Source organism: Halodurantibacterium daqingense, assembly GCF_042666235.1.
Classification (GTDB): Bacteria; Pseudomonadota; Alphaproteobacteria; order Rhodobacterales; family Rhodobacteraceae; genus Halodurantibacterium; species Halodurantibacterium daqingensis.
On the sequence record NZ_JBHTFQ010000005.1, the window covers coordinates 227,897 to 282,703 of the forward strand.

A 54,807-nucleotide genomic window follows, 5' to 3' on the forward strand; every position below is an offset into this window, starting at 1 on the left:
ATGATCAGCATCACGACGATCATCGCGCCCACGGCGCCGCCGGGCAGATCCGAGAGGAACTCGTGCACAAGATTGTCGCCGCCCATCTGACGGAACACGATGGCAAAGATCGAGGCGCCGAACAGGATCACGAAGATCATCGAGGTGATCGTGGCGGTCGAAACCACGGTTTCACGCAGCACCGACCAGGACAGACGCCAGCGCAGTCCAGCCAGAATCGTGGCCCCGACCGCGCCGACCGAGGCCGCCTCGGTCGGTGTGGCGATCCCGCCGAGGATCGAGCCGAGCACCGCAACGATCAGCGCGAGCGGCGGCAGGAAGGCGGTCAGAAGCTCGCGCCAGAGGCCGGCGCGTTCCTCGGGCGGGACCGGCGTTGCCGGGCAGCTTTCGGGATCCGTCCAGGCCTTGAACAGCACATAGCCAAGGTAAAGCGCGACCAGAAGCAATCCGGGAAGAAAGGCGCCCGCGAAGAGGTTGCCGACCGAAACGGGCTTGGGCGCGAAATTGCCCTGCGCCATCTGCACCTGGGCATGAATGCCGGCGATCATGTCGCCCATGAAGATCAGCACGGTGGAAGGCGGGATGATCTGGCCCAGCGTCCCGCTGGCGCAGATCACGCCGGTGGCAAGCGTGGGCTTGTAGCCCGCCCGCAGCATCGCCGGAAGCGAGATCAGCCCCATGGTCACCACAGTCGCGCCCACCACCCCGGTCGAGGCCGCGAGAAGCGCCCCCACGACGATCACCGAAATGCCAAGCCCACCGCGCATGTTGCCGAAAAGCTTGCCCATCGACATCAGAAGCTGTTCGGCGATGCGTGATCGTTCCAGCATCACGCCCATGAAGATGAACAGCGGCACCGCCACCAGCACTTCATTGGTCATGTAGCCGATGAAGCGGCCTGCCAGCGCACCGAAGTTCGACGGGTCGAAGACCCCGAACTGCATGCCGATCAGCGCAAACACCAGCGAGGTGCCACCAAGGGTGAAGGCCACCGGGAAACCCAGCATCAGCATGCCGATGACGCCAAAGAACATCAGCCCGGCGAGGATCTCGCCAATCAGAACGGGATCCATCCGGTCACTCCGTATCGTATTTGTAGCGGAAATCGGCCGGAACCAGGTCCTCCCGCCGCGCGAGGATGAGAATCGACCGGATCAGCATCGACAGGCCCTGCAGCGCGATGAGCGCGGCAAAGCCCAGAATGAAGCTGCGCAGGATGAACAGCCCGGGCATGCCGCCGACATTGGCCGAAGCCTCGTGGCGCGCCCAGGACCGAACCACATTGGGATAGGAATAGACCCAGACGACATACATGAAGGGCAGCAGGAAGAACAGAACGCCGATCAGGTCCAGCAGCGCCTTGGTGCGCAGGCTTGCGGGGCGGAAAAAGATGTCCACCCGCACATGATCGTTGCGGTAAAGGGCAAAGGCCGCGACAGCGGTGAACATGGCCCCGTTCATCCAGACATAGAGATCCTGCATCCAGAGCCGCGTATGCGCGAAGGCATAGCGCTCGACCACCACCCAGAAACAGACTGCAACGATCCCAACCGCGAGCCAGGCAAAGCTGCTCCCGATCAGCCGGTTCAGCCCGTTGATCATGCGCATCAGCGCCGCCAAAAGGACCAAGACTACCTCCCACAGGTCGGTGCGGACTTTGCCGCATGATCCGTCTGCTTTGGGGTTTTAGGCCCGCGGGGTCAACAGTTTTTGCACGCGCACGAGGCCCTCTGGCCTGCGCCATCTGTTTCAGGACCGATCAGGCGGCATGCGGCCGGGCTGTGGCTGATGCCTTGGCCCGCCATCGCCCCCGGGAAGCCCCGGCAGGGCGAGCCTGCCGGGGCGGTTCCGCTCAGGCAGGTGCGGCGCCATCGGCGCTGCGGTCCACGGCACCGCCCTGATGGCTCCCGCAGCGGTAGGCGTCGGCCGCGCAGACCAGCGCCCGGAACAGCGCCCGCTGGCGCCGCGCATAGAACAGATGCTCAGGGTGCCATTGCACACCAAGGGCAAAGGGGTCGCTTGTGCGTTCGATGGCCTGAATCATGCCCCCTTCGTCCCGCGCGGCGACCTGAAGCGCGTGTCCCAGCCGCGCCACCGCCTGACTGTGCAGCGCGTTGACCCGCATGGGCGCCGCGCCGGCGATGGCGTGAAGCCGCGTGCCAGGCCGCAGCATGACGCGCTTGCGTGGCAGGATCGTCCGATAGCGGCGGCTGTCCTGATGCGAGGCATAGGCATCCTGATCCAGCGTCCCGCCCAGGGCCACGTTCAGCATCTGCGCCCCGCGGCAGATGCCAAGCACTGGCATGTTGCGGTCCAGCGCGCCACTGACCAGCCGGCGTTCAAGGTCATCACGCGCGGGGTCCAGCCGCGCCGAGGCGACAAGGCTCATGCCGTAAAGCTCGGGCGAGATGTCATCGCCCCCACCGACAATCAGCCCCTCGACCCCGTCCAGATCCGACGGCCGCCCCGCATCCCAACGCTGTGCCTGCCCACCCGCAAGCCAGATGTTCAGCGCGACAAGCGGGAAGATCCGCCAGCCCGAGCGCTGCGAGGTGGTGACGGCGATCAGGGGCCGTGTCATGCCAGCCCTGGCATCACGTGGTGGCGCAGAAAGGCCTCGGTATGCATCCGCCAGTTCCGGGGCGTGGTGGTCAGCGCGGCGCGATGATCGCGCCAGTCGAGACAGAGCGCCGCCAGTTCCGGCTGCATCCCGGCCAGACGCTCGACCACCGCCCAGCGGCCCAGTTCATAGCCGATCGACCACCCCCGCTCATCGACGCGGCTGTCGGGCACACGGTAGTGGAAGGCAGGGCGCGGGGTGATCTTGCCCAGCTGATCGCGCAACGGGGTCAGCCGCTCCGGATCAAGCGCGGTCAGGATCGGCAGAAGGTCAAGGCCGCGGTTGCGGGTGGCATTGTGCTGAAGATAGAGGGCCCAGAAGGGCTCCAGCTCCTCGATGCCGAATGTCGCTGCCAGCACATCGACAAAGCGGCGCGGATAGGGATGGGCGAACGGCAGCAGGCGGCGTGTCACGTCCAGCGGATCGGCGCCGCGAAGCCAATCCTCCAGAAGTGCGAAGGCGCAGGCCACCGGCACGATATCGGCGGCGGTCCGCCCGGAAAGGGCCGGATTCAGATGGAGCGCGAAGCCCAGAAACGGCCCGTTCCGGCTGCCGATCGCCCCCGCGTCCCGCAGGGCTTCGCGCAGATCCTCGCAGCGCGCAAGCTGTTGCGGGGTCAACGGTTCGGTAACCAGTTCCACCGGCACGACCCGACGCGCAAGATCAAGGCCAAGCTGTCCGGCGCGGCTGTCGGCATGATCGCGGAAGGCGGTGTCGAGATAGATCTTGACCGTGCCGATCGCCGATCCCTCAAGGCGGTATTCCTGCCGTGAAACCATGTCGATTTCGCCGCCCAGGGTCTGTTGAGCCACGGCGGCGGCGGCGGCGGCAGAGAGCCCCCCCAGTTCGAGCTCGATGCCGATCCGACGGATCCCGCCCTCGGAATCGGTGGCGCGAGGGAGGGTCAGAACGGGATTGCGGGCGATCGCGCGGCTCAGGCAGGACATGCACTCGAACGCATCACAGACGGGACGGTTCCGCTGCGGTCAGGCCGCCGCGCCAGACTTTGTGATGACGCCGCCGCCAGCCCAGCGGAACCCCGGAGCTTGCGCGCTGTTGGTCCCCGCATCCCAACCAATGGAGGACAAGATGCACGACATCACCGGAAAACGCATCGCCATTCTTGCGACCGATGGCTACGAACAGTCCGAACTCGAGGTCCCGCGCGACCAGCTGCGCGCCGCTGGCGCCACGGTCGAGATCATCGCGCCCAAGGGCGGCGAGATCAAGAGCTGGGACAAGGACGACTGGGGCCGCGCGGCACCGGTGGATCGCGAACTGTCCCAGGCACGGGCCGAGGAATATGACGCGCTGGTGCTTCCGGGCGGGCAGATCAACCCGGACGTGCTGCGGGCAGATGCCCAGGCCCTGGCCTTCATCAAGGCCTTCTGGGCCGACAAGAAGGTGATCGGCGCGATCTGCCATGCGCCCTGGCTTCTGATCGAGACCGGCGTGGTCGCGGGGCGCCGCGTGACCTCCTACCACTCGATCAAGACCGATGTCATCAACGCCGGAGGCAAATGGGAAGACAGCGCCGTCGTCACCGACCAGGGCCTGGTAACCAGCCGCAATCCGGGGGATCTTGACGCCTTCTGCGCGAAACTCGCCGAAGAAATCCGTGAGGGCCGCCACGAACGGCGGGCCGCCTGATCCGGGCGCCGGGGCCACGCGCCCCGGCACCCTTCTTTGGAAACGAAGGTACTCCCATGACGACCAGCGACAATCCTGAAGAAGTCCCCCCCGGCACCCCCGGCGCGGGCGAGGACCTGTGCCGCCGCTGTGCGGGCCGAGGCCATGTGGACGGCAAGACCTGTCCGGAGTGCGATGGCAGCGGCAAGGTCATCGCGCCGATCGGCGGCGCCTGATCGCTAGCGGGCAATCACCCCCCGCGCACCCCCTGCCACCAGCAGCGCCGCATCCGCGAGCGGCAGCAGCGGCGTCGTGGCGCCCGGGGCGGCAAGGTAGCGGGGCCGCCATTGCGGGCCGAATTTGGCCTTGAACGCGCGCAGGCCGGTAAAGTTGTAGAAATCTCCGCCGTGCCGGAACAGTGCCGCACCGAAGCGATCCCAGAGGCGGCGGCTCTTGCGGGGTTCCAGCCCGGCGAGGGGCGCCATGCCCAGCGAAAAGCGCCGCACGCCCCGCGCCGCCAGTTGCAACATCAGTTCCGTGAACAGGAATTCCATCACCCCCGCCGGCGCGGCACCCGAATGGCGCATCAGATCCAGCGAGGCATTCTGCCCACTGCCCGTCACCATGAGGTTGGCAAAGGCGACAATCCGCCCCTCGTGCCGCACGACGGCGACTGGCCAGCGGCCCAGCCAGTCAGGATCGAAGCGGCCGACGGAGAAACCCTTTTCACGCACCTTCTTGCCGGACAGCCACTGATCGGAAACCTCGCGCAGCGCCGCAATCAGATCCGCCGAATGGGGCGGTGCGAGGATCTCGAGCGTCAGCCCGTCGCGCAGCGCACGGGCATGGGCCGCGCGCAGCTTCTTGCGCGCGGGGCCGTCGAGCGTGAACGTCGTCAGGTCCACCACCGCCTCCTCGCCCAGCTTGAACAGGCCAAGGCCCAGCTCCAGCATCAGCGGCAGGTCTTGCTCGCCCACCTCGTAGAACACCGGGCGGGCGCCCGCCCGGCGCGCGGAATCGACAAAGGTGAAGGCAAGATCTGCCCGCGCCTCGGGCGGGCCGCTTGGGGCGCCAAGCGCAATCCACGACCGCCCCTGCACCCCGAACATCAGCATCGCGTCGCCCTCGTCCGAAAAGATCAGCGTCTTGTCCCCGGTCAGGGCGAAGCCGAGGTCGGGATCCTCGGAGGCAGCAACAAGCGCCGCCGCCCGCGCAAGATCCTCGGCGGTGGGCGGGGCTGGCCGCAACCGCGGCGCCCGCAAAAGCAGCCATAACGTCCAGACACCCACGGCAAGGCTTGCCACCAGTCCCGCGCGCAACGCCCGCGGCGCATCGGCATCGACCGCGAACTGCCACCAGAGTTCATGCGCGTAGGGCGTGCTGCGATGGGCAAAGAACAGCACGAAGCCAAAGGCAGCAACTGCCCCGGCCACAAGCGCCATCCAGGGCGGTGTCATGGCGGCATGGGTCAGACGCGTGCGACGGTTGAAGCTGCGCCGAAAAGGCAGCAGCAACAGCGCCGCCCCTGCCAGGGCAATGGCCCGTGACAGGTCCGGCCCCTGAACCAGCGCCACGCCGATCCCCACGCCGATTGCGGCAAGCGCCAGCAGAAAGGCGCCTTCGCTCCGGCGGGCAACGCCAAGTGCCAGCACGACAAGCGCCGCTCCAAGCGCGCTGGTAAGCAGCGCGCTGCCCTCAAGGAAGGCCAGAGGAAACAGTTCTTCCAGCGCATCGGCCGCACCCGAATGGCGCGGGATCAAGGCCGAAAACGTCATCCAGAGCCCCGATCCCACGATCATTACCGCAAGCACCAGCGGTGCGAGCGGTTCAACCGCCCTGAGCGCAGGCTCGGCGGCAGCGACAAGACCTCCGGGCCGCAGCCGCGACAGATGTCCGCCGAGCTTCATCGCCTCGTAGAGGGCAAGCACCAGAAGGGCGAGGGTGAAGGGCAGGATGAAATAGATGATGCGGTAAAGCAGCAGCGCCGCCGCAACCGACTCGACCGGCGTGCCGGCGGGAAGCGCGGCGATGACCACGGTCTCGAACACGCCGATCCCGCCCGGGACATGGCTGATGATGCCCGCCATCGTCGCGGCGGCAAAGATGGCAAGAAAGGTGAAGAAGCCGACCCCGGTAGGCGGCAACAGCAGGTAAAGCGTCAGCGCGGAAAAGGTGATGTCGGCAAGGCTGAACAGGACCTGCGCCGCAAGCACCGGCGGTGAAGGCGCCCGCACCGAGAGCCTGCCAAGGCGCAAAACCGATCTGCGCCAGGCGGCAAAGATCAGGGGCAGCGTCATGATCAGGATACCCAGCAGGGCCCCGGCGCGCACGATCCCCGTGCTGAAGGGCAGCACCGCCGCCAGCGCATCGGGGTGCGCGGCCAGCGCGGCAAGGCCCACCACCGTTGCCGCAAGGCCGAAGGAAACGGCGGCAAAGGTGGAAACCTTGGCAACCTGATAGGCATCAAGCCCCAGCCCCGAATAGATGCGCCAGCGCACCGCACCACCCGACAGGGCCGAGAGCCCCATCGTGTTCCCGAAGGCATAGGCCATCAATCCGCCGGTCAGAACCACCGGCAGCGGCAGCGGCCGCCCGATGTAACGCAGCGCCGACCAGTCATAGCCTGCAAGCGCGAGATAACCGCAGAGCGTCGCACCGACCGCGATGGCCAGCGTGCTCCAGCGGGTCGCGCGGATCTGCGCCTGCACATCCGCCAGATCGACGGGCGCAAGCAGATGGTAAAGTGCCGTGACGCCCAGCAGGAACAGGCCCCCCGCCACAAGGAAGGGCAACAACGCCCTGACCCGGGTCCAGCGGCTGATATGCGGCGGTTCCACAGGCGCTCCCGTCCTTTGCTGACCCCGCGCGACCTATAGGCCCAAGGGCACTGCCGTCGCAACAGGCTTGCGCACCGGCGCGTCAGAACAACGACAACTGGTCCCCCGGCCTGGGCGGCACTCTGAAAAGCGTTGTGGCAAGCGGCGGCAGCGCACGGTCGAGGCCAAGCCTCCGCGCCGTGATCGTGAACCGTTGCCGCAGAAGCGCCGCCCATTGCCCCTGCCCCGTCATCCGCGTGCCGAAGGCAGGATCATAGTCGCGCCCGCCATGCAGTTCACGGACGCGCCCCATCACCCGTGCCGCCCGCCCCGGAAAGGCCGCCGCCAGCCAGTCGCGGAACAGCGGCGCCACTTCGCGCGGCAGGCGCAGGGGAATGCAGCTTGCGCCAACGGCGCCAGCCCGTGCCGCAGCCGCCAAGATCGCCTCGAGTTCGTGATCGGTCAGGGCCGGCACCACCGGCGCAACCATGACCCGCACCGGGATCCCCGCCTCGGTCAGCGCCGAAATGGTCCGCAACCGGCGCTCCGGGGCGGGAACGCGCGGCTCCATCGCGCGGGCAGTCGCAGGATCGAAGGTCGTCACCGAAATGCCCACCCGCACCAGCCCCCGCGCCGCCATGTCCGACAGGATGTCCCGATCCCGCTCGATCAGGCTGCCCTTGGTAACGATCGCGACCGGATGATTGAAATCGCTCAGCACCCGCAGCACGCCACGCATGATCTCGCGCTCCTTCTCGATCGGCTGATAGGGGTCGGTGTTGGTGCCGATGGCAATGACCCGTGGCAGGTAACCCCTTGCCGAAAGCTCTTGCGCAAGGCGCCGGGGCGCTTCGGGGCGGGCGATCAGCCGGCTTTCGAAATCCAACCCGGGCGAGAGGCCGAGATAGGCGTGGCTGGGCCGGGCAAAGCAGTAGATGCAGCCGTGTTCGCAGCCCCGATACGGATTGATCGACTGCGCGAACCCTATATCGGGGGAGGTATTGCGCGTGATGATCTGACGCGGGTTTTCGTCGCTGACCTCGGTACGCAGGGGCGGCAGCGGCTCTGCTTCCCACCCGTCATCGACCAGACTGCGATCAAATCGTTCGAACCGGTTCACGGGGTTTCCCCTCGCCGCCCGCCCGGGAGTGGGTTGCCGAGCCGGAAGACGATGTGTGTCAAGATCAGGATGGTCCATGTCCAACAAATAGAACATTACGCGAACATACCGCAAGTCTTATCGGACTGCGCCAGCGCCCGGCTGGCAAGCGTGCCGCGATGACCCCCGAGTCCGCGTGCGCGCCCGCCTGCACCACGTCCTGCCCTGGATCCGGCCGGAACAGACAGCACGCGCCCGACCGCCCGTTGCAGGGACAGCGAAACGTCGTTCTGGCCCCGGATGGAGCCGCAGGCACTGTCACGCTGCTCCGGAACGCCCGGCCGATCAGTCCCGGCAGCCAGACCGATCATCACGTTCCGGCATGAGCAGGGCCACAAGTTAAGAATGGCGCAGCCCCGCGCGATGGGCTAGCGGTCAGCAATCGCGCGACAAGGAATGCTGGTGATGCAGAACGAGGACAGCCTCAAGGGTCTGGGCCTGGCCCTGACGGCCTATCTCATCTGGGGCGTGATGCCGCTTTACATGAAGGCGCTTGCGCATATTCCGGCCTCTGAAGTGATCGCGCACCGGGTAATCTGGTCGGTTCCCATTGCGGCGATCGTGCTTTGGGCAAGCGGGCGAACCGGGGATCTGCGCCGTGCGCTGCGCAGCCCGCGAACCCTTGGCATGGCCGCGATCACGGCGGCGCTGATCTCGGTCAACTGGGGGATCTATGTCTGGGCCATCGGCGCGGGGCACGCCCTGGATGCCGCGCTTGGCTATTACATCAACCCGTTGTTCAGCGTTCTGCTGGGCGCGATCGTGCTGGGCGAACGGCTGAGCCCGGCGCAGATCGTCGCGCTGGTGCTTGCGGCCGCGGCGGTGATCGTGCTGACCGTCGAGGCGGGGCGCGTGCCGATGGTCGCCCTGGGCCTCACGCTGAGCTGGGGCGCCTATGCCTACTTGAAGAAGTCCTTGCCGGTGGAGCCGAACCAGGGCTTTCTGCTCGAGGTGCTGCTGCTCCTTCTTCCGGCGCTTGCCTATCTTGGCTGGCTGACGGCCACGGGGCGCGGGCACTTCCTGGAGGGTGAGGCCCTCGACAGCTGGCTTCTGTTCGGTTGTGGCGCGGTGACGGCCGGGCCACTGCTGATCTATGCACACGGCGCCAAGCTCTTGCGGCTGTCGACCATCGGCATCCTGCAATATGTGACGCCGACGCTCATCTTTCTTGTCGCGGTCCTCATCTTCAACGAGCCCTTCGGTCAGGCGCGCATGATCGCCTTCCCGATGATCTGGGCGGCGCTGGTCATCTACAGCATCGCCCTTCTGCGGCAGGTCCGCGCGCGGTCCGACGTGCAGCGCAGCCGCGCTGCGCCTCGCACCGCCGGAACGGACGCTACCGGCCCCCAGATGACCGGGGGCAGCGCAGGCCCTACAGCATGACCGAAGGAAGCCACAGCACCAGATCGGGGATCAGGAACACCAGAAGAACCGCCAGAACCTGCAGCAACACGAAGGGAATGACCCCCTTGTAGATATCGATGATCGTCACTTCACGCGGCGCGACGCCCTTCAGGTAGAACAACGAAAATCCCACCGGCGGCGTGAGGAACGAGGTCTGCAGCGTTACCGCGAACAGCACGATGAACCAGATCTGGTCAAAGCCAAGGGCCGAGACCACCGGCGCGACCAGCGGCAGCATGATCAGCGAAATCTCGAGCCAGTCGAGGAAGAAGCCGGCGAGGAAGGCGATGAACAGGATTGCCAGCACGATGCCGTTCGGACTGAAGGGCAGGCTTTGCAGGGCGCTGCTGATGAATTCGTCACCCCCCAGCTGCCGCATCACCACGGCAAACAAGGTCGCGCCAAGGAAGATGCCGAAGATGAAGGCGGTGGTCAGCGAGGTCTTGATACCCACTTCCCGCAGCACCGCCCAACTCAGCCGTCCATTCGCCGCCGCAAGCAAGGTTGCGCCAAAGGCACCCACGCCCGAAGCCTCGGTCGGGGTGGCAAAGCCGAAGAAGATCGATCCAAGGACCGCGAAGATCAGCAGAAGCGGCGGCACCACCGCCAGCAGCGTGTCCAGAACCAGCCGCGCCGTGACGGGCGGCAGCCCTGTAGGCGCCGGCGCCAGATTGCGGGACAACGCCGCGGCCGCAAGGATATAGACGATGTAGAGCACGCCCAGCATCAGCCCCGGAATCAGCGCGCCCATGAACAGGTTGCCCACGGAAACCGACATCTGGTCCGCCATGATGATCAGCATGATCGAGGGCGGGATCAGGATGCCCAGCGTGCCCGCCGAACAGATCACCCCCGAGGCAAAGCCCTTGTTGTAGCCCTGTTGCAGCATGATCGGCATCGACAGCATCGCCAACAGCACGACCGAGGCGCCGACGATCCCGGTCGAGGCAGCCAGCAGGATCCCGATCAGCACCACCCCCAGCGCGAGCCCGCCCCGGAACCGCCCGAACAGCTGCACGAAGTTCGACATGAGTTTCTCGGTCACGCCGGACCGTTCCAGCATCAGCCCCATGAAGATGAACATCGGCAGCGCCACGAGAATCCAGTTCGACATCTGCCCGTAGATCCGCTGCACGAAGATGCCGAAGATCCGCATGTCGGTCAGGAAGAAGGTATCCCAGCCGAACCAGTCGCTGCCGAGGATGGCAATGAAACTGAACAGGATCGAGACGCCTGCCAGCGCCCATGCCACCGGAAAGCCGGTGAAGATCAGTGCAATGAACGACACAAGCATTGCAACAACGAGGATTTCGTTGGTTTCGAGCATCTCGACGGTCTCCCTGCGCCGCGCCTCTGGCCACGGCTGCCGATGTTGGTGGTCCGGCCTTCTGGCCGTTTGGGTCAGCGCGGCCCGGACGGGCGCGGCAGACCAAAGAGAAAGGCCGTCACCCGCAGGAAGCGGGCGAAGGCCGCCAGGCCGATATAGGTGAAGGCGATGATGATCACCGACTTGATCGCCCAGCGGTTGGTCAATCCGCCCGGGGCCGCCGAGGCCTCGTTGCGCACCCAGGCGCGTTCGACAAAGGGTATGGCATAGGAAATGATCAGATAGATCAGCGGGAATACCAGCAGCAGCAGCCCGAGAAACTCGATCACCGCGCGAGTCCGGGCGCTGAAGGTGCCCGCCAGCACGTCAACCCGCACATGGCTGTCATGCAGGATCGCATAGCCGATGGCGATCATGAAACCGACCGAATACATGTGCCACTGCATTTCCTCGATCCAGATGTAGTTGGTCGAGAGGGCGTAGCGCATCGCCACGTTGCAGACGATCACCAGAACCAGCACCAGCCAGATCCAGTTGACCAGTGATGCGATGGCCAGCAGCACGGCTTCGATCCGGTCCGACAGCCAGGTGCGCGGAAAGTCCAGCCCTTCGCTGCGCGCCGAGGCCTGTTCAACCTGGTCAAGGTCAAGCTTGATCTCGCTTGTCATCCTGAAACCGCCTCCTCGCGGTCATGCGGGCATCCGCGGGGATGCCGGACATCAGAAGGCGGCCCGCAAATGTTTCGCGGGCCGCGGGCGCCGTTCGGGCGGCGCCGTCTGTCATTCCTCGATGCGGCTCTGCCAGTCGCGGGGCAGATAGCCCATTTCCTTCCACGGGCGCAGTTCTTCCTGGAAGGCCATCATCGACGCATAAACCTTGCCGAACATCTCGTCCTGCTGCGAGCGGCGCTCCATGACGGTTTTGGTCGCGTCATAGAAGGCGGCGATCAGTTCGTCGGAATAGGTGCGCACATTGGTGCCCTGCTCCTCGAACCGCTTGATCGCGGCGCCTTGCAGCGCCTCGGCCCGGGCGATCGCATAGGCGTTTCCGGCCATGCAGGTGTTCTCGATCATCGCCTGGGTCTGCTCACTCAGGCCCTCCCAGCTGTCGAGGTTGATGTAAAGGAACTGGTTGGTCGAGGGCTGGTGCCAGCCCGGCAGATAAAGATACGGCGCCACCTGGAAGAAGCCCAGCTGTTCGTCCACCGTCGGAAGCGAAAACTCGGTCGCATCCAGAACGCCGGTCTCCAGCGCCTGATACAGTTCACCGCCCGGCAGAAGCGTCACGGCCATGCCGAACTCGGCCATGATCTCGCCGCCGACGCCTGCGGCGCGGAAGCGCATGCCCTGGAAGTCCTCGACGCCATTCACCTCGGTGCGGAACCAGCCGGCGGTTTCCGGGCTGATCGTGCCGCAGGGGATCGGGTGCACGTTATAGGGATGGAAGGTTTCGTTCAGCAGTTCGCGGCCGCCATGAAAGTTCATCCAGGCCAGGAATTCCGCGGATTCAAGTCCGAACGGCGTCGCGCCGAACAGGGCCGCCGCAGGCACCGTACCCCATTCGTAGCCCATCCACGAATAGCCGGCATCGATGCTGCCTTCGGACACGTTGTCGAAGATCGACAAGGCCGGCACGACGGCGCCGGGTTCGGCCACACGCAGATCGATGCTGCCGCCCGAGATCGCGCGAAGCTGGTCCGCAACCCAGGGCATCGTGTCGCCAAGCGCCGTCAGGGTCGAGGCGAAGCTCATCGGCACCTGCCAGCGCACGGTATCCTGTGCGGCGGCGGCACCGGGCACCGTCACCATGGCCACAACGCCAAGCGCGGCTGCTGTGTTCAGCAGCTCTTTCTTGCTGTGCATGTCATTCCTCCCGTTTTGTTTGGTAAGTTTTTCTTACCAGCATCAATGCAGAGCGCCAACAACAATTGCAAGCATTTTGCACCCGCAGCGCAACATATTTGCGTCGCCAATGAAGGATGATCGTCTTGTGCCGGAAATGCAGCGGATTCAGCCTTGACCGAGACGGGGCGCCACGCCTTCTCCGCGCCGCGTCCCGGATGCCGCTGCAAGGTTCTGCGGGAGGCGCGGTCGCTTTACCTTGCCAAAATGTTTGGCCTGTGGGCCGGTCAGACGCTGCGGTCGCCTGGCCCTGCGGGAAGTATCGGAACAGCCCGACCCGCGGGGCGGCGTCCGGCCGGCACATCCGGGGCTGGCGCTGCGTCCTGTCCGGCTGCCGTAGCATCGGCTGCAGAATCGGCTTCCGGGGACGTCACCGCCTGGGCGGGGGCGTCTGACTCGGGAGATGCGGGATGCGGCTCGGGGACAGGCGCCGAGGCCAGATCTGCCGGCGGCTCTGCTTCGCGAGCGGGGCGGCGACGGAGCAGGTGCGCGACAATCGCCGCTGCATCATCGCCCGCCCGCAGGCGCCCGTAACCGGGCGCGTTGAAATCCCACGCATATTCCACCATGGGCCGATGCGCGGCAATGGCCGGATTGGCGCTCCAGGCGCGACGCAGGGCGGCGAGCTTCAGCGCTTTCGGCACGCCGCGACGAAGGAATTGCGTATAGTCGCTGTCGGCGCCGAGGCTTTCCAGCGGCGGCAGTTCGGGTGGCGGATCTGCGTCATCCCTCCGCGGCTGGACGGACGTGCCGTCTGGCTCTGCCTCTCCTTCAACCGGGCCGTTTTCGTCCGTCCCGTCGGGACGCACGGCAGGTGTTTCCGCTGTCTCGGCACGCTTGCGTTGCGACCAGCGGGACAGGAACGGCGGCTCAGCCATGGGGCACCCTGCGCGCCCCGCGCCTTGCGGCAAGGGCCTCGGGATCCGGCCGATCCCGCCGGCGCTTCCATTCGCGCCGCTCGACATGATGGCGCCGCACGAAGGCGGTAACGGCGGCCAGGATCGGCGGCGGCATCACCAGGGCTTCGACCAGATCATTGCCGACATCGGCATGGGCGTGGGCCTCGCTCGGATCGACCGTCACCAGCAAGAGCCGCCAGCCGGGGGCACTGCCTCCCCGTCTCAGGACGACATAGACCGAGGGCTGCTCGGCCTCGATATTGTCCTTGTAAAGCCGGGTATCCGCGGAGTGGAGCAGGATCTCTGCCGTTCCCGCGTGAAACCGGGAAAGCGGGCCTTCCTCGTGCAGAAGCGTCCAGGGCGCAAGATCGGGGCGCGGCGGGCGCAGGGCCGACACGCGCCACAGATGCGCCAGCCACCGGCTTTTCGCGGGGCGCCGCTCGACCTCGACAGCCAGGCCGAGGCGCTGCGTGACCCGCTCGCGCAAGGCGCCCTCACTCGACATAGCCGTCCGGGAACAGATAGAGATCCTCGGGCTGCTGCGGCTCCATCTCCTTGGCGGGTTCGCTCGCAAGGGCATTGGGCCGCGGGGTCGGCACCCCGTCAAGCCCGGGGGGCGCGCGGCGCACCGCCGACAAGAGGCCATAGAGCGTGTCTTCTTCATCATTGCCCGGGTTTGCCATCGGATCGCGCGTGCCCTGGGCATTGGGTTCGGGGGGTTGACTCTCGTTTATCTCAACGGTGTCCAGATCCTCCGCTTCAATGGGCGGCTCTGCCAGATCGGGTTCGGGATCGGCCTCGGGCGACGGCAGCGGGCCGCTCGGCGCGGCCGGGGCGTTCTCGGGCGGTGGCGCCAGAGGCGAGACATCCTGAGCCGCAATCGGCCCCGCAAGCACGGCAAGGACAGCGACGGCCGCGGACAGCAGGCTTGGCCGCAGTCGGGCGGAACGAGAGACAGGGGACATGCGCGAACTCCGGTTGGTGCCAGTCAACGCCGCGGGGACCGATGCTGTTCCCGGCTTTCCTTGTGCCCCCGCAGCCCTATCCTGACCACCTGGACCAAGCGGCGTCGCGCGCCGGCAGTGAACCGAGAGGCACAGATGCACCCTTCCCCCGATCCGTCCCAGATCCGCACCGCCGACCAGGATGACCAGATGCGTGCCCAGGCCTACCGGCTGCTTGCCGCGCTCCTGGCGGCGCCCCCGGATGCCGATCTGCTGAACCGGCTGGCGGCCCTGAGCGGGGACGGAAGCGACTGGGGCCGTGCGATCGGCGCGCTGGCCGAATCCGCGGCGACCATGTCCGCCCCCGAGGTGGAGCGGGAATTCAACCGCCTGTTCATTGGCGTGCAGACCGGTGAACTGGTCCCTTATGCCTCCTACTACATCACCGGCTTCCTGCATGACCGGCCGCTTGTATCGCTGCGCGGCGACATGCTGCGCCTCGGCATTGCCCGCACCGGTGAAATGTCCGAACCCGAGGACCACATCGCCGGCCTGGCCGAGATCATGGCCGGCCTGATCGAGGGCGCATTCCCGGGCGCGGCACAGGAACCTGCGAAAAGTCAGGAACAAGCACGGTTCCAGGATCGTTATCTGTTCTCTTGGGCACCGCGGTTCTTCGCCGATCTCGAGGCCGCCCCTTCGGCCCGGTTCTATCGGGCGGTCGGGCGCTGCGGAGCCCTGTTGATGGAGATCGAGCAGAATGCCGCCGCCCTGACCTGACGGTCCGGCGGCGAGGAGGAAGGCCATGACCGACGACGGCAGCACCCGCCACCCGAACCGCCGCCCACCCGAACCGCCCGCCCCGACCCTCGGCCCCGACCGGCGCGGATTCCTCAAGCTGGGGCTTCTGTCTGCCGGGGCTGCAGCCGGTGCGGGGGCCGCAATCGCCCAGAACGTGCACAGCCCGGCCGGCGAGCCGAAGCAGCGCTACAGCCTCACCCCGCATGTCGAGCGGTTCTATTTCCTCAACCGGCTTTAGGGGACGGTCATGCTGATCAAGCGCACCACGGCAACAGCGGCACGCAGCGGGCTTGTCGCGCGTATGGCATCACAGGCCGGCGGGGGCAAAGGCGTCACCCGGCGGTCTTTTCTGCAGCAAAGCGGCCTGGCGGCCGGCGGTCTGGCCGGCCTTGGCGCCCTGCCCGGCCGTTTCGTGCGCAGGGCCGAGGCGGCACCGATCCGCGCCGACATCCCGAAGGAACTGCGCAAGAACATCTGCACGCACTGCTCGGTCGGATGCACCGTCGTGGCCGAGGTGCAGAACGGCGTCTGGGTCCAGCAGGAACCGGGCTGGGAAAGCCCGATCAGCCAGGGCACCCACTGCGCCAAGGGCGCCAGCGTGCGCGAACTGGTCAAGGGAGAGCGGCGGGTCAAATACCCGCTCAAGCTGGTAAACGGCGAATGGACGCGGATCAGCTGGGATCAGGCCATCGAGGAGATCGGCGACAAGCTGCTGGAGATCCGCAACACCTATGGCCCCGACAGCGTGTTCTGGCTGGGATCGGCCAAGTTTTCCAACGAAAGCGCCTATCTGATGCGCAAGTTCGCGGCCTTCTGGGGCACGAACAACATCGACCATCAGGCGCGGATCTGTCACTCGACCACGGTGGCAGGTGTTGCGAACACCTGGGGCTATGGCGCGATGACCAATTCGTTCAACGACATCCAGAACGCCCAATCGTTGCTGATCATTGGCGCCAATCCCGCCGAGGCGCATCCCGTCGCCATGCAGCACATGCTGCGCGCGAAGGAGCATAACCGCGCGCCCTGGATCGTGATCGACCCCCGATTCACGCGCACCGCTGCCCATGCGACGCAATATGTCCGGATTCGACCCGGCACCGACATCCCGGTGGTCTGGGGCATCCTGTGGCATATCTTCGAGAACGGCTGGGAAGACCGCGAGTTCATCGCGCAGCGCGTCTATGGCATGGAGGCGATCCGTGCCGAAGTGGCCCGCTGGACCCCCGAGGAGGTAGAGCGCATCAGCGGCGTGCCCGGCGCGCAGCTGTTCGAAGTGGCGCGCGCCATCGCCCACAACAAGCCCGGCACGCTGATCTGGTGCATGGGGGCCACGCAGAAATCGGTTGGCACCGCGAATGTGCGCGCCTTCTCGATCCTGCAGCTCGCGCTGGGAAACATCGGCGTCGAGGGCGGCGGCGCCAACATCTATCGTGGCCACTGCAACGTGCAGGGCGCGACCGACATGGGGCTCGATGTATCGACCCTGCCCTCCTACTACGGGCTGGACGAAGGGGCCTGGCGGCACTTCGCCCGGGTCTGGGACGTGGATTACGACGATCTCGTCGCGCGCTTCGGCACCGAGGGCATGAGCCCTGACGAGCGGCGCGCCCTGATGGAAGCCAAGGGCATCCCGACCACGCGCTGGTTCGATGGCGCTGCCGCCGACCGCGAAACGGTGGACCAGCCCAACCCCATCCGGGGCATGTTCGTCATGGGCCACGGCGGCAACACCGTGACGCGGATGCCCGACATGCTGGAAGGTCTGGCCAATCTTGACCTTCTGGTGGTCGTGGATGCCCATCCCACGACCTTTGCGGCCGTGCAGCAACGGCGCGACAACAGCTATATCCTGCCTGCCTGCACCCAGTTCGAACAGGACGGCAGCCGCGCCTGTTCGAACCGCTCGCTGCAATGGGGTCAGAAGGTGGTCGAGCCGATCTTCGAATCGAAGAACGACCGCGAGATCCTTTACCGCCTGGCCGACAAGCTGGGCTTTGCCGATGACCTGTGCAGACATATCCAGGTCGTGGACAACGAACCGCTCGCCGAAGACATCCTGCGCGAGATCAACCGGGGCTGCATCTCGACCGGCTATACCGGCCAGAGCCCCGAACGGCTCAAGCTGCACATGCGCTATCAGCATACATTCGACAAGATCTCGATGCGCGCGACCGAGGGGCCGCTTGCGGGGGACTATTACGGCCTGCCCTGGCCGTGCTGGGGCCACCCCGAATGGCAGCATCCCGGCAGCCCGACGCTTTACGACACATCCAAACATGTGATGGAGGGCGGCAGCACCTTCCGCGCCCGTTTTGGCATCGAACGCGACGGCGAGACATTGCTGGCCGAGGGCAGTTATTCGCTCGGGTCCGAGATCGAGGACGGCTATCCCGAATTCACCATGGCGGTGCTGCGCACCCTGGGCTGGGATGCCGAACTGACCCCGGAAGAGCTGGCGGTGATCGAGGCGATCGGCGGCGACAATGTCGATGATGTGTCCTGGGCCGCCGACCTGTCCTTCGGGATCATGCGGGTGGCGATCAGCCACGGTTGCCTGCCCTACGGCAATGCCAAGGCGCGCGCCGTTGCCTGGAACCTGCCCGACCCGGTGCCTGTGCATCGCGAACCGGTCTATACGCCGCGTCCCGATCTGGCCGCCGACTATCCGGCGATCGAGGACATGCGCGACTTCCGCCTGCCGCTTCTCAACCGTTCGGTGCAGCAGGCAGCGATCGACGCGCGCGTCTCCGAGGATTTCCCCTTCGTCTATACCTCGGGCCGACTGGTGGAATACGAGGGCGGCGGTGAGGAGACGCGCTCGAACAGCTGGCTGGCGGAACTCCAGCAGACAATGTTCGCCGAAATCAACGTGCAGGATGCCGCACGGCTAGGTATCGCCGATGGCGATCAGGTCTGGATCGTGGGCCCCGAAGGCGGCCGGTCGCGCATGGCGGCCCTTGTGACGGAACGTGTGGGGCCCGGGGTGGTGTTCCTGCCCTTCCATTTCAGCGGCTACTGGGAAGGCGAAAGCCTGCGCCGGTTCTATCCCGCCGGTGCCGATCCGATCGTGCTGGGCGAACCCGCCAATGTGGTCACCACCTATGGCTATGACCCGATGACGCTGATGCAGGAAACCAAGGCGACCCTTGTCCGGGTCGAGAAAGCGTAAGGTGACGCCATGGCCCGAATGACATTCCTTTGCGATTCCGAACGCTGCATCGAATGCAATGCCTGCGTCACCGCCTGCAAGAACGAACACGAGGTTCCCTGGGGCATCAACCGCCGCCGTGTGGTCACGCTGCAGGACGGGCAGCCGGGCGAACGCTCGATCTCCATGGCCTGCATGCACTGCACCGATGCGCCCTGCGCCGCGGTCTGCCCTGTGGATTGCTTCTATCCCACTGCGGAAGGGGTGGTGCTGCATTCCAAGGATATCTGCATCGGCTGCGGCTATTGCTTCTATGCCTGCCCCTTTGGCGCGCCGCAGTTCCCGCGGGTCACCAACTTTGGCGGGCGCGGCAAGATGGACAAATGCACCTATTGCGCCGGCGGCCCGGAACAGGACAACTCCGAGGAGGAATACATCAAATACGGCACCAACCGGCTGGCCGAAGGCAAGCTGCCGCTCTGCGCCGAGATGTGTTCCACCCGATCGTTGATGGCCGGCGACCAGGACATTCTGGTCGAGATCTACAAGGAACGTGTGGTGCGTCGGGGCTATGGTTCGGGCGCCTGGGGCTGGTCGGTGGCTTACGGCCGCAGCCAGCGCGACACCTATGCGCCCCATGTGCGCTTTGACGAACGGGGGGATGCCTAGATGCGTTGGAAGCAGCTTGCCCTGACGGTCATCGCCACGCTTTTCCTTCTGCCCGCGCCGCTGACCGCGCAACAGGATTCCGTCGGCGTTGGCGGCGGCTGGGATGAAAACCGCTATGTCCAGCCCGGGCTTGAAGCGCGCACCCCCTCGGCCGAACCGATCAACCCCGACGACGTGCCGATCATGATCCCCCATGACGACCAGCTGCGCGGTCGCATTTCGATCCCGGATGATCGGCTGGGCGTCCTGGTTCAGCCCGACGGGCGGGTCTGGCGCAGTTTCCGCATCCAGGGGCTGTTCTGGATTGCCACGGCCGCGATCGGCATCACGGTTCTGGCGCTCGGCGCATTTTTCCTCTGGCGCGGTCGGATCCGGATCGAGGCGGGCCGCTCGGGCCGCTGGGTGCCGCGCTTCAACTGGGTCGAACGTTTCACCCATTGGCTGACGGCGGTCAGCTTCCTTGCGCTGGCGCTGACCGGGCTGGTCATCACCTTCGGCCGCTACCTGCTGATCCCGCTGATGGGCCACTACAGTTTCAACACCCTGGCCGAGGCGTCGAAGGTGGTGCATAACGCCGCCGGCGCGCCGTTCATCATCGGCATCGTGCTGATGGCGGGCCTTTGGGTGCGCGACAACATCCCCAACCGCACCGATCTGATCTGGCTGAAGAAGGCGGGCGGCATGTTCAGCGGCCCCGGCACCCCCCACCCCGAGGCGGAACGCTTCAACGCGGGGCAGAAGATCATCTTCTGGGTGGTCATTCTCGGCGGCTTGGCCGTTTCCGTGACCGGGCTTGCGCTGCTCTTGCCGTTCTTCGTCAGCGGGATCACCGGGATGCAGATCGCCCATGCGCTGCACGGGGTGATCGCGGCCCTGCTGATCGCGGTGATCATCGCCCATATCTATCTCGGCACGCTCGGAATGGAGGGCGCCTTTGACGCGATGGGCCGTGGCGAGGTCGATGAAAACTGGGCGAAGGAACACCACAGCGGCTGGTATGACACCGAGTTCGGATCGCGGCGACCGTCCTCGCCGCCGGCCGCAGCGCCTGAGTCGCCGCAGCGCAGCGGTGCAGGAATGCGCTGAGAACGGGCGGGGCGTCCTGGCCTGCCAGCTGAAGCCTGTTCAAGAATCGCCCCCTGATCTTGCTGAAAATTGCGCATCAGAGGCCCCGTTCGGGGCCTCTGTTTCATCGCACCCATCGCATCCTGCATCAATTTCGTTGCCGTAACGTCACGCGCGATATTAACGGTTGCACACTCTCCCACAGGCTGCATGATCCGCCGATCAACAAGAATACTGGGAGATGACCATGACCCGTTCCTTCCTGCGACAGTCGGTGCATACCGGCCTCTGCGCGGCGACCCTTCTTCTGGGCACCACGGCCCTTGCCTCGGCACAGGTGACGCTTGTGCGCGGCAACGATACCGATCCGGCCACGCTGGACCATCACCTGACCTCGACGATCTCCGAGGCGAACGTGTTGCGCGACCTGTACGAAGGTCTGGTCGTCTATGATGCCGAAAGCGAGATCGTGCCCGGCGTCGCGGAAAGCTGGGAGGAATCGGAAGATGGCCTCACCTACACCTTCAACCTGCGCGACAACGCGATGTGGTCGAACGGCGATCCGGTGACGGCACATGATTTTGTCTTCGCCTACCGCCGGATCATGACCCCCGAAACGGCCGCCGGCTATGCCAGCATGCTGTTCCCGATCCTGAATGCCGAAGCAATCGCCACCGGCGAAATGCCGCCCGAGGACCTGGGCGTCGAGGCGCTGGACGATCACACGCTGCAGATCACCCTGCACACGCCGACCCCCTATTTCATCGAACTCCTGACCCACCAGACCGCGCTGCCCATGCATCAGGCCTCGGTCGAAGCCGAGGGCGCGAACTTTACCCGCGCGGGCGTGATGGTCACGAACGGCGCCTACATGCTGGAAAGCTATGTGCCGAATGACCGGATGGTCATGGTCAAGAACCCGCATTTCCACGATGCAGACGCCGTGCAGATCGACCGGATCGAATGGACCCCGTTCGAGGACCGCGCCACCTGCCTGCGCCGTTTTGAAGCCGGAGAGGTCCATATCTGCTCGGACGTGCCGGCCGAACAGATGGCCTACATGCGCCAGAACCTGGGCGACCAGCTGCGCATCGCGCCCTATCTCGGCACCTATTACCTGCCGATCAAGACGACCAATCCCGGGCCGCTTTCCGATCCGCGGGTGCGTCAGGCGATCTCGATGGTGATCGACCGCGACTTCATCGCGACCGAAGTCTGGCAGGACACCATGCTTCCCGCCTATTCGCTGGTGCCGCCGGGCATCGCCAACTACATCGACGGCGTAGAGCTGCCCTATGCCGGCGACGATCTTCTGGACCGGGAAGACCAGGCGCTGGCGCTGCTGGAGGAGGCGGGGATCGCCCCGAACAGCCTGACGATCGAGCTGCGCTACAACACCTCGGAAAACAACCGCAACACCATGGCCGCCATCGCCGATCAACTGGGCGCCATCGGCATCAACGCCACGATGAACGAGATGGAGGGCTCGGGCTACTTCAACTACCTGCGCGAAGATGGCCCCTTCGACATGGTGCGCGCAGGCTGGATCGGCGATTACAACGATCCGCAGAACTTCCTGTTCCTGTTCCAGACCGGCGTGTCCTTCAACTATCCGCGCTGGTCGAACGCGGATTACGACGCCCTGATGCGCGAGGCGGAACAGGAGCTTGACCTCGAGGCCCGGGCCGAGATCCTGGCCGATGCCGAGCGTCTGTTCCTTGAACATGTTCCGGCCATCCCGATCCTCTATTACTCGTCGCGCGCGCTGGTTTCGGACCGGGTCGAGGGCTGGGAAGACAACCTGATGGATGTGCATGGCACCCGCTGGCTGACGCTGAACTGATCGTGCAAACGGGCGGGGCCGCGCTGGCCCCGCCCACCGGAAGGACCAAGACATGCTGCGATACACCTTGCGGCGATTGCTCAGCGCAATCCCCACGCTGTTCGTGATCGTCACGCTGGCGTTTTTCATGATCCGGATGGCACCCGGCGGGCCGTTCGATCTGGAACGCCCCATCGATCCCCTCATCATGGCGAACCTCAACCGCGCCTTCAACCTCGATGCGCCGCTCTGGTCGCAGTATCTGACCTATCTCGGCAATCTGTTGCAGGGCGATCTCGGGCCAAGTTTTACCCGGCGCGACTTTACCGTGAACGAGCTGTTCCGGGCCGGCCTGCCGGTCTCGGTGCTGCTGGGCGGGCTTGCGCTTCTGGCAGCGGTGGTGCTTGGGGTGATCCTGGGTGCGATGGCCGCGCTGCGCCAGAACAGCACGCTGGATTACGCCATCGTCGCCGTTGCGACCTTTGGCATCACCACGCCCAACTTCGTGGTTGCCCCGCTGCTCAGCCTGTTTTTCGGCGTGATCCTTGGCCTGGTGCCCGCAGGCGGCTGGTCCTCGGCCAACCCGATCTACTGGGTGCTGCCGATCACGACCCTGGCATTGCCGCAGGTCGCCGTGATCGCCCGGCTGGTGCGCGGCGCCACGATCGAGGCGCTGCGATCCAACCATGTGCGCACGGCGCGGGCCTATGGCTTGCCCGCGCGCATCGTCGTGGTGAAACACGCGCTGCGGGCGGCGCTTCTGCCGGCGGTGTCGTATCTCGGGCCGACGGCGGCAGGGCTTCTGACCGGATCCGTGGTGGTGGAAACCATCTTCGGCATCCCGGGCATCGGCCGCTACTTTGTCCAGGGGGCGCTTGGGCGCGACTATACGCTGGTGATGGGAACGGTGGTGGTGATCGCCTGTTTCGTCATCATTTTCAACCTGATCGTCGATCTGCTTTACACGCTGCTCGACCCGCGCGTGCGCTATGACTGAGGGGGCCGAGATGACCGTGACACCCGATCCCGTGACCATCGACGCCCCCGTGGCCGGCCGCTCGCTCTGGCAGGATGCCTGGCTGCGGCTGCGCCGGAACCGCGCCGCCGTTGCCAGCGCCATCGTGCTGCTGGTTCTGGCCGTGATCGGCGTCTTTGGCCCGATGCTGTATCCCCATCCCCATGACCGGGTCTATCCGCAGTTCGTCCGCGTTCCCGCGGGGCTCGAGGCCTGGCCGCGCGCCGATACCGTGCTGCCGAACTTCGAACGTGAACTGAACCGGACCCGGCTTGCCCCCGCCACACCGCCCGAGCTTGACGGCGGCGTGGTCAGCGTGACCCTGACTGCGGACGAGCCGATCGACCCCCGCATCCTGCGCTACTTCGAGCGGTCGGACCTGTTCTTCAATCCACAGCTCGTGCTGTCCGAGGATGGCCGCAGCGGCACGCTCAGCGCGCAGGTGCAGCAGCTGCATTTCATCTTCGGCACCGATGCGCTGGGGCGCGATCTTGCGGCGCGGATCATGATCGGGGTGCGCATCTCGCTTGCGATCGGGCTTCTTGCCTCGGTCATGGCGCTGGTGCTGGGCGTGGCCTATGGCGCCACAGCCGGCTATCTGGGCGGGCGCGTCGACAGCCTGATGATGCGCGTCGTAGATGTGCTTTATTCGTTGCCCTTCATCTTCTTCGTCATCCTGCTTGTGGTGTTCTTCGGGCGGAACATATTCATCATCTTCATCGCGATCGGCGCGACGGAATGGCTGGACATGGCGCGGATCGTGCGAGGGCAGACGCTGTCGCTGAAACGGCAGGAGTTTGTCCAGGCGGCCGAAGCCCTAGGTGCCACGCGGCGGGGCATCCTGCGTCGCCACATCATACCCAACACCCTTGGGCCGGTCGTGGTGTTCGTGACGCTTCTGGTGCCGAAAGCGATCCTGCTGGAAAGCCTTCTGTCCTTCCTTGGCCTCGGGGTGCAGGAACCGCTCACCTCGCTTGGCCTGCTGATCTCGGAAGGGGCCTCGAACATGCGCGGCGCGTCCTGGCTGCTGATCTGGCCGGCGCTGACCCTGACCGCCATCCTGTTTGCGCTGAATTTCCTGGGCGACGGCCTGCGCGACAGTCTTGACCCGAAGGACCGCTAGCATGTCGAACACTCCTGTCCTTGATGTCCGCGACCTGCGCGTGACATTCCAGACCAATGACGGCCCGGTCGAGGCGGTGCGCGGGATCGACCTGCGGGTCATGCCGGGGGAAACCGTGGCAATCGTGGGCGAATCCGGTTCGGGCAAAAGCCAGACGACCATGGCGCTCATGGGGCTTCTGGCGCAGAACGGGCGCACCACCGGCAGCGCCCGCTATAACGGCACCGAACTGATCGGCCTGCCCGACCGTGCGCTCAACCGCATCCGCGGCAACAAGATCACCATGATCTTCCAGGAACCGATGACCTCGCTCGATCCGCTTTACCGGATCGGGGAACAACTGGCCGAGCCGCTGCGCCATCATCGCGGCCTGTCGCGCCGCGCCGCGCGGCCGCGGATCATCGAACTGTTGCAGCTGGTCGGCATCCCCGAGCCCGAGCGACGCATCGACAGCTATCCGCACGAGCTTTCGGGGGGGCAGCGTCAGCGGGTGATGATCGCCATGGCGCTGGCCAATGACCCCGACCTTCTGATTGCGGATGAACCCACGACGGCGCTTGACGTGACGATCCAGGCGCAGATCCTCGAACTTCTGGCCCGGCTGCAGGCACAGCTGGGCATGGCGATCCTGTTCATCACCCACGACCTTGGCATCGTCAAACGCTTCGCCGACAGGGTCTATGTGATGAAGCGCGGCGAGGTGGTCGAGGAAGGCCCGACCGAGCAGGTCTATGCCGCACCCGAACATCCCTATACGCAGATGCTTCTGAACGCCGAGCCCGAGGGCCGCAAGGAGCCGCCGCCCGCCACGGCACCCACGCTGATCGATGCACAGGATCTGGCGGTGACCTTCTCCAGCGGCGGCGGGCTTTTCAGCACGCGGCGCGAGGTGAAGGCCGTCGACCGGATCTCGCTTTCGCTGCGCGAGGGGCAGACGGTCGGGCTGGTGGGCGAATCCGGCTCGGGCAAATCCACGGCCGGTCGGGCGCTGTTGCGGCTGCTGCCCAGCGAGGGGCGGATCACCTATCTGGGCCGAGACATGCCGACCGATCAGGCCGTGCTGCGCCCGTTGCGCCGCGAATTGCAGCTGGTGTTCCAGGACCCGTTCGGAAGCCTGTCACCACGCATGACCGTCGGTGGCATCATCACCGAGGGCTTGCTGATCCACGAACCCGGCCTGTCTGCCCGCGAGCGCGACCGCCGCGCCGGCGCCGCGCTTGAAGAGGTGGGCCTGGATGCCGCGATGCGCAACCGCTACCCGCACGAATTTTCAGGAGGGCAGCGCCAGCGGATTGCGATCGCGCGCACGATGATCCTGCATCCGAAGGTGATCGTGCTGGACGAGCCGACATCAGCGCTTGACCGGTCGGTGCAGAAGCAGATCGTCGACCTGTTGCGCCGGCTGCAGCAGCAGCATGGGCTGTCCTATCTGTTCATCAGCCACGATCTTGCTGTGGTTCGCGCGCTGTCTGACCATATCATCGTGATGAAGCAGGGACGGATCGTCGAGGAAGGTGCGACGGATGCTGTCTTTGACAGCCCCACCCAGCCCTATACGCGCGACCTGATGGCCGCAGCGCTGGACACGCGACGCTTCCGGCCCGATCGGGGCTGACCCAGGTCGCGCGGCGCCTGACGCGTTCAGCTTCCCGGCGCCGCACTGCCCGCACGGCCGCGGATGGGTGCCGGCAGCCATGCGGACCCTCTCATGCCGCAGGATCCGCAGCCCGGGGCGATGGCAGGGCGGTCTGCTGCCCGCTCGGCAGGGACAATCGCCTGCCCGGCTGCGTTTGCCCGTGCATCCCGGCAACACGCCGCGCGCGTTTCGACGCACGCTGACAGCGCCGCTGACAAAACCGGTCTGTCGCTCTCCGCCCCGGTCTTTTGGCCGCACTCCCTCCCCGGGGCCAGGAGGTGTGAAAGGCAGCAGGATCGTGTGCCCGAACGACCAGGGCGCGGACCAGCGGGCGGAACCTCTTCTGCCGCTGATGGTTAGCCTCACGAAGGGGTGACCCAACCGGAACAGGAGCCAAGATGAACGACCGTTATCGCCAGCCTGTATTTCTGATCTCGGTCGCGATCATCCTTGTGCTGGTGGCGATTGGCGCCGCGATGCCGCAGGCTTTTGGCGCCGCCGCCGAAGCGGGGCTTGACTGGGCCACACACAGCTTCGGCTGGTTCTTCCTGCTCTCGATCTTCGGCTTCGTTGCCGTCCTGGTCTTTCTGGCCTTTTCCAAATACGGCGATACCCGCCTGGGCCCCCCCGACAGCGTGCCCGAGTTTTCCTACTATTCCTGGGTGTCGATGCTTCTGGCCGCGGGCTTCGGGATCGGCCTTGTGTTCTATGGCGTCGCCGAGCCGATGAGCCACTACCTTGACCCGCCCCATGCCATGGCTGAACCGGGCACGGCCGAAGCCGCCGAACTGGCGATCCAGTACAGTTTCTTCAACTGGGGTGTCAGCCAATGGGCCGCCTTTTCCATTGTCGGGCTGATCATCGGCTTCTTCCAGTTCCGCAAGGGCAAGCCGGGCCTCGTTTCGGTGGTGCTTGACCCGGTCACGCGCCGGTTCCGCGCCCGGCGGCAGATATCGGGCGCACTCGACATCTTCGCCGTGGTGGCGACGGTCATGGGGGTGGCGACGTCGCTTGGGCTGGGGGTGCTGCAGGTCAATGGCGGGCTGAGCCATCTCTATGGTGTGCCCGAGGGCTTTCTGTGGCAGGTCATCATCCTCGGCATCATGTTCGTGGCCTACATGATCTCGGCCGCGACGGGGCTGGAAAAGGGAATCCGCCTGCTCTCGACCATCAATCTGACGGTGGCACTCGGGCTGATGGTCTTCGTTCTGGTCTTTGGCCCGACGATCGCCATTCTCGACATCTTCGTGCAGGGCATCGGGGACTACCTGCAGTATTTCGTGTTCATGAGCCTGCAGACCGACCCCTACAGCGACAGCGGCTGGGGCTATGGCTGGACCATCTTCTACTGGGCCTGGGTGATCGCCTGGTCGCCCTTCGTCGGCACCTTCGTGGCGCGCATCTCCTACGGTCGCTCGATCCGTGAATTCGTCGTGGGTGTACTGGTGGTTCCGCCGCTGCTGGCCTGCATCTGGATGGGGATCTTCGGCGGTGCCGCGCTGCATCTCGAGGCCGCAGGCAATGCCGGGCTTGCCGCAGCAGTGCAGGACAACATCACCACCTCGCTGTTTCATTTCTTCGAACTGTTCCCCTTCTCGACACTCCTCTCGCTTCTGGGAATGGTCCTCGTGTTCATCTTCCTGATCACTTCGGCGGATTCGGCCTCGTATGTGGTGTCGCAGCTGACCGACAAGGGCAGCATCGCACCGCCATTGGCCAAGCGGTTGATCTGGGGGGCGCTGATGGCCGCGATCTGTCTGACCCTGATCGCCACCGGTGGGCTGGAGGCGCTTCAGGCCGCGGCGATCCTTGCGGCGCTTCCGTTCATCCTGGTGCTTTACGCGATGGTCTGGATGCTGTTCCGGGAACTGGCCGCCGATCGGCAGGAACAGCTGGCGCGGCTCTATGAGGACAATAACCAGACCCCGGTCGGCGCCTCGCTGGAAGAGGCGCGGCAGATGACCGAGGACGACGGAAGCGTCACGACAGAACGCGAAGGCCCGCAGGGCTGACTGGCCGGATCCTTCTGCAGCGCGCGCAGACCGACGCGTCCGGACGCGCCCGACTGGCGGCGAAGCTGCCGCGACAGGTGGCATTCGGCAAATGCGCTGCAGGAGGCTGACCCGGCAGTGTCAGGCACGGGCGCCCGGTCAGCACCGTGGAATTCGGGTCTGCCCGGCGGCGGGCACCCGGCAGCTATCCCAGCCGGCAGCGGGGCAGAAGCGCCTCCACATCCTCGGCCCGGCACAGTTCGGTCGCGGGCGTCATGACGGCGGCGGCGGCGGCGGCAGTGCCGAACAGCAGCGCCTCGGAGCGGGTGGCACCCCGCGCGAGGGCCAGCGCAAACGCCCCGGTAAAGCTGTCACCCGCGCCGACCTTGCTGCCCACGGTGACATGCGGCGGAATGGCATGAAGCCGTTCCCCCGGTCCCGCCAGAACCGAGCCGTTCGCCCCCCGCGCCATGACGACCACCTGGGCCACGCCCTTTTCCACAAGCGACTGCGCAAATCCCAGGGTATCGCGCGGCGCAGACAGCGAGGCACCTGCCAGCGCCTCGGCCTCGGCCTCGTCCATGCGCAGCACCCGCGGCGCGGCGCCCGGCACCGGCGCCTCGACAAGATGGCGCAGCGCGGCCCCCGATGTGTCGGCGATCAGCACGATGTCGCGCGGGGCAAGCCGTGCCGCAAGTCGGGCCGGGAAATCGACGCTCAGGCCCGGCGGCTGGCTGCCGCTGAGAACGAGAATCGAACCCATCGGCATCAGATCGGCCAGTTCGTCGAGAACCGCCGCCTCGCGCGCCATGTCCCATGGGGCGCCGGGCAGGACGAACCGATACTGATCGCCGCTCTCGGCTTCGGTCACCGTCAGGCTCTGGCGCGTATCACCCGGCGCCGGCAGGACCTTGGGCACCAGCCCCTCGGCCCGCAGCATCCGTTCATGCTCGGCCCCTGTCGGGCCGCCAAGTGCGACGACAGCAGTGGCCGCCCCGCCCAGCCGCAGGATCGCACGGGCCACATTGACGCCGCCGCCGCCCGGATCGCTGCGCGGTGGATCAAGGCGCAGCTTGGGTCCGGGCGTGACCGGCACCGGGCAATCCGCCGAGACATCCAGCGCCGGGTTGAGCGTCAGCGTATAGATGGGCCACTGGTCACGCTGCAGGAGGGGCATGGGCTTGTTCCATTCTGGCGGGCCGGGGCCCGGTTTCGCCTATCAACGCATGACCCCGCCATGGGTTCAACCCGGTCCGGTGTCCCCGGAGCCGCTGTCACAGGGCAAGGGCCACGAACAGGACGACCAGGGTCAGGATCAGCGCCGTGCCGCTGAAGCGCCAGCGGATCAGCGCGCGCTCCAGCCGGGCTGCCGCCGCTGCGGCCGGATCAAGCCGCGGCAGCGGGCGTTCAGGCGCGGCCGAACCGGCCAGGCCGCGCAAGAACCGGTCCCGCAGGCGGATGACGAGCCGCTCGCCCCCCACCACGATGTCGCCCTCGGGCAGCGCCGGCGGGCGCAGCCCCAGGCGCAGCGCCACCGCGCCGGCTGCAATCCCCACCGCCGCCGGCCAGAACGCGTCACGCATGATGCCCCAGCGCAGAGGATAATCGGCCGGAAGTCCCGACCAGCCCGCCCACAGAAGCCAGGGCGCGGCCATCGCCGCGAAGACCATTGTCAGCACCGGCAGGATCAGCCGCAGCCCGGGGCGGGTGGCCTCCGTCGTCACCGCGGTGCCGGCGCGCAGACGCAGGAGGAACCAGCCCAGCACCAGGGTCGTCGTGATCGCCGAAAGGGTCAGTGCCAGTTGCGCGCCCTTGCCGAGCGCTGCCTTTCCGACCGATTTGGCAAGCGCCCCGCCGGTCAGAGGAACCCCCGCGACCGACAGCGCCGCCAGCGCCGCAAGCCCCAGCGCGGCAGGCCGCCACCGCGGCCCCGCCGCCGCAACAAGTCCGACCGACAGGAACAGCGCGCCCTTGGCCAGCCCGTGATGCAGCGCGTAGAACGCCGCCGCCGCGCCACCGCCGGCGCCAAGGATCATGATCGTCAGCCCCATCTGGCTGATGGTGGAATAGGCCAGGATCGCCTTCGGATGACGCTGCGTCAGCCCCAGAAGCGCCCCGGCAAATCCGGTGATCCCGCCCAGAACCACCAGCAGCGCGATCGGCGGAAGGAAAAGGATCATGCCAATGATCCCGGCCTTGACGATTGCCCCCGACAGCACTGCCGAGGCCGGCGTCGGCGCGGCAGGATGGGCCAGCGGCAGCCAGACGTGAAGCGGCATGAGACCCGCCTTCACCCCGAAACCCGCGACCAGTAGCGCCAGGGCCAGCGGCGCCTCGGCCAGCACCGGGCGCAGATCGGCAATGGCAAGGCTTCCGGCCCCGGCGATGCCGATCATGAAGCCCAGCAACAGACAGGCCTCGCCCAGCACTGCCAGCACGAGATAGATCCGACCGGCGCGCAAGGCGCGATCATCGCCCTCGGCGACAACCAGGAAATAGGCCGCAAGCGAGACCGCCGCGAAGGCCACGTAGAAGGTGACGACATCGGCCGCAAGAAAGACACCAAGATTGCCGGCAAGCGTCAGGCACCAGAAGCCGGTCAGCACCGCAGGGCGCGCAGTCTTGCGCAGATAGGCTGTCCCATAGACTCCGGCCGCCGTCCAGAGCGCACCCGTCATGGCCAGAAGCAGCGCCCCCTCGCGCCCCGCAGCCAGCACCGTTCCCAGAAGGAGTGCCGGTACGCGCGTCGGCTCGCTCGGCCCCCAGACGACCATCTGCAGCCCCAGCCCAAGTGCAGGCACGGCCGCAAGCGGCAGGAAAGCCAGCGCCCGTTCCCGCAACGGGGGCAGTGCGGCCAGGACCGCCAGCAACAGCGGCCATATCAGGACCAGAAGCGGCGTCACCGGCCCTTCGACGATGGCGGCGACCCCGGTCATGGCAGATACTTCCGCTCGACGATCAGCGTCGCCCAGCCCAGCGGGCTGAAGGGTGCGCCGGCAAGAACACCCACCGCCAGCGCGGCAAAGGCCGTCAGCACCGCCGGCGCGATCAGGCCCAGCGGGCGTTCACCCGGCAGCGTCGGATCTGCGGGCACAACAAACCAGATGCGATACAGCAGCGGCAGGAAGTAAAGCGCGTTCAGCAGCGTCGATCCCGCCAGAACCGCAATCACCCAGGGCGCACCCGATTGCAGGCCACCGATCCCCAGGTAAAGCTTGCTGACAAAGCCGGCCATCGGCGGGATGCCGATCATCCCCAGCGCGCCCAGGCTGAAGGCGACCGAGGTCCAGGGCATCCGGGCGCCAATCCCGTTCAGCTCTTCGATCCGGTTGATGCCGGCGCGCTCCTGATAGATTCCGGCGCAGAAGAACAGGGATATCTTCATCAGCCCCTGGTGCACCAGATGGACCAGACCGCCGATCACCGCATAGGGGCCGGCGAGAGCGGCGCCAAGGATGATGTAGGACACCTGGCTGACCGTCGAAAACGCCAGACGCTTCTTGACCTCGGTCTGCTGCAACGCCCGGATCGACCCCCAGAGGATGGTGACCGAGGCAAGCGCCGCCAGGGGCAGGCCCACGCCGAGCTCCGCCACCAGCGCGATGCCAAAGACATCATAGATCACCCGCACAATGCCGAAGGCCCCGGCCTTGACCACCGCAACCGCATGCAGAAGCGCGCTGACCGGCGCCGGCGCCGCCATCGCGCCGGGCAGCCAGCCATGCAGGGGCACCAGCGCCGCCTTCACCCCCAGCCCGGCAATGAACAGGGCAAAGATTGCCTGCAACTCCCACCGCTCCAGCCCGCCTGTCCCCGCGGGCACGGCGAATTCCACGGGCCCAAGCGCGCTTTCAAGCCACAGGATCGCCACCAGCAGGGCCACGCTTCCCGGCAGCGCATAGCCGAGATAGCTGCGCCCTGCGGCAAGCGAGGCTGCGTTCTGCTTGTGAACGACCAGTGGCCATGTCGAAAGGGTCAGAAGCTCGTAGAAGATGAAGAACGAGATCAGCGTCCCCGACAGGGCGATGCCGGTGGTGGCCGCGACGCAGAGGCTGAAGAAGCCGAAGAACCGCGACAGGTCGGGCTTGTTGCCGAAATAGGCGATCGCATAGATCGTGGTCAGCAGCCACAGCAGCGCCGAAAGCGTCAGGAACAGAAGCGACAACGCATCGGCGCGCAGCAGCAGGTAAAGGCCGGGCGCAAAGTTGAAGCGCGTTTCATAGACCTGCCCGCCCGCCACGGCATTCAGCATGTAGAGGATCAGCCCGAGCTTGAGCAGCGCGCCCCCCAGGTTCAGCCCGTTGCGCAGCAGATGCTGATCGTCGCGCAGGAAGAAGGTCACCAGTGCCGGCACAAGCGAGGTCATCAGGATCAGAAGGGGCAGAAGCGCGCTCATTCCACACCCTCGACGGCGGCCGCGGGCCGGCCGATCTGCACCAGATCGAACGGCGGATTCGAGAAGACGCCCAGAAGGATCGCCATCAGCGCCAGCAGCAGCGGCACGATCTGCCGGCTTCGGGGCACCGGGCGGATATCCTGCGGTGCCGGGGCGCCAAAAGCCTCGGCCAGGGGGCGGTAAAGATAGACCGCCGCCAGCAGCCCGCCCGCCAGCGGACCCAGGGCCCAAAGCGGCGTTCCCGCAGCAAAGGCCGAAGTGACCATCAGATACTTGGCGGTGAACCCGCCCGAGGGCGGCAACCCCATCAGCGACACGGCCGACAGCGCAAAGGCGAAGACAAGCATGGGGGTCGTGCGGACCATGCCGCGCAGCCCTTCGATCCGGTCATGCCCCAGCGCCGCCAGCCACAGGCCGGCGCAGAGAAACATCGCCGCCTTGGCAAAGGCATGGGCCGCGGCATGAAAGACGGTTGCGGTCCAGGCGCCCGCCGCCCAGGGCTGCGCCGCATCCGCGCCCCCCGCCAGCGGAAACACCAGGAACAGATAGCCCAGCTGCGCAACGGTCGAATAGGCGATCAGCAGCTTGAGCCGGTCCTGCCGCAGAGCCATGAGCCCGCCATAGAGGATCGCCGCCGTGCCCAGGGCACCCATCAGCGCCAGAAAGACCGGTTCACCCAGATCCGGCATACCGTCGAACCAGAGCCTCAGAAGGATATAGAACGACGCCTTGGGCACCAGCGCCGACAGCATCGCCGATGCTGCGGCCGGGGCGCCGGAATGGGCCGGCGGAAGCCAGGCGTGGAAGGGAAAGAGCGCGGTCTTGACCAGCAGGCCCGCGGTCATCAGCCCGGCGGCCAGCAGATCGGGCGCCGCCACCACGCGCTGCGGCAGATCCGCAAGATCAAGGCTGCCATGTGCCGCATAGACCAGCGCGGCCCCCAGCAGATACAGAAGCGATCCGATCAGGGCAAAGACCAGGTAGCGCAGCGCAGCCGCGATCGCCTCGGCCTTTCCGTCCAGCGCCACCAGCGAGACGGCCGCAAGGCTGAGCAGTTCGAGGCCCACATAAAGATTGAACAGGTCACGCGAGAGGAAGATCGCGTTCAGCGCCCCCCAAAGCAGCAGCGCCAGCGGCCAGAAGGCGGCGGCAATCCGTCCGGTGCCGCGAAAGGGCGCTGCCACGACCACCGCAAGCATCACCACCGCCGAAAATCCCGCGAAGGCCACTGCAAGTCCGTCCATCTGCAGCGCAATCCCAAGCGGAGGAACCCATCCGCCCAGATCGGTAGCCAGCGGGGCGCGCATCCCGGCAAGAGGGATCAGCAGCAGCGACACCGCCACAGCCACCGATGCCGCCACCGCGCCCCCTGCCGCAGGCCAGAACACGGCGACAAGCGCCCCCAGAAGCGGCAGCGCCGGAAGAAGCGGCACAAACGCGATCACGGCGCATCCTCGGGCAGATGAGCCTGGCCGCTTTCCCGGGCATGGGCAAGGATCAGGGCGACGGCAAGCGCCGTTGCCGCAAGCGCCACCACAATGCCCGTGATGATCAGCGCCTGCGGCACCGGGTCCGCCAGACCTCCGCGCGCGCCGGCCGCCCCGAAATAGAGAAAGATGCCCGATCCGATCACGTTGAAGGCCAGAAGCCGCCGCAGAAGATGCCGGTGCAGGACGAAGCCGAACAGGCCAAGCCCGATCAGCGCCGCTCCGGTCAGGCCGAAGAGCGTGACACTCATGGCTCCTCCTCGGGGGGGCCGGCGACAAGGGCGGCCAGGGTCACGGAAATCGACAAGGTCAGCACCAGTTCGATCAGCAGGATCAAGGGCTTGGCTGCCGCCTCGGGCAGCGCGAGAAAGGCAGCCCCCGGAAACCACGGCTGCAGAACCGCCCCCAGGATCCCGACGGACAGAAACAGCACCGGCCCCAGGATCAGCGCCAGACGCAAACGCCGCGCAAGCACCCTTGGGGCCCGGGCGAGCCCCGCCATCAGGGTCAGGAGCGCGACGGCGGCCAGCACCGTTCCGCCCTGGAAGGCGCCGCCCGGGCGGCTTGTCCCGGCCCAGACAAGATAGATGCCGATCACCAGCCCGGCCGGCGGCAGAATGCGGCCGAAACTTGCCAGCACGCCTTCGGGACGGACATGTTGCCGCAGACCAAGTCGTCCGCCCCAGGCCGCGTCGCGGCCCAGAACCCAGACACCGACCAGCGCCGCCAGAAGCACGATGCTTTCCAGCAGCGTGTCCCAGGCGCGGAAGGCCAGCAGAACGGCGGTGACCGGGTTCTCTGCCCCGGCGCCAGGCCCAAGCGCGCGCACCGTCGCACCGAGCCCCGCAGCTTCAGGCAGGGCGAGAAATCCCCAGCCCAGTGCAAGCGTCACCCCAAGCGCCCCCGCGCCCGCCAGAACCGCACCCGGCGCCGAGCCGCTGCCCGGAACATGCGCCGGCACCCGCGCGAGCGCGCGCAGCAGCAAAAGCCCCGTCAGCCCGGCACCGATCGCCGCCTCGGCCAGGGCCACATCGGTTGCGCCAAGCCTCAGCCAGGCAAGGGCGATGAAAACACCATAGACGATGAAGAACACCATGGCGCGAAACAGATCCCGCCCCGCAATCGCGGCAAGAGCCACAAGAAGGATGGCTGCGCACAGCAGCAGATCGAAGCCAAGGCTCATTTCGGCCCCCGCGTCGCAGCCCGTTTCTCATCCAGCGCGGTGCGCGCCACAAGCTGCGCCGTGGTTCCCGCCGCCACAAGGGCAAGCACCCAGATCAGCGCGAGCTTGCCCAGCGTCATCCAGCTGTCGGCCTGAAAGGCCAGGCCCAGAATCAGAAGCCCCAGCCCCAGATTGTCGGCCTTGGTCAGCGCATGGAGCCGGCTGTGGGTGTCGGGAAAGCGAATAAGCCCGGCCGTGCCGGCGATGAAAAAGATCAGCCCGGCAGCACTGAGAAGGATGGTCACAAGATCAGCCATCCTGCCCCTCCTCCGGGTCGCCGGCCCCGCCCCGGGTCTGCGCCTTGACGAAGCCGACGGCCGCAAAGGCCGCGAGAAGCGCAAGCACCACCGCCACGTCGATCATCGCCCAGCCCGCTGCCGCCGACAACAGCAGGATGATCCCCACCGCCCCGGTGCCCACAAGCTGCGCCGCCATCATCCGGTCGGCCGGGGCAGGCCCTTTCCATACGCGCCAAAGCGCACCGCCCAGCGACAGAAGCAACAGGATCGCCAGGCCGAAATACCAGTCGGTCACGATTCCCCCCCGCCTGTTCCCGAGGCCTCCTGTGCGGCGCCCGCGATCTCGGCCAGCCGCCCCGCCTCAAGCGCGACGGCGCCCTCGATGTCCTGACTGCGGTCCAGCATGTGGATCAGCAGCCGGTCGCCGGCGCTTCCTGCGACAAGCGTGCCGGGCATCAGCGACAGTTCCGCCCCCAGTGCCACGCGTGCGCCGCCCCCCAGCGGCACCCGCACCTTGGCCCAGCCCGGATCAAGCGGCAGGCGCGGATGGAAGGCCCGCTGCGCGACATCGACACCGCCGACGACCGAGCGCCAGAGGAAATGCGGCAAGGCGCGCAGACCGCGCCCCAGCCGTAACGGCGGACCAGCGGGCAAGAGAGCGAAGCTCATCCAGGTGGCGAGGGCTGCAACCGGCACGCCGAAGGCCAGCGCGTCCGGCGCCGCGCCCGCCAGCACCAGCCACAGCGTGGCGAAGGCCGCCAGCCGCCGCAGAACCGCACCAGGCAGGGGAAAGGACGAACGATCAACCATGAGCGGAATAATGAAGCCGGGCGCCGGGTTGGCAAGGCAAATCGGTTGCGACATCTGCGCCCCTGGCCCGGCCTTGCGGAGGGTCTTGCCCATCGGATGGGTGAAATCGCACGCTTGTCCAGATCGCGCACATCAGGCAGCCGCGCGCTTGGGGGGATCGAACCCCCCGGTCCTGTTCACCTCGCGCGGCTTCGACCGCGGGATGATCACCGGCCGCGCCGCGGTGACAGGCAGAGGCGCCGCCGAAACCTTCGGCAGCGCATGGGCGAACGAACTTCTCGCCAGTGCGGTCCGGGTCAGCGGGACCGGATCGCGCGGGCAATCCAGATCAGGATCACGGCCCCGATGAATCCCGCCACAAGGTATCCGATCCAGCCCACGAAGGCGACGCCGAAGATCCCCAGAAGGAAACTCGCGATCGAGGCCCCGACGATGCCCAGAATGATGTTGAGGAAAATGCCGGTATCGCTTTTCATCACGCTTGAGGCCAGCCAACCGGCAAGCCCTCCGATGATGATCGCCGCGATCCAGCCGACTTGCGCGTCCTCCATCGGCCAGCCCTCCGGGTCAGCGCCGGTTGTCGGTCATGGCCGCGCCAATCGCGAGACCCAGGCCGAAACAGACCAGCCCGAAGGTGGTCAGCGCTGTGGCTGCCGTTGCGGGATTGTCGCGCAGGGCGCCGCCCAGCTCATGGGCCTGATGCCGGGCGCGGTCGGCCAGCGCATGGGCACGCTCGGTGGCCTCTTCCCAAAGCTCCGACCCTTCGTGCGAGGCCCGCTCGGCCGCCGAACGGGCCTTTTCGCGCAAGCGCTCGCCTTCGGCCTCGGCCTTCTTGCGGAGCTCCTCGACCTGCTCTTTCGCCTTGTCAGTGTCAGCCATGACAGCCTCCTTGGTGCTTGCTGTGCAGTTGTTCCCAAGTGCAACGCGCAAGCCGCGCGCCGGTTCCGGATCACCCGATCCGGCGGGTCAGGGCCAGCGCCAGCCGGTCCACCGCAAGATGCAGCGCGACGGTAAACCCCGCCAGCACCACCAGTGCCGCAAACATCAGGTCGGTCTGCGCGCGGCCGTTCGCCAGCAGCATCAGATAGCCCAACCCCCGCGATGAACCGACCCATTCGCCTATGACCGCGCCAAAGGGCGCCGCCACGGCCGCAAGCCGCACCCCTGATCCCAGCGCCGGCAGCGCAAGCGGCAATTGCAGCTGCCACAGCCGGCGCATCCGCCCTGCGCCCATCACGCGCGCCAGATCGTCATATCCCTGCGGCATCCGCATCAGCCCGTCATGAAGCGCCGAGGCAACCGGGAAGTAGGTTACCAGCACCACCATCACGACCTTCGAGGCCGGGCCATAGCCCAGCCACAGGGTCAGGATCGGCGCGAGTGCAAAGACAGGAATTGCCTGCGCAAAGACAAGAACCGGGCGCAGCGCCACCCGTGCCAGCGGCGACAGGGCAAGCTGCACGGCGGTGCCACAGCCAAGCACGGTTCCCAGCGCAAGGCCCAGCAGGATCTGGCCATAGGTCGCGACCGCGTTTTCAGCCAGAAGCGCCCGGTTGGCCCAGAGGCTGCGCGCCACCCTCTCGGGCGCGGGCAGGATGAAATGGGGCACGGCCGTCAGCCAGACCAGCACCTGCCACCCCGCAACTGCCAGCAGAAGAACCCCAAGCGCGCGCATCAGGCCCTTCATGTCAGCGCCCGCAGTCGCGCAAGCATCTCCGCCTGGGCCTGCAGCGTCCCGGGCTGCTCCACCGGCCGGACCGGCGGCGTCGCGGGAAGATCAAGTGCCTCCAACCTGCCCCGATGCAGAAGCCAGGCCGCATGGCTCAGACGCGCGGCCTCGAGCGGGTCGTGGGTGACAAGCAACACGGTGCGTCCCTGCAGCAGCCTGCCGGCAAGCTCCTGCATCTCGGCACGGGTGCGGGCATCAAGCGCCGAAAAGGGCTCATCCAGCAGGACGATCGCGCGGTCCTCCATCAGCGTGCGCGCCAAGGCGACGCGCTGTCTCTGACCGCCAGACAGGGCCGCTGGTCGCAGATGGCTGTGCCCGGCAAGCCCGACCTGGGCGATCAAGCGCCGCGCTCGGGTCAGATCGGGCCGCTTGCCCCGCAGCCGGGCGCCCAGCGTCACATTGCCGATGACATCCGCCCAGGGAAGCAGCAGGTCCGACTGCCCCATGAACGCGAGGCGGGGCCCCACTGCCGCACCGTCCCCGGCCGTGATCGCGCCCTCGAACCGCGCACCGGTTTCAAGCCCGGCAAGAACCCGCAGAAGGGTTGTCTTGCCCGCACCCGAAACCCCCAGGAGACTTGTCCAGCACCCCGCCTGCAGCACCAGCCGTAGCGGGCCGAACAGTGGCGCGTTCCCCAGCCAGGCACAGCCTTCGACGGTGATCGCAGGCGGGGGCAGCTTCACGCCCGCGCGCCCCGGAGGCCCATGTCCCAGAAGCCGACCTCGAGCCGGGTCGCGGTATCAAACCGTGCCTGCAAGGCCGCCGCTCGCGGCAGTGCCGCCCAGTCGGGACCAAGGCGATGCACCAGCGCCGCATCGATCAGCGCACCAACTTCGGCGCAAAGGCCCTGATAGTCGGAGCCTCCATAGGTCGCGATCCAGTCCGCATAGGGCCCCCCCGCGCCGGCCCGCGCAAGCCGCGCGCCGATTTCGCCATAGCCCAGAACACAGGGTGCCAGCGCGGCCATAAGATCCAGGAAGTCACCCGAATAGCCCGCCTCAAGGACATAACGCGTATAGGCGAGGTTTTCGGCCGCCTCGGTCGTGGCCTCAAGGGCCGCGCGGGGGATGCCTGCCTCGGCGCAGATGCGGATGTGCATCGGCATTTCGACATGGGCAAGCCCGTGCAGCACGCCACTCGCCGCACGCAGTTCGGCGTCGGTTGCTGCCTTTGCCGCGGCCAGTGCCCAGGCGCGCGAGAAGTGGAACAGAAAGACGTAGTCCTGCCGAAGGTAATGCAGGAAGGACGCCCGGGGCAGCCGCCCCTCTCCGAGTTCGGTGACGAAGGCATGGCCGGTATAGGCCGACCAATCGGGTGCATGGCCCCGCCACCGCGCAAAGGCCGCGCCGTAGTCCACCGGCCCCGTCATGGCGCGTTCACATCGACGGCGAGCTCGGCGACGGACAGCAGATCCGTCACAAGCCCCTGCCCCTGCAGAAAGCCTTCGAACCGCTGATAGCGGCCCGGATCCATCGCCGCCGGGCGGGTGTCGAAGCGCGGCCAGGTGTCCACCCAGGCGCGCGCGTTCAGTTCGGTGCGCAACTCGGGCGCGGTGGCGGCAAAGATCTCCCATGCCGCCTGCGGATGGTTGACGATGTAATGGGTCGCGCGTTCGGTGGCGGCAAGGAAGCGCGCGATACGCTCGTGGTCCAGCCGCTCCGAATGGGCGACGTAGATCAGCTCGTCATAGGCCGGAACGCCCTCTTCCTCGGGATAGAAGCAGCGCCCCTCGACCCCTTCCAGCGCCAGTTGGTTCAGCTCGAAGTTCCGGTAGGCGCCGATCACCGCATCCACCTGCCCCGACATCAGCGCGGGCGAGATCGACCACCCGATGTTGATGGCCTCGACATCCTCCATGCGCAGCCCGTGGCTGGCCAGCATTCCACCCAGCAGCGCCTCCTGCACACCGGCCACCGCATAGCCGACCTTGCGCCCGCGCAGATCGCCGAGGCTTTTGACCGGGCCGTCCGCAAGCACCACAAGGCAGGTCAGCGGCGTTGAAATCAGCGTGCCCACCCGCAGCAGCGGCAGGTCCTGGTGCCGGCTCAGATGCAGCTGAGGCTGATAGGTCACGGCCAGATCGATGCGGCCCGCCGCCACCATGCGCGGCGGATCATTCGGATCCGACGGTGTGATGAGGTCAATGACCAGGCCTTCCGCTTCGAAATAACCCAGTTCACGCGCCAGGATGATCGGGCCGTGATCCGGGTTCACGAACCAGTCAAGCATGAGGCTCAGGCGGTCCTGCGACAGGGCCATCGAGGGAAAAAGCAGAAAAAGGGAAAGAAACGCGCTCCAAAGCTTCATCAGAGGGACCTTCTTGTTGCAAATGTCATGTTGCTCTTGCCCAGGCGGCATCGAAGAACTGCCGTTCCAGCGCGACGGCGCGGGCGAAGGCCTGTGCCACGGCGGCCTGTTCCGCCGGTGCAAGGCCGGGCCAGGCGGCATCAAGCTGCCCGCGCAGGTAGTCAACGACCGCCTCGAACCCCGGACCGCTGTGCAGGGTGATCCAGTCGGCAAAGTAGAACGGCAGATCCGCCGATCCCGGCGCAACGCGGCTGGCCCAATCGAGATAGGACCATTCCGCCACCACCAGAACGGCCAGCATCCGGGCATGCGACCCCGAGGCCGCTGCGTCGCGCATCAGGGCGCGGAAGGCTGTCGTGGGCGCGGCTTCGGGCTGGTCCCGGCCCGCCTCCACCACGCCAAGCGCGTCGAAGCTGCGCTGGAAATAGGTGTTTTCGGGGCCAGTGATGACAGCAAGAAACTGCGCCCCCGGCACGGCATCGGCAAGGCTGGGGGCATGGGCAATCGCCTGGGCCAGAAGCCGCACGAAATCCTCGATGAAGCGGTAATCCTGCACCAGATACCATCGCATCGCATCCAGCGGCAGATCACCGCGCGCCAGCGCCTCAGTGAAGGGGTGGCAGGTGATCGCCTGCCAGTCGGCGGCATGTTTTGCGCGCAGTGCCTCGGTCGGACTCATCGGGGGATCTCCTCGGCCAGGGCGGCCAGAACGATCTCATTGCTCAGCCGGTCCTGAAGCGCCCGGCCCGCGCGCCAGGCGCGCAGCCCCGACTGGCAGCACAGAACCAGCCGCTGCCCAGGTGCCAGGCCCAGCCGGTCCGCATCGATATCTTGCGGGGCGATCCGCAGCGCCCAGGGCACCACAAGCGGGCCTTCCTCGGGCTGGCGCAGATCGACGGCAAGGTCCTCCACACGGATCTGTGACGGGGCCACGAAGCGCAGGCCCGCGGCAGGCTCGGGCGCCGTGTCGAAGCGAAAGCCACTCATACGCCAGGTTGCGGCATCAAAGGTCACCATCTGCCCCAGCGACGAAGGCGCAAGGCCCAGCAGCACCGAAAGCGCCATCTGCGCCTGAACCGCACCGATCACCCCCACGACCGGCCCCAGAACCCCGGCCGAGGCGCAGGTGGCGCCCCGGTCGGGCAGATCCGGAAAGACCGCACGCAGCGATGGCGCGCCCCCGCAGAACCCGCCCGCATAGCCCGAAAGCCCCAAGGCCGAGGCGCTGATCAGCGGCAGCCCCCGATCGCGGCAGGCGTCCGAGGCGACGTAGCTCGCCGCGAAACTGTCGGCGCAGTCCAGCACCAGATCCTGCCCGGACAGCAGCGCATCCGCGCTGGCAGGATCAAGCGCCCGGACCTCGGCGCGCAGCGTGATCTCGGGGTTCAGCGCCGCCAGCGTGGCCTGCGCGGCAACTGCCTTCGGCAGACCCAGATCAGCGGTGCGGAACAGCGTCTGGCGGTGCAGGTTGCTTAGCTCGACCCGGTCGGGATCGACAATGGTGATCGCCCCCACCCCCGCGCCCGCCAGATAGGGCAAAACGGGCGCCCCCAGCCCGCCGGCGCCGACCACCAGAACCCGAGCCGCACGCAGCCGCGCCTGCCCCGAGGGCCCGACTTCGGGCAGCATGGCCTGGCGGGCATAACGGCTCATGCCGCCACCTGCAGCCAGGCGCGCACGCGCGCCTCGGGATCGGGGTGCAGCGTGATGTCGGTCACCGCCGATACCATGTCGGCCCCGGCCTCAAAGGCGCCGGGCGCGCGTTCCACCGTCATGCCGCCGATCGCGCAAAGCGGGATGTCGCCCACAAGGCGCTTCCATTCTCCGACCCGCGCAAGCCCCTGCGGATCCCATTTCATCGCCTTGAGGATCGTCGGATAAACCGGCCCCAACGCCACATAATCCGGCGCATGTGCAAGCGCCCGGTCAAGCTCGGCCGGGTCATGGGTGCTCAGCCCAAGGCGGAGGCCCGCGCGGCGGATCGCGGCCATGTCGGCCTGATCCAGATCCTCCTGCCCCAGATGCAGCCAGTCGGCCCCTTCCTCGATGGCGATCTGCCAGTAATCGTTGATGACAAGCTGCGCGCCATGATGCCGGGCGATGGCAAGACCGCGCCGCACCGCTGCACGGAGTTCGGGTTCGGGGCGGTCCTTGATGCGCAGTTGCACGAAACGGACGCCCAGCGGCAGCATCCGCTCCAGCCATTCCGGGCTGTCGAAGATCGGGTAGAACCGCGCGATCGTCATGTCAGCCAGGCCTTTCCGATGACAGGGGTCGAGGGCGCGGCCATATCACGCGGCTCCATCGGGTCGGCGGCATGGGCAAGGCGCCCGGCCTCGGCTGCAAGGCCGAAGGCCCGCGCCATGGCCACCGGATCGCCCGCCCGCGCCACGGCGGTGTTGAGAAGAACCGCATCATAGCCCAGCTGCATCGCCTCGGCTGCCTGGCTTGGCAGCCCCAGCCCCGCATCGACCACCAGCGCCACATCAGGGAAATGCGCCCGCAGACTGCGCAGCCCGTAGGGATTGTTCAGCCCAAGCCCCGAGCCGATCGGCGCACCCCAGGGCATGAGCACCCGGCAGCCGGCCTCGACCAGACGGTCGGCCAGAACCAGATCCTCGGTTGTGTAGGGAAAGACCTCGAAGCCGTCGTCGCACAGGATGCGCGCGGCCTCGACCAGCCCGAAGGGATCGGGTTGCAGCGTGTCGCTGTGGCCGATCACCTCAAGCTTGATCCAGCGGGTATCGAACAGTTCGCGCGCCATATGGGCCGTGGTCACGGCTTCCTTCGCCGTGTGACAGCCGGCCGTGTTGGGCAGGACCCGCACCCCAAGGTCGCGGATAAGCGCCCAGAAATCCTGCCCTGCCCCGGCTTCGCGCCGCAACGACACGGTTGCGACCGAGGCGCCCGAGTGTCGGAACGCCTCGGCAAGGATGGCGGGTGACGGATATTGCGCCGTGCCCAGCATCAACGGAGATGCCAGCTCGATGCCGTAGAAAGCCCGCATCTCAGCCCCCCTGCATCGGCGACAGGATCTCGATCCGGTCGCCCTCGGACAGCGGCTGATCCACCCGGCCGGCCGCCGGCACGAACTGGCCGTTGACGGCGGTGGCGACCCGGGCCTCGGCCAGATCCAGTTCAACAAGCAGTGCGGCAAGCGTTGTCGCAGACACTGTCTGCGGTGCTCCGTTAACCTCGATCTTCATCCATGACCTCCGGTATGATGTTCTGGGTCAGATAATCGGCCACCATGCCCGCGAGGCTTGGCGCCAAGAGAAAGCCGTGGCGAAACAAGCCGTTGACATGGATCACGGCCCCCCGCCGGCGGATCCGGGGCAGATTGTCGGCAAAGGCCGGGCGAGCATCGACGCCGATTTCAAGCACCTCGGCCTCGGCAAAGGCGGGGTGCAGCGCATAGGCGGCCGACAGAAGCTCCAGCAGTGACCGGGCAGTCACGCGACGACGCTCGCCTGCCTCGATCTGCGTCGCGCCCAGCATGAACACGCCATCCCCACGCGGCACGATGTAAAGCGGGTGGCGCGGATGCAACAGCCGGACGGGGCGGGCCAGCGTGATGTCCGGGCAGCGCAGCACGACCATTTCGCCCTTGACACCGCGCAGATCCGCCAGCACGTCACGCGCGGCAAGGCCCCGGCAGTCGATGATGCGGGGGGCCGGCGGCGCATCGGGGATGATCGTCACACCCCTGGCCTGCAGCTGCGTCGCCAGGGCGGCAAGCGCGGCACGCGGTGCAAGATGCGCTTCGTCCGGAAAGAACAGGGCCCTGCGGGCGCGGCCGGCCAGATCGGGTTCCAGCCGCGCCAGCTCGTCCCCCTCCAGCATCCTGTGGCCGGTGGTCCGACGTTCAAAGCGCGCAAGTTCGGCGCGGTCACGCTCGGGCGCCAGCACCAGCGTTCCCTGCCGCTGCACAAGGCCGGTATGCCGCGCCCACCAGTCCGCGGCCTGCTGACCAAGGCGAACCACGGGTTCTTCCGCGCTCTCGCCTTCGCAAAACGGCGCAAGCATTCCGCCCGCCCACCAGGAACAGGCCTCCGGCCCCGGCCCTGCGCCCGGATCCACGAGATGCGGCACGATCCCGCGCGCGACCAGTTCGGTCGCCACGCAGAGACCCGCAACGCCGGCGCCGAGGATGGTAACCTCAGTCATCGGCCCAGATCCCGTGGAAATGATGCACCGGGCCATGACCGCCGCCCACCTTGAGCCGGTCCGCGGCGGCGATCGCCGCCTGCAACCAGCCATGGGCGCGGCTTACCGCCTGTGCCAGCGGCAGGTTCTGTGCAAGCCCGGCCGCAATGGCGGCCGAAAGGCTGCATCCGGTGCCGTGGGTGTTGCGCGTCTGCTGGCGGGGCGCCGTGAACCGAAGGGTCTGTTCAGGCAGAACCAGAAGATCGGTGCAGTCCGGCGCCTCGGCATGGCCGCCCTTCATCAGCACCGCGTCTGGCCCCAGCGCCAGAAGCGCCCTTCCCTGCACCTCCATATCTTCCAGATCCCTGGCGACGGCACAATCCAGAAGCCGCGCCGCCTCGGGCAGATTGGGGGTCAGGAGGGCAGTGTGCGGCAGCAGATCGCGCAAGGCGGCAATCGCCTCGTCGGGCAGAAGCGTGGCGCCGGATTTGGCGATCATCACCGGATCCAGCACCACGGGGACACTGCGACCGGCAAGGCCCTGCGCTACCGCGCGGATCGCCGCCGGCCCGCCCAGCATCCCCAGCTTGACCGCACCCACCGCGAGGTCGTCGAAAACCGCTGTGATCTGCGCGGAAATCATCGCCGGGCTGGCCGGTTCGACCATGGTCACCGCCCGGGTATTCTGCGCGGTAAGCGCGGTGACGACGCTGGCGCCATAGACGCCGAGCGCCGAAAACGTCTTGAGATCGGCCTGAATTCCGGCGCCACCGCCCGAATCCGAGCCGGCAATCGTCAGGGCTATCGCTGTCATTCCCCTTCCCCAATTCTCCTGACGGATCATGGCAAGGGGGCTTTGGGCCGCAGCGCGCCCTTTGACCGTTCCCTCCGCCGGTATGACCCGGATCAGGTTCGATGGGTTGATGCCTTGCACCTCTCAGCCCTGAAACGGGCACCCCAACGGTTTCACAGGGAACCTAGCGCGGGACGGCGGGGCCACGCAAGGGAATTTGGATCACGACATCCGGATCTCGTTCTGAAAGCCCTGGACCTGCGCGCGCAGCCCGCCAAGCGCCGACAGAACCTGCTCCACACCACCCGTGATGGTCCGCGAAAGCTTCTCGGTTTCGGCGGCGGAATAACTCATCTTCTCGATCATCCGCGCCATCGTTTCGGTGCCGCGCGCCGTTGCGACGGCGTTGTTGCTGATGTCGACCACCGCGCCGCGCTGCACATCGATGCTGTGCGACAGCGCACTTGCCACGTGATCCTGTTCCGAGATCGTCTCGGCGATCCGCCGCAGTGTTTCGGCGGCGGCGGCGGTTTCGGCCTGCATGGCACCGATCTGGCGGCGGATCTCCTCGGTCGCATCCGCCGTGCGGATCGAGAGCTGCTTGACCTCGTAGGCCACGACGGCAAAGCCCTTCCCGGCATCCCCCGCCCGCGCCGCCTCGACCGAGGCATTCAGCGCCAGCAGATTGGTCTGCGAGGCGATGTCGGCGATCAGTTCCACCACGCTGCCGATCCGTTCGCGCGAGGCGCGCAGGCTCTGCACGATCTCGTCTGTGGCGCGCGTCTGCTCGAATGCGGTCGCAGAAATCTCGGTCGCGCGGGCGATCTGCTGCGCAACCGTCTGGACCGCCTCGGAGATCTGGCCGGTTCCGTTCGATACGCTTTGCACGTTCGCCGCCGATTCCTCGGCGGCGCTGGCCGCACCCTGCGCCAGCCGCGCGCTCGCATCGGCCTGTGCCAGCATGCCCCGCGCGGCCCCGGCAAGATCGCCGGCGCTTCCGGCAAGCGATTCGACAATGCCGGCGACCTGATTGTCGAACAACTCGGCGATCCGGGACAGGAACTGGTCCTTCTGCGCCTGGTGAAAGGCCGTGACGGCGATTTCCATGTCAAGCACGAAGCATCGGCTGACAACCTCGCTCAGCCGCTGGGCGCGGGTCAGATCGCCGCGCCCAAAGCGCCGGGTGCACCCTTGCAGAATCAGCCGCTGCACATCGGCGGTGACGGCAGCATATCCTGCCAGATACTGCTTGAGCGGAAGCCCGATGCGGAAATGCACCTTTCCTATCCGTTCCGCCGAACGGACATAGTCTTCGTCGAACCGGCCCGACAGCAACCGACGCCAATGCGCATGCTGTTCGTTGCGGGCGTGCTCCATCATCCCGGGGGTGTGAAAATGCGCCGCCCAGACCGGATTCGCCGCGACCGCCGCGTAGAAACGGCCCAGAACGCCGTCAAGCTCCGGGCCAACCAGGCGCGCAGCTTCGGTCAAGGCACAACGCATGTCCTGCCGGTCCAGCCCGAACCAGTCGAGCCGCTCCGCCATCTCGTTCGTCATTCGTTACTCCGATTAATCATCATGAAGGTGGTTTTCGCAACAATCACGACGGGCCTTAAGGCCCGGTTAAGACGCGTGGGGAATGTCGCGCCTCCCGGCCACCGGAATTAGCCAATGCTTAACGGCTTTGCCGTAGCACCCAGGATAGGGGCGCCCCCCCCGGGACGGTTTGCGCAAGGAGCAGAATTTGCCAAGAAAGATCCTTCTGATTGACCGTCGCCCGATCCGATCGCTGAAGCTGGCCGAGGCCCTGAAACGCCAGCCTGATCTCGTGGTTCTGGATGCGGTGGTGTCCCTGCCCGTCGCCTTCAAGAGCCAGGCCATCGATCAGGTGGAGGCAGTGGTGCTGGTTATGGGCGGACCGGCCGATTCCGCCGATCTGGAACGTGCGCGCCCGGAAATCGCGCAACGGCGGCTGTCGGTCCTTGCGCTGCCCGAATCGGAACTGGACGCCGGTCGTACCGGCACGGGCAGCGACGAGTTCTGCCAGCTGGCGGCGCGAATCGGGGATCGCCTGCGCCAGACGCAGGGCGCGGGCGCCGTCGGCCTTCCTGCCGAAAACCTGCCCCTGGTCTGTATCGGCGCCTCGACCGGCGGCCTGACGGTGCTTGAGCAGATCCTTGCCTCCTTCCCGGCCGATTGCCCGCCGACGCTTATTGTCCAGCACATTCGCGGCAGTTTCAGCGCGGGCCTCGCCGATCGGCTGAACCGGATCTCGCAGCCCGAGGTGATGGAGGCCTGGACCGGCGCGCCCATCCAGCGGGGCCGCGTCTATCTGGCGCCCGGCGATCAGCACCATCTTGAATTCCGGCCCCAGCCGGTGCCGCAGTGTCGCCTGGTTTCCGGCGAGAAGGTGACGGGTCATCGCCCCTCGGTCGATGCGCTGTTCCGCTCGGTGGAACATCGGGCCGCACCGGGTGTGGCGGTTCTGCTCACCGGCATGGGCCGCGACGGGGCCCAGGGGCTTCTGAGCCTGCGCCAGCGCGGCTGGCACACGATCGCGCAGGACGAGGGCAGCTCGACCGTCTATGGCATGCCCCGCGTCGCGGCCGAACTTGGTGCGGCCGAAGACATCCTGCCCGACCGCCTGATCGGCAACGCCATCCTCCGGGCCTGCACCAAGATCGCCCAGAAACGAACGAGCGCCCTTCCATGACCACGCCTCCGAACACCATTCATGTCCTGCAGGGCGAATACCGTCTGTCGCGGCGGCCGCAGGATCTGTTCAGCACCCTGCTTGGCTCCTGCGTGGCGACCTGCGTCTATGACCCGGTCGTCGGCGTCGGGGCGATGAACCATTTCCTGCTGCCTGGCGGCGCCTTCGAGGACAAGGCGAGCCTGCGCTATGGCGTCAATTCGATGGAGCAGATGATCAACGCGTTGCTCAAGGAGGGGGCCGATCGCCGTCGCCTTGAAGCGAAGATCTTCGGCGGTGGCAGGATGCTGCCGGGCCTGCGCAACATCGGCCAGGATAATGTCGATTTCGCGCGCTGGTTCCTGAACGGAGAGAACATCCGTTGTGTCGGTGAAAGCGTGGGCGGCACCCAGGGCCGGAAGGTGCGCTTCTGGCCCAGCACCGGACAGGCCCAGATCGCCCTGATCGGGACCAACGAAGCGCCGCCGGTCGTTCCAGATCGCGTCACCGGCCCACCCAGCGCTGATCCGGGGTCGGTCACGCTGTTCTAGATCCGTTTGCCGCCAAAGCAGCAAAAGCGATGGCGCGCCCCTCACGGCACCTTCACGATCAGCGCGGACCGCCTAAGCTCCACGGCCGCGCCGGGCTTGCTTCAACCGCGTGCCAGCGCCCGCGGCTGAAGGCATGATGCGAAGCCCCCACGGTCGGCTGGCAGGCATCTTCGAGCAAGCGTCAAGGGCAATCATCCGATCCGTCGCCGGAAGCACCCGCCATCGCCAAGGGCGAAGGACCGGCGCCTCGAGGAGGCGGCAGGGGATCGCCATCGCCCGGGCAGGAGGATGGCCCGGCACAGGCCTTGAAACCCTGAATGCATGGCTGCCTGGGGTAAATGCGGCCACAGCGGGCGGGACAATCCTGGGCGGGATGGTCGGCTTCGGTCACGGCGCGCTGTCGCTGGATGGCGCCTCGGGCCGGATCGATACCGACGATCTGCATCTGAGGCTGTCGCTGGGCACGCAGATCGGTGCGACCAGCCTGCGCGGAGGGGCCAGCGGACGCGGGCGCAGGTTCTGCCGCGTCCGGCCCGCATCCCAGCACTCCATGGCTTGGCCTCTCGGGTCTGCGCGCCCGGAGGCGGCGTGGCGCAGGTTCCGCGGATGGTCATCGGTCGGGTGCCCCCCTCACATGACGGAGGCGAGCGGCGAAAGCCCCTTGGGCACGGGCCAAGCGCGCGCCCATGCACTGCCCGGGTGGCATTCCAGGGGCCGGGCAAGGGCGCAGGCCCCTCCATCCGCGGCGCCCGACCGGCTCACGTTTCCAGTCTGGCAAGGCCCCTGATCTGCCGCCCTGCTAGAGAAACAGGAGGGCAAGGATGACAACCACCACCGCCCCCAGCCCGACCATGATCAGCGGTCCGGACAGAAGCGGCCCCTGGCGCTGACCGATCGTGCGGTTGTTCTCGGCCCGCATCTTGCCGCGCGGCAGGTCGGCATCGGCGCGGCCGGCGAGTTCCGCCCGCCGGGCATGTTCAAGCTGTTCAGGCGTCGGCGGCGTTCCTGCGGCCTCGTCATCCGTACCCAGAGGGGCCGCCGCAGGGTCGGAAAACGGGATCTTGTCACCGGCCGCGCCCCGGTCGATCTCGGCCCTGAGACGGTCGGCGGTCATCTTGTCCTTCTGGCTCATCGCCTTGTCCTTCGCTTCTGCATCACGGACTGAAACAGGTGCGGACAGGTGAAGGTTCCGCGAGATTTCGTCGCGCATCATCAGGTTTTCGTTGTCTGGGATGCCGAACCTTGATCTACTTGAGGGCGAGGCGACCAAGATCATATCACCCCCGGGTGTGTCGCCCGGGCAGTTCCGGGGCGGCGATGACGCAAACAACCATCATCTTCACGGAAACCGGCGGGCCCGTGGCGCAGGCGATCCGCAACCGCAACTGGTCGCGCAGCGCCCTCGGCCCGGCGGAAAACTGGCCCGAGCCGCTGCGCCAGGCGGTGCAGATGATGATCGATGCACCCCTGCCGCAGTTCCTGACCTGGCAAGAGGGGGCTGCCGGAAAAGAGGCGGCGGTGCTGTTCAACGACGCCTTCAGCACGTCCTTCGGCCACGAGGCACAGATGCTTGGCCAGACGCCCGAAAGGCTCTGGGGCGCGGACTGGGGGACGGTTGCGCAGCTGACCCGGGGCGCATTGGACGGACGGGCGGCGCAACTGGAAGATGCGGCCCTGCATGTCCGGCGCAGCGATGCGCCCGGGATCGCGTTCTTCACCGTCGCCGTCAGCCCGCTGCGGGGCACGGCAGGCCGGATCGATGGCACGGTCGGCACCCTGGTGCCGACCACGGTCCGCGTTACCGCAGAACAGCAGGCCCGGCTGCGCAATCGCGAATTGCTGCATCGGATCAAGAACATCTTTGCGATCGTCACGGTGATCGTCCAGCAGAGCTGCCGGGGCGCGGCCACGGTCGAGGCGGTGCGCGATCAGCTTTCGCGGCGCCTTCGCACCCTGGATCAGGCACAGCGGCTGCTGATGCTGGAAGATATCGAAAGCGCCTGTATCCATGACGTGGTGCATCAGAGCCTTGCCCCTTTCCGTCAGGGACGGAACCGGATCACCCTTTCGGGGCCGCGGCATCCGATCGGCGGGCGCCAGGTGCTTGCCCTGGCCCTTGCACTCAACGAACTGGCCGCGAATGCAACCAAATATGGCGCGCTCTCGCGGGAAAGCGGCCGGATCGACCTGAGGTGGCGCCTCGACAGCCCGGCGCAGCATCTGCGTCTGGTCTGGCGCGAAAGCGGCGGGCCACCGGTGGCGCCGCCCGCCGAACAGGGCTTCGGCAGCTTTCTGATCCGTCAGTCACTTGCCGCCGAGTTTGGCGGCACGGTCGAGCTTGCCTTTCTTCCCGATGGCCTGCGATGCGAGCTTCGCGCTGGCGCCTTTCCTGGCCATCGCAGCGCCGAGCCCGCGCCAGCGGCAGATATCCGCCCCGATGCACAGCCCCCTGACCCGCAGAGCCTGCGGCGCACAGGCGCGACCTGAACGTGGGCAGAGCGCTGTCGCCGCAGGCAGTTTCTGGCCGATGCCGATGTCGGCGCGCGGGGCCGGGCGTTTTTCGGGAACGCAGGAACGGGACGGGTGTTATCCTGCCGCTGCCCTGCCCGGTGCTCCGGGCGGGGCAGCCCTGGTGGAGGACCGTCGGAAGGAGAAGCCGATGACAACGCAGCCGATCTGCCTGCCGCCCCGCACCCTTTGCCTGCATCGCCCCTTCAAGGGCGCCGCCCCATCCGGAGGCACCTGACGATGCGCCGCCTGTCGACCATCCCCCGTGATCCCGTCCCGGACGCGACCCGCGACTATTTTCGCGACGGAGCCGAATTCATTTCGCGCCGCGCCGAAAGGCTGGGAAGCGACATCTTCGAGACGCGCCTCTGGCTGCAACCGGTGATCTGCCTGCGCGGCCCCGAGGCGCTTGCGCTGTTCTATGGCGGCACCGGATTGCGCCGGCTCGGCCCTGGCCCACGCAGACTGTTGCGCCTGCCCGATCATGGCGGCCGCATCAGCCAGACCGAAGGCCCGGCGCATCAGGCGCGCAAGGCGCTGTTCATCCGTCTGCTGATGGCCCCCGGCCGCACCGCGGCGCTTGCCGAGCTGTTTCGCAGCGAATGGGCCGCGGCCCTCCCCGGCTGGGAAAGGCAGGAGCGCCTCATCCTCGGCGACGCCCTGACGCCGCTGCTTGCTCGGGTGGGCTGGCGCTGGTGCGGTCTGGAACCTGACGAGGCTGGCGAGAGCCAGCTGTCCGCCCTTGCGCGCGCCTCCGGCCGCGGGCGGCAGGCACCGCTTCTGCGCTACCGGCTCGTGCGGCGGCTCTGCCGACATCTTTACGCAGCGCGAACGGGGCGGTTCCGGCCGCAGCCGGACTCGCCGCTCGCCCAGATGCTCGCCGCGGATCAGGGCGGGCCGCTTCGGCAGAGCGCGGATGACCTTGTTGACATCATCTGCGCCGTGACGGCCGTAAGCGACTACATCATCGCCGCCGCCCTGACCCTGGTGCGCGAACCGGTCTGGTGCGCCCTGTTTCGCGCCGGCAACGCCGGGCTCATCGAGGATTTTGTCGAGGAAGTCCGGCGCATCACGCCGCTCGCCCCCGTCGTTGCGGCAAGAAGCGTCACCCCCCTGCCCTTTTCAGGGCATGTCATCCCGTCGCACCGGACGGTGTTGCTGGACCTGCGAAGCCCCCTGCTCGATGCCGGCTGCTTCCCCGAACCCACCCGCTTCCGTCCCGAGCGGATGCTGTCCTGGCGACAGGCAGAGCCCGGCTTCGTGCCCCAGGGCGGGGGCGAGGTGGCCCTCACGCATCGCTGCCCCGGCGAGGCCGCGACAGTCGCGCTGATGGCCGAAGCCGTGGCGGGCCTGTGCCATGATCTGCACTGGACGGTGCCGCCCCAGGATCTGCGCCCCTGCGCCGGGCCGGGGCCTGCCGTGCCGCGCAGCCGGCTCATCCTGTCCGGGATCCGCCGAGCGGGCGGACGCGATGGAACTTTGCCCGAGCCGGGCGGTTCAGGATGCACACAGCCGCCAGCGGAAACTGCGGCCCGCCGGGCCGAGCCGCTGGCGACAGAATAGGAGCATTCTCATGGAAGAGATCCGGAAGAATTTCGTGGACTGGCTGCGCGATGCCCATGCCGCCGAAGAACAGGCACTGACCATGCTCAAGGGGCAGGCAGGACGTATCGAGAACTACCCGGCCCTGCGGGAGCGGATCGAACAGCATATCCGCGAAACCGAAGGACAGGCCGAAGCCATCGCCCGGCTGCTGGAGCGCTATGATACCAGCGCCTCGACGCTGAAGGACATGACCAGCAAGATGACGGCCACCTTCCAGGACCTGAGCGGCGTGTTCGCCAGCGATGAGGTGATGAAGGGGGCGATGTTCAGCTATGCCTTCGAACATATGGAGATCGCGAGCTATCGCATCCTGATCACCACCGCAGAACTGCTGGATGATGCGGAAGCCGTTTCGGTGCTGCGGGGCATTCTGAAGGAAGAGGAAGCCATGGCAGACTGGCTGCTCGACAACCTCGATCCGCTGACGCGCAGCTTCCTGGGCCGGTCCGAGGCCGATCTGGACGCCAAGCGCTGAGGCCACGACCGCTTCATGAAAGACCGAAGCCCGGGCCGATCGCCCGGGCTTCCTTCTGCCCGCATGACCGGGGCCGGGGCGCTCCCGCCCGTCTTCGGCGCTGCGCGCCTCATCCCGTTGGGCGGGGCCGCGCGCAGGCGCGCGGCTGCGCATCGCCGGAGATCGCCGGGCAACGATGCCACACGAGGCGCATGGCGCGGCAGGTCAGGCATGGGGCAGGATGAGCGTGGCGGCTTGAAATCCGGCTGCCGGGCAGACCGCGGCCGATGGGCCCATCCTGCCCCGCCCATTTTGCCCAAAGGTCCGTCCCGCACCCGATCGCGGCGCCGCACAGCCGAAAAGGGCCACGACCGGCGTCCTGGCCCTTCCTGTTCTTGCTGCGGATGCTGCGGCGGGTCAGTCCTTGCTGCCCTCGCCCGCGCCATATATCGGATCTTCGTCCAGACCGTCGGCATCCTTGCCCCTTGCCTTGGCGCCCTCGGGGAAGGTCGGATGCTCGAATTCCTCGGGCACTTCGTTCTCCAACTCGTCCTGCAAATCCTTCTTCAGGGCCTCGTGCCGCTGACCGTTCGGCCCGGCGGCCGCGCCTGACCTGCCGGAATGATCCTTGGAGGAAGATGTCATCGTCGACTCCTTTTCCTTGATGGGTCCTTGAGGTTCAACCCGCGGGCGGGCGGCGCGGTTCCGTCGCCGCGATCCTCCGTCGCGGGGCGTGCGTTCTGCGCAGAATCCCGCCAGTTCCGCCCCAAGGACTGCCCTGGACGCAATCCGTGCAACAAAAACCCGCGATGGCGGTTGTTGTTGCAACGCAACCAGAGGAGATCGTGATGAAGATGAAGAATACACTCATGTCATCGGTGCTTCTTGCTTCCGTGGCAGCTTTCCCGGCCGTCGCCCAGCAGGCCACTACCGAGACCGACACCGATATCGTTTCGCCCACCGAAGAGGGCGCGACCAACGGCAGCGCGATGGACACGACGGGCGGCACCGCGGGCGGCGCCACCGGCGGCACCCAGGATGATCCGACCCGCAACACGCCGATCCTGCCGCAGGCTGAACAACCGACACAGGTTTCCCCCGAAAGCACGACGCCCGGAGCGGCCTCGCCCGGGACCAATTCGCCTGACCCCGCGCCCGGCGATCCGACCGGGGGCACCGGGGGCGCGGGCACACTGCCGGATCCAGGCCCGGATGCCGCGTCCGATGCGGAACCCGGTGCAGAACCCGGCACCGCGCCCGATGCCGCCCAGGGCGCGCCGGATGCGAACGCACCTGCCGCGACGACCGATCCCGTCCCGCAGGCACCCGCCGCCGACCTGGGCGGCCCGACCGGGGCTGCGGGCGTGACCCCGCCGGATGGCTTCGAACCCTTCGACGATCCGCGAACCCTGACGGCCGAGACCCTGACCGGGCAGACGGTCTACGGCGCCAATGATGAAAACATCAGCAGCATCTCGGATCTGGTGCTGGAGGCGGACGGCAGCATCACCGCCGTGATCCTGAACGTCGGCGGGTTCCTCGGCTTTGGCGCCCGCGACGTGGCTGTTCCGTTCGAGGAACTGCAGATCTTCCGCAGCGGTCAGGATGACCTGCGGGTCTATCTGCCCTGGACCGAGGAGCAGCTTGAAGCCCAGCCGGAATATACCCCCGAAGCCGAAGGTGGCACGGGTGAATACGGCGCAGATGGCCCGGTTCCGGTTGACGGCACGCTGGGCGACGGTGGCGCCGATGGCCTGGGCGGTGGCACTGGTGCGACGGGCGGTGAAACCGCGCCCGCTGCCAATCAGTAACGCCTTCGCAACGACATCATGGAAGGCCCGCCCCGGGGCGGGCCTTCTGCAAGTCAGGGCCGCACGGCGACCACTTCGATTTCGA

At 67.0% G+C, this 54,807-nt stretch carries 57 protein-coding genes and 1 riboswitch (2 of these 58 only partly in view); of the genes, 19 read left to right on the top strand and 38 right to left on the bottom strand.

The features are described from left to right. The 4 genes from ACFQXB_RS10865 to ACFQXB_RS10880 all read right to left on the bottom strand — a co-directional run. Positions 1–1,073 carry the 5' portion of a TRAP transporter large permease gene (locus ACFQXB_RS10865; protein WP_377403274.1) on the bottom strand. 316 nt of this gene lie to the left of the window's left edge, so only the first 1,073 of its 1,389 coding nucleotides appear in the window; the start codon lies at positions 1,071–1,073; its stop codon lies beyond the left edge, outside the window. A 4-nt stretch (positions 1,074–1,077) separates the two neighbouring features. Then, complete coding sequence (locus ACFQXB_RS10870) at positions 1,078–1,629, bottom strand: TRAP transporter small permease subunit (RefSeq protein ID WP_377403276.1); 552 nt, start codon at positions 1,627–1,629, stop codon at positions 1,078–1,080. A 223-nt stretch (positions 1,630–1,852) separates the two neighbouring features. Further along, complete coding sequence (locus ACFQXB_RS10875) at positions 1,853–2,581, bottom strand: gamma-glutamyl-gamma-aminobutyrate hydrolase family protein (RefSeq protein WP_377403278.1); 729 nt, start codon at positions 2,579–2,581, stop codon at positions 1,853–1,855. Beyond that, positions 2,578–3,567, bottom strand: coding sequence for an amidoligase family protein (locus tag ACFQXB_RS10880; RefSeq protein WP_377403280.1), 990 nt, complete (start codon positions 3,565–3,567; stop codon positions 2,578–2,580). Before ACFQXB_RS10880 ends, ACFQXB_RS10875 begins: the two co-directional genes overlap by 4 nt. A 142-nt stretch (positions 3,568–3,709) precedes the next feature. On the opposite strand from ACFQXB_RS10880, the gene ACFQXB_RS10885 reads away from it, so the two are divergent. After that, a complete protein-coding gene (locus ACFQXB_RS10885) occupies positions 3,710–4,270 on the top strand; it encodes a type 1 glutamine amidotransferase domain-containing protein (RefSeq protein ID WP_377403282.1) in 561 nt (186 codons plus the stop codon). A gap of 56 nt (positions 4,271–4,326) precedes the next feature. Continuing rightward, positions 4,327–4,485, top strand: coding sequence for a hypothetical protein (locus ACFQXB_RS10890; protein ID WP_377403284.1), 159 nt, complete (start codon positions 4,327–4,329; stop codon positions 4,483–4,485). A 3-nt stretch (positions 4,486–4,488) separates the two neighbouring features. Here the strand turns inward: ACFQXB_RS10890 and mprF are convergent, their stop codons facing one another. Then, the gene (gene mprF / locus ACFQXB_RS10895) at positions 4,489–7,086 is read right to left on the bottom strand and encodes a bifunctional lysylphosphatidylglycerol flippase/synthetase MprF (RefSeq protein ID WP_377403286.1); all 2,598 of its coding nucleotides are present in this window, start codon (positions 7,084–7,086) and stop codon (positions 4,489–4,491) included. A gap of 82 nt (positions 7,087–7,168) precedes the next feature. After that, positions 7,169–8,263 (bottom strand): PA0069 family radical SAM protein, encoded by a 1,095-nt coding sequence (locus tag ACFQXB_RS10900; RefSeq protein ID WP_377403656.1) that lies wholly within the window; start codon positions 8,261–8,263, stop codon positions 7,169–7,171. Between the two features lie 366 nt (positions 8,264–8,629). On the opposite strand from ACFQXB_RS10900, the gene rarD reads away from it, so the two are divergent. After that, positions 8,630–9,607: an EamA family transporter RarD gene (gene rarD, locus ACFQXB_RS10905; protein WP_377403288.1), complete on the top strand. Its 978-nt coding sequence runs from the start codon at positions 8,630–8,632 to the stop codon at positions 9,605–9,607. On the opposite strand, the gene ACFQXB_RS10910 is transcribed toward rarD, so the two are convergent. The 6 genes from ACFQXB_RS10910 to ACFQXB_RS10935 all read right to left on the bottom strand — a co-directional run bounded on the left by ACFQXB_RS10910 (position 9,597) and on the right by ACFQXB_RS10935 (position 14,720). Further along, a complete protein-coding gene (locus ACFQXB_RS10910; RefSeq protein ID WP_377403290.1) occupies positions 9,597–10,955 on the bottom strand; it encodes a TRAP transporter large permease in 1,359 nt (452 codons plus the stop codon). The genes rarD and ACFQXB_RS10910 overlap by 11 nt on opposite strands. A 74-nt stretch (positions 10,956–11,029) precedes the next feature. Further along, a complete protein-coding gene (locus ACFQXB_RS10915; RefSeq protein ID WP_377403292.1) occupies positions 11,030–11,623 on the bottom strand; it encodes a TRAP transporter small permease subunit in 594 nt (197 codons plus the stop codon). A 111-nt stretch (positions 11,624–11,734) separates the two neighbouring features. Next, positions 11,735–12,817 carry a TRAP transporter substrate-binding protein gene (locus tag ACFQXB_RS10920; RefSeq protein ID WP_377403294.1) on the bottom strand — a complete coding sequence of 361 codons (1,083 nt, stop codon included), beginning with the start codon at positions 12,815–12,817 and terminating at the stop codon, positions 11,735–11,737. A gap of 266 nt (positions 12,818–13,083) precedes the next feature. Further along, entirely contained in the window at positions 13,084–13,734 is a 651-nt protein-coding gene (locus ACFQXB_RS10925) for a DUF3306 domain-containing protein (protein WP_377403296.1), read from the bottom strand. Next, positions 13,727–14,260: a DUF3305 domain-containing protein gene (locus ACFQXB_RS10930; RefSeq protein ID WP_377403298.1), complete on the bottom strand. Its 534-nt coding sequence runs from the start codon at positions 14,258–14,260 to the stop codon at positions 13,727–13,729. The genes ACFQXB_RS10925 and ACFQXB_RS10930 overlap by 8 nt, the downstream gene beginning before the upstream one ends. Then, entirely contained in the window at positions 14,250–14,720 is a 471-nt protein-coding gene (locus ACFQXB_RS10935) for a hypothetical protein (RefSeq protein ID WP_377403300.1), read from the bottom strand. The genes ACFQXB_RS10930 and ACFQXB_RS10935 overlap by 11 nt, the downstream gene beginning before the upstream one ends. Positions 14,721–14,855: 135 nt before the next feature. On the opposite strand from ACFQXB_RS10935, the gene ACFQXB_RS10940 reads away from it, so the two are divergent. The 10 genes from ACFQXB_RS10940 (at position 14,856) to ACFQXB_RS10985 (ending at position 27,993) form a co-directional block, all read left to right on the top strand. Beyond that, on the top strand, positions 14,856–15,479 hold the full coding sequence (locus ACFQXB_RS10940; protein ID WP_377403302.1) for a TorD/DmsD family molecular chaperone: 624 nt from the start codon (positions 14,856–14,858) through the stop codon (positions 15,477–15,479). 25 nt (positions 15,480–15,504) lie between these two features. Beyond that, positions 15,505–15,738, top strand: a complete 234-nt coding sequence (locus tag ACFQXB_RS10945; protein ID WP_377403304.1) for a twin-arginine translocation signal domain-containing protein — start codon at positions 15,505–15,507, stop codon at positions 15,736–15,738. A 9-nt stretch (positions 15,739–15,747) separates the two neighbouring features. Next, positions 15,748–18,672 carry a formate dehydrogenase subunit alpha gene (locus ACFQXB_RS10950; RefSeq protein WP_377403306.1) on the top strand — a complete coding sequence of 975 codons (2,925 nt, stop codon included), beginning with the start codon at positions 15,748–15,750 and terminating at the stop codon, positions 18,670–18,672. Between the two features lie 9 nt (positions 18,673–18,681). Beyond that, the gene (gene fdh3B / locus ACFQXB_RS10955; protein WP_377403308.1) at positions 18,682–19,320 is read left to right on the top strand and encodes a formate dehydrogenase FDH3 subunit beta; all 639 of its coding nucleotides are present in this window, start codon (positions 18,682–18,684) and stop codon (positions 19,318–19,320) included. Further along, the gene (locus ACFQXB_RS10960; protein ID WP_377403310.1) at positions 19,321–20,406 is read left to right on the top strand and encodes a formate dehydrogenase subunit gamma; all 1,086 of its coding nucleotides are present in this window, start codon (positions 19,321–19,323) and stop codon (positions 20,404–20,406) included. 226 nt (positions 20,407–20,632) lie between these two features. Next, a complete protein-coding gene (locus ACFQXB_RS10965) occupies positions 20,633–22,228 on the top strand; it encodes a peptide ABC transporter substrate-binding protein (protein WP_377403312.1) in 1,596 nt (531 codons plus the stop codon). A 52-nt stretch (positions 22,229–22,280) separates the two neighbouring features. After that, on the top strand, positions 22,281–23,204 hold the full coding sequence (locus tag ACFQXB_RS10970) for an ABC transporter permease subunit (protein WP_377403314.1): 924 nt from the start codon (positions 22,281–22,283) through the stop codon (positions 23,202–23,204). A gap of 10 nt (positions 23,205–23,214) precedes the next feature. Then, the gene (locus tag ACFQXB_RS10975) at positions 23,215–24,345 is read left to right on the top strand and encodes an ABC transporter permease (protein ID WP_377403316.1); all 1,131 of its coding nucleotides are present in this window, start codon (positions 23,215–23,217) and stop codon (positions 24,343–24,345) included. A 1-nt stretch (position 24,346) separates the two neighbouring features. Continuing rightward, positions 24,347–25,960, top strand: a complete 1,614-nt coding sequence (locus tag ACFQXB_RS10980) for an ABC transporter ATP-binding protein (RefSeq protein WP_377403318.1) — start codon at positions 24,347–24,349, stop codon at positions 25,958–25,960. 419 nt (positions 25,961–26,379) lie between these two features. After that, entirely contained in the window at positions 26,380–27,993 is a 1,614-nt protein-coding gene (locus tag ACFQXB_RS10985; RefSeq protein WP_377403320.1) for a BCCT family transporter, read from the top strand. A 184-nt stretch (positions 27,994–28,177) separates the two neighbouring features. Here the strand turns inward: ACFQXB_RS10985 and ACFQXB_RS10990 are convergent, their stop codons facing one another. The 23 genes from ACFQXB_RS10990 to ACFQXB_RS11100 all read right to left on the bottom strand — a co-directional run bounded on the left by ACFQXB_RS10990 (position 28,178) and on the right by ACFQXB_RS11100 (position 46,658). After that, complete coding sequence (locus ACFQXB_RS10990; protein ID WP_377403322.1) at positions 28,178–29,149, bottom strand: 1-phosphofructokinase family hexose kinase; 972 nt, start codon at positions 29,147–29,149, stop codon at positions 28,178–28,180. 97 nt (positions 29,150–29,246) lie between these two features. Further along, positions 29,247–30,908: a complex I subunit 5 family protein gene (locus tag ACFQXB_RS10995; protein ID WP_377403324.1), complete on the bottom strand. Its 1,662-nt coding sequence runs from the start codon at positions 30,906–30,908 to the stop codon at positions 29,247–29,249. Beyond that, positions 30,905–32,368, bottom strand: a complete 1,464-nt coding sequence (locus ACFQXB_RS11000) for a proton-conducting transporter transmembrane domain-containing protein (protein ID WP_377403326.1) — start codon at positions 32,366–32,368, stop codon at positions 30,905–30,907. The genes ACFQXB_RS10995 and ACFQXB_RS11000 overlap by 4 nt, the downstream gene beginning before the upstream one ends. Next, positions 32,365–33,813, bottom strand: a complete 1,449-nt coding sequence (locus ACFQXB_RS11005; RefSeq protein ID WP_377403328.1) for a complex I subunit 5 family protein — start codon at positions 33,811–33,813, stop codon at positions 32,365–32,367. Before ACFQXB_RS11005 ends, ACFQXB_RS11000 begins: the two co-directional genes overlap by 4 nt. After that, positions 33,810–34,106, bottom strand: a complete 297-nt coding sequence (locus ACFQXB_RS11010; protein ID WP_377403330.1) for an NADH-quinone oxidoreductase subunit K — start codon at positions 34,104–34,106, stop codon at positions 33,810–33,812. The genes ACFQXB_RS11005 and ACFQXB_RS11010 overlap by 4 nt, the downstream gene beginning before the upstream one ends. Beyond that, a complete protein-coding gene (locus ACFQXB_RS11015; RefSeq protein ID WP_377403332.1) occupies positions 34,103–35,038 on the bottom strand; it encodes a hydrogenase subunit MbhD domain-containing protein in 936 nt (311 codons plus the stop codon). Before ACFQXB_RS11015 ends, ACFQXB_RS11010 begins: the two co-directional genes overlap by 4 nt. Next, positions 35,035–35,334 (bottom strand): cation:proton antiporter, encoded by a 300-nt coding sequence (locus ACFQXB_RS11020; RefSeq protein ID WP_377403334.1) that lies wholly within the window; start codon positions 35,332–35,334, stop codon positions 35,035–35,037. The genes ACFQXB_RS11015 and ACFQXB_RS11020 overlap by 4 nt, the downstream gene beginning before the upstream one ends. After that, entirely contained in the window at positions 35,327–35,611 is a 285-nt protein-coding gene (locus ACFQXB_RS11025; RefSeq protein ID WP_377403336.1) for a monovalent cation/H+ antiporter complex subunit F, read from the bottom strand. Before ACFQXB_RS11025 ends, ACFQXB_RS11020 begins: the two co-directional genes overlap by 8 nt. Further along, positions 35,608–36,180, bottom strand: a complete 573-nt coding sequence (locus tag ACFQXB_RS11030; RefSeq protein ID WP_377403338.1) for a Na+/H+ antiporter subunit E — start codon at positions 36,178–36,180, stop codon at positions 35,608–35,610. Before ACFQXB_RS11030 ends, ACFQXB_RS11025 begins: the two co-directional genes overlap by 4 nt. A 242-nt stretch (positions 36,181–36,422) precedes the next feature. Continuing rightward, positions 36,423–36,677: a GlsB/YeaQ/YmgE family stress response membrane protein gene (locus ACFQXB_RS11035; protein WP_377403340.1), complete on the bottom strand. Its 255-nt coding sequence runs from the start codon at positions 36,675–36,677 to the stop codon at positions 36,423–36,425. Between the two features lie 16 nt (positions 36,678–36,693). Then, complete coding sequence (locus tag ACFQXB_RS11040; protein ID WP_377403341.1) at positions 36,694–37,005, bottom strand: hypothetical protein; 312 nt, start codon at positions 37,003–37,005, stop codon at positions 36,694–36,696. A gap of 70 nt (positions 37,006–37,075) precedes the next feature. Then, positions 37,076–37,813: an ABC transporter permease gene (locus ACFQXB_RS11045; protein WP_377403343.1), complete on the bottom strand. Its 738-nt coding sequence runs from the start codon at positions 37,811–37,813 to the stop codon at positions 37,076–37,078. Then, positions 37,810–38,538 (bottom strand): ABC transporter ATP-binding protein, encoded by a 729-nt coding sequence (locus ACFQXB_RS11050; protein WP_377403345.1) that lies wholly within the window; start codon positions 38,536–38,538, stop codon positions 37,810–37,812. The genes ACFQXB_RS11045 and ACFQXB_RS11050 overlap by 4 nt, the downstream gene beginning before the upstream one ends. After that, positions 38,535–39,224: a TenA family protein gene (locus tag ACFQXB_RS11055; RefSeq protein WP_377403347.1), complete on the bottom strand. Its 690-nt coding sequence runs from the start codon at positions 39,222–39,224 to the stop codon at positions 38,535–38,537. Before ACFQXB_RS11055 ends, ACFQXB_RS11050 begins: the two co-directional genes overlap by 4 nt. Further along, positions 39,221–40,162 (bottom strand): ABC transporter substrate-binding protein, encoded by a 942-nt coding sequence (locus tag ACFQXB_RS11060; RefSeq protein ID WP_377403349.1) that lies wholly within the window; start codon positions 40,160–40,162, stop codon positions 39,221–39,223. The genes ACFQXB_RS11055 and ACFQXB_RS11060 overlap by 4 nt, the downstream gene beginning before the upstream one ends. A gap of 25 nt (positions 40,163–40,187) precedes the next feature. Then, positions 40,188–40,841, bottom strand: coding sequence for a TenA family protein (locus ACFQXB_RS11065; RefSeq protein ID WP_377403351.1), 654 nt, complete (start codon positions 40,839–40,841; stop codon positions 40,188–40,190). Beyond that, positions 40,838–41,815 carry a ThiF family adenylyltransferase gene (locus ACFQXB_RS11070; protein ID WP_377403353.1) on the bottom strand — a complete coding sequence of 326 codons (978 nt, stop codon included), beginning with the start codon at positions 41,813–41,815 and terminating at the stop codon, positions 40,838–40,840. Before ACFQXB_RS11070 ends, ACFQXB_RS11065 begins: the two co-directional genes overlap by 4 nt. Next, positions 41,812–42,408, bottom strand: a complete 597-nt coding sequence (locus ACFQXB_RS11075; RefSeq protein WP_377403355.1) for a thiamine phosphate synthase — start codon at positions 42,406–42,408, stop codon at positions 41,812–41,814. The genes ACFQXB_RS11070 and ACFQXB_RS11075 overlap by 4 nt, the downstream gene beginning before the upstream one ends. Then, entirely contained in the window at positions 42,405–43,169 is a 765-nt protein-coding gene (locus ACFQXB_RS11080) for a thiazole synthase (protein WP_377403357.1), read from the bottom strand. The genes ACFQXB_RS11075 and ACFQXB_RS11080 overlap by 4 nt, the downstream gene beginning before the upstream one ends. Position 43,170: 1 nt before the next feature. Further along, a complete protein-coding gene (thiS, locus tag ACFQXB_RS11085) occupies positions 43,171–43,368 on the bottom strand; it encodes a sulfur carrier protein ThiS (RefSeq protein ID WP_377403359.1) in 198 nt (65 codons plus the stop codon). Then, positions 43,352–44,329 carry an FAD-dependent oxidoreductase gene (locus ACFQXB_RS11090; RefSeq protein ID WP_377403361.1) on the bottom strand — a complete coding sequence of 326 codons (978 nt, stop codon included), beginning with the start codon at positions 44,327–44,329 and terminating at the stop codon, positions 43,352–43,354. Before ACFQXB_RS11090 ends, thiS begins: the two co-directional genes overlap by 17 nt. After that, entirely contained in the window at positions 44,322–45,122 is an 801-nt protein-coding gene (gene thiD, locus ACFQXB_RS11095; protein WP_377403363.1) for a bifunctional hydroxymethylpyrimidine kinase/phosphomethylpyrimidine kinase, read from the bottom strand. The genes ACFQXB_RS11090 and thiD overlap by 8 nt, the downstream gene beginning before the upstream one ends. Before the next feature lie 52 nt (positions 45,123–45,174). Then, a riboswitch (TPP riboswitch) is annotated at positions 45,175–45,278 on the bottom strand. A 45-nt stretch (positions 45,279–45,323) separates the two neighbouring features. Next, entirely contained in the window at positions 45,324–46,658 is a 1,335-nt protein-coding gene (locus ACFQXB_RS11100) for a protoglobin domain-containing protein (protein WP_377403365.1), read from the bottom strand. Between the two features lie 187 nt (positions 46,659–46,845). Between ACFQXB_RS11100 and ACFQXB_RS11105 the strand changes: the two genes are divergently transcribed. Next, a complete protein-coding gene (locus tag ACFQXB_RS11105; protein ID WP_377403367.1) occupies positions 46,846–47,814 on the top strand; it encodes a CheB methylesterase domain-containing protein in 969 nt (322 codons plus the stop codon). Further along, positions 47,811–48,344, top strand: coding sequence for a chemotaxis protein CheD (locus ACFQXB_RS11110; protein ID WP_377403369.1), 534 nt, complete (start codon positions 47,811–47,813; stop codon positions 48,342–48,344). The genes ACFQXB_RS11105 and ACFQXB_RS11110 overlap by 4 nt, the downstream gene beginning before the upstream one ends. A gap of 799 nt (positions 48,345–49,143) precedes the next feature. Here the strand turns inward: ACFQXB_RS11110 and ACFQXB_RS11115 are convergent. Further along, entirely contained in the window at positions 49,144–49,476 is a 333-nt protein-coding gene (locus ACFQXB_RS11115) for a hypothetical protein (RefSeq protein ID WP_377403371.1), read from the bottom strand. Positions 49,477–49,661: 185 nt separating this feature from the next. Here ACFQXB_RS11115 and ACFQXB_RS11120 point away from each other — a divergent pair, with 185 nt between their 5' ends. The 3 genes from ACFQXB_RS11120 (at position 49,662) to ACFQXB_RS11130 (ending at position 52,932) form a co-directional block, all read left to right on the top strand. Next, entirely contained in the window at positions 49,662–50,831 is a 1,170-nt protein-coding gene (locus ACFQXB_RS11120) for an HWE histidine kinase domain-containing protein (RefSeq protein ID WP_377403373.1), read from the top strand. A 261-nt stretch (positions 50,832–51,092) separates the two neighbouring features. Beyond that, entirely contained in the window at positions 51,093–52,415 is a 1,323-nt protein-coding gene (locus ACFQXB_RS11125) for a cytochrome P450 (RefSeq protein WP_377403375.1), read from the top strand. Positions 52,416–52,425: 10 nt separating this feature from the next. Then, positions 52,426–52,932: a ferritin-like domain-containing protein gene (locus tag ACFQXB_RS11130; RefSeq protein WP_377403376.1), complete on the top strand. Its 507-nt coding sequence runs from the start codon at positions 52,426–52,428 to the stop codon at positions 52,930–52,932. 396 nt (positions 52,933–53,328) lie between these two features. Here the strand turns inward: ACFQXB_RS11130 and ACFQXB_RS11135 are convergent, their stop codons facing one another. Beyond that, positions 53,329–53,556, bottom strand: a complete 228-nt coding sequence (locus ACFQXB_RS11135; RefSeq protein WP_377403378.1) for a hypothetical protein — start codon at positions 53,554–53,556, stop codon at positions 53,329–53,331. Positions 53,557–53,759: 203 nt separating this feature from the next. Between ACFQXB_RS11135 and ACFQXB_RS11140 the strand changes: the two genes are divergently transcribed. Next, positions 53,760–54,722: a PRC-barrel domain-containing protein gene (locus ACFQXB_RS11140; RefSeq protein ID WP_377403380.1), complete on the top strand. Its 963-nt coding sequence runs from the start codon at positions 53,760–53,762 to the stop codon at positions 54,720–54,722. A gap of 53 nt (positions 54,723–54,775) precedes the next feature. Here ACFQXB_RS11140 and ACFQXB_RS11145 read toward each other — a convergent pair whose 3' ends face one another. Continuing rightward, on the bottom strand, positions 54,776–54,807 hold the 3' end of the coding sequence (locus ACFQXB_RS11145) for a RidA family protein (protein ID WP_377403382.1). It continues 457 nt past the right edge of the window; only the last 32 of its 489 coding nucleotides appear in the window; its start codon lies off the right edge, out of view; the stop codon is at positions 54,776–54,778.

Bases quoted from the DNA above. Each gene is read 5' to 3' on its own strand.
- ACFQXB_RS10875 (WP_377403278.1), bottom strand. From the start codon at position 2,581: ATGACACGGCCCCTGATCGCCGTCACCACCTCGCAGCGCTCGGGCTGG.
- ACFQXB_RS10880 (WP_377403280.1), bottom strand. From the start codon at position 3,567: ATGTCCTGCCTGAGCCGCGCGATCGCCCGCAATCCCGTTCTGACCCTC.
- ACFQXB_RS10885 (WP_377403282.1), top strand. From the start codon at position 3,710: ATGCACGACATCACCGGAAAACGCATCGCCATTCTTGCGACCGATGGC.
- ACFQXB_RS10890 (WP_377403284.1), top strand. From the start codon at position 4,327: ATGACGACCAGCGACAATCCTGAAGAAGTCCCCCCCGGCACCCCCGGC.
- ACFQXB_RS10900 (WP_377403656.1), bottom strand. From the start codon at position 8,263: ATGGACCATCCTGATCTTGACACACATCGTCTTCCGGCTCGGCAACCC.
- rarD (WP_377403288.1), top strand. From the start codon at position 8,630: ATGCAGAACGAGGACAGCCTCAAGGGTCTGGGCCTGGCCCTGACGGCC.
- ACFQXB_RS10910 (WP_377403290.1), bottom strand. From the start codon at position 10,955: ATGCTCGAAACCAACGAAATCCTCGTTGTTGCAATGCTTGTGTCGTTC.
- ACFQXB_RS10915 (WP_377403292.1), bottom strand. From the start codon at position 11,623: ATGACAAGCGAGATCAAGCTTGACCTTGACCAGGTTGAACAGGCCTCG.
- ACFQXB_RS10920 (WP_377403294.1), bottom strand. From the start codon at position 12,817: ATGCACAGCAAGAAAGAGCTGCTGAACACAGCAGCCGCGCTTGGCGTT.
- ACFQXB_RS10925 (WP_377403296.1), bottom strand. From the start codon at position 13,734: ATGGCTGAGCCGCCGTTCCTGTCCCGCTGGTCGCAACGCAAGCGTGCC.
- ACFQXB_RS10930 (WP_377403298.1), bottom strand. From the start codon at position 14,260: ATGTCGAGTGAGGGCGCCTTGCGCGAGCGGGTCACGCAGCGCCTCGGC.
- ACFQXB_RS10935 (WP_377403300.1), bottom strand. From the start codon at position 14,720: ATGTCCCCTGTCTCTCGTTCCGCCCGACTGCGGCCAAGCCTGCTGTCC.
- ACFQXB_RS10940 (WP_377403302.1), top strand. From the start codon at position 14,856: ATGCACCCTTCCCCCGATCCGTCCCAGATCCGCACCGCCGACCAGGAT.
- ACFQXB_RS10945 (WP_377403304.1), top strand. From the start codon at position 15,505: ATGACCGACGACGGCAGCACCCGCCACCCGAACCGCCGCCCACCCGAA.
- ACFQXB_RS10950 (WP_377403306.1), top strand. From the start codon at position 15,748: ATGCTGATCAAGCGCACCACGGCAACAGCGGCACGCAGCGGGCTTGTC.
- fdh3B (WP_377403308.1), top strand. From the start codon at position 18,682: ATGGCCCGAATGACATTCCTTTGCGATTCCGAACGCTGCATCGAATGC.
- ACFQXB_RS10960 (WP_377403310.1), top strand. From the start codon at position 19,321: ATGCGTTGGAAGCAGCTTGCCCTGACGGTCATCGCCACGCTTTTCCTT.
- ACFQXB_RS10965 (WP_377403312.1), top strand. From the start codon at position 20,633: ATGACCCGTTCCTTCCTGCGACAGTCGGTGCATACCGGCCTCTGCGCG.
- ACFQXB_RS10970 (WP_377403314.1), top strand. From the start codon at position 22,281: ATGCTGCGATACACCTTGCGGCGATTGCTCAGCGCAATCCCCACGCTG.
- ACFQXB_RS10975 (WP_377403316.1), top strand. From the start codon at position 23,215: ATGACCGTGACACCCGATCCCGTGACCATCGACGCCCCCGTGGCCGGC.
- ACFQXB_RS10980 (WP_377403318.1), top strand. From the start codon at position 24,347: ATGTCGAACACTCCTGTCCTTGATGTCCGCGACCTGCGCGTGACATTC.
- ACFQXB_RS10985 (WP_377403320.1), top strand. From the start codon at position 26,380: ATGAACGACCGTTATCGCCAGCCTGTATTTCTGATCTCGGTCGCGATC.
- ACFQXB_RS10990 (WP_377403322.1), bottom strand. From the start codon at position 29,149: ATGCCCCTCCTGCAGCGTGACCAGTGGCCCATCTATACGCTGACGCTC.
- ACFQXB_RS10995 (WP_377403324.1), bottom strand. From the start codon at position 30,908: ATGACCGGGGTCGCCGCCATCGTCGAAGGGCCGGTGACGCCGCTTCTG.
- ACFQXB_RS11000 (WP_377403326.1), bottom strand. From the start codon at position 32,368: ATGAGCGCGCTTCTGCCCCTTCTGATCCTGATGACCTCGCTTGTGCCG.
- ACFQXB_RS11010 (WP_377403330.1), bottom strand. From the start codon at position 34,106: ATGAGTGTCACGCTCTTCGGCCTGACCGGAGCGGCGCTGATCGGGCTT.
- ACFQXB_RS11015 (WP_377403332.1), bottom strand. From the start codon at position 35,038: ATGAGCCTTGGCTTCGATCTGCTGCTGTGCGCAGCCATCCTTCTTGTG.
- ACFQXB_RS11020 (WP_377403334.1), bottom strand. From the start codon at position 35,334: ATGGCTGATCTTGTGACCATCCTTCTCAGTGCTGCCGGGCTGATCTTT.
- ACFQXB_RS11030 (WP_377403338.1), bottom strand. From the start codon at position 36,180: ATGTCGCAACCGATTTGCCTTGCCAACCCGGCGCCCGGCTTCATTATT.
- ACFQXB_RS11035 (WP_377403340.1), bottom strand. From the start codon at position 36,677: ATGGAGGACGCGCAAGTCGGCTGGATCGCGGCGATCATCATCGGAGGG.
- ACFQXB_RS11040 (WP_377403341.1), bottom strand. From the start codon at position 37,005: ATGGCTGACACTGACAAGGCGAAAGAGCAGGTCGAGGAGCTCCGCAAG.
- ACFQXB_RS11045 (WP_377403343.1), bottom strand. From the start codon at position 37,813: ATGAAGGGCCTGATGCGCGCGCTTGGGGTTCTTCTGCTGGCAGTTGCG.
- ACFQXB_RS11055 (WP_377403347.1), bottom strand. From the start codon at position 39,224: ATGACGGGGCCGGTGGACTACGGCGCGGCCTTTGCGCGGTGGCGGGGC.
- ACFQXB_RS11060 (WP_377403349.1), bottom strand. From the start codon at position 40,162: ATGAAGCTTTGGAGCGCGTTTCTTTCCCTTTTTCTGCTTTTTCCCTCG.
- ACFQXB_RS11065 (WP_377403351.1), bottom strand. From the start codon at position 40,841: ATGAGTCCGACCGAGGCACTGCGCGCAAAACATGCCGCCGACTGGCAG.
- ACFQXB_RS11070 (WP_377403353.1), bottom strand. From the start codon at position 41,815: ATGAGCCGTTATGCCCGCCAGGCCATGCTGCCCGAAGTCGGGCCCTCG.
- ACFQXB_RS11075 (WP_377403355.1), bottom strand. From the start codon at position 42,408: ATGACGATCGCGCGGTTCTACCCGATCTTCGACAGCCCGGAATGGCTG.
- ACFQXB_RS11080 (WP_377403357.1), bottom strand. From the start codon at position 43,169: ATGCGGGCTTTCTACGGCATCGAGCTGGCATCTCCGTTGATGCTGGGC.
- thiS (WP_377403359.1), bottom strand. From the start codon at position 43,368: ATGAAGATCGAGGTTAACGGAGCACCGCAGACAGTGTCTGCGACAACG.
- ACFQXB_RS11090 (WP_377403361.1), bottom strand. From the start codon at position 44,329: ATGACTGAGGTTACCATCCTCGGCGCCGGCGTTGCGGGTCTCTGCGTG.
- thiD (WP_377403363.1), bottom strand. From the start codon at position 45,122: ATGACAGCGATAGCCCTGACGATTGCCGGCTCGGATTCGGGCGGTGGC.
- ACFQXB_RS11100 (WP_377403365.1), bottom strand. From the start codon at position 46,658: ATGACGAACGAGATGGCGGAGCGGCTCGACTGGTTCGGGCTGGACCGG.
- ACFQXB_RS11110 (WP_377403369.1), top strand. From the start codon at position 47,811: ATGACCACGCCTCCGAACACCATTCATGTCCTGCAGGGCGAATACCGT.
- ACFQXB_RS11115 (WP_377403371.1), bottom strand. From the start codon at position 49,476: ATGAGCCAGAAGGACAAGATGACCGCCGACCGTCTCAGGGCCGAGATC.
- ACFQXB_RS11120 (WP_377403373.1), top strand. From the start codon at position 49,662: ATGACGCAAACAACCATCATCTTCACGGAAACCGGCGGGCCCGTGGCG.
- ACFQXB_RS11125 (WP_377403375.1), top strand. From the start codon at position 51,093: ATGCGCCGCCTGTCGACCATCCCCCGTGATCCCGTCCCGGACGCGACC.
- ACFQXB_RS11130 (WP_377403376.1), top strand. From the start codon at position 52,426: ATGGAAGAGATCCGGAAGAATTTCGTGGACTGGCTGCGCGATGCCCAT.
- ACFQXB_RS11135 (WP_377403378.1), bottom strand. From the start codon at position 53,556: ATGACATCTTCCTCCAAGGATCATTCCGGCAGGTCAGGCGCGGCCGCC.
- ACFQXB_RS11140 (WP_377403380.1), top strand. From the start codon at position 53,760: ATGAAGATGAAGAATACACTCATGTCATCGGTGCTTCTTGCTTCCGTG.